Source organism: Streptomyces sp. NBC_01190 (genome assembly GCF_045039895.1).
GTDB lineage: Bacteria > Actinomycetota > Actinomycetes > Streptomycetales > Streptomycetaceae > Actinacidiphila.
This window is the reverse complement of sequence record NZ_CP108580.1, coordinates 6,403,015-6,460,685: the sequence shown is the minus strand read 5'-3', so window position 1 is coordinate 6,460,685 and position 57,671 is coordinate 6,403,015. Positions and strand designations below refer to the sequence as shown.

Here is a 57,671-nt window from a genome sequence, read left to right as displayed (position 1 = left end):
GCGGAGTTCCTCGGCGGTGGGCGCCTTGAAGGCACGGACCCGGACGCCGGCCGGGTTGAGGCCGGTGACCACGTGCTTGAGGGTGCCGCCCTTGCCCGAGGTGTCCATGCCCTGGAGGATCAGCAGCAGCCGGCGCCGGTCCCCGGCCACGCTCGACGCGAAGAGCCGCTCCTGGAGCTCGGCGAGCCGCGGCCGCATCCTCTCGATGTCGGCGAGCCCGTGTTTCTTGTCCTTCGGACCGCCCGGGGTGGCCGCCGGGTCGTACGCCATCAGGTCGACCGTGCCGCTGTGCGGCGGGATCCGCAGCAGGGAACGGAGACCCGCGCCTGAGCGGTCCGGTGCGCCGCCCTCGGCCGAGGACGACGTGTGCCCCTGCTTCGGTGTGCTCTTCGCCGCGTCCTTCGCCGCACCCTTCGACGGGTGCTTCGAGCCCTTCGAGTCCTTCGAGGTGCCCTTTGATGTCGATTTGGCCATGCCATTGATCGTGCGCCCGCCGAGGACGGCCCGCCACGCCACGGCTTCGGCGGGCCCCCGACCGGCGTAGCGCGCGCCCTCAGCCCCCGACGCTCAGCCGTTCGCCGTCCCGGGCCAGCGAGGTCAGCCGGGACACCGCCCTGAAGTACTTCTTGCGGTATCCGCCGGCCAGCATGTCCGCGCTGAAGAGCCGGTCGAAGGGTGTCCCGGAGGCCATCAGCGGCACCTCCCGGTCGTAGAGCCGGTCGGCGAGCACCACCAGGCGCAGCGCGGTGGCCTGGTCGGTGATCTGCTCGACGCCCCGCAGGAACACCGCCCCGATCCCGTCGCACAGCGCCCCGTAGCGGCTGGGATGGACGGTGGCCAGGTGCCCGGTCAGCGCCCCGAAGTCGTCGAGCGCCGCGCGGGGCGTACGGTGCGCCGCCGCGGTCACCTGCTCGTCGGTGTACGGCTCGGGAGCCTCCGGCAGACCCCGGTGCCGGTAGTCCTCGCCGTCGATCCGCAGCGAGGTGAACCGGGCCGACAGACCCTGGATCTCCCGCATGAAGTCGGCGGCGGCGAACCGGCCCTCGCCGAGCCGGCCCGGCAGCGTGTTGGAGGTCGCGGCCAGCTTCACCCCGGCGTCGGCGAGCCTGCCGAGCAGGGTGGAGACGAGCACCGTGTCACCCGGGTCGTCCAGCTCGAACTCGTCGATGCAGACCAGCCGGTGGCCCCGAAGCGCCGCCACAGCCTGCCGGAAACCCAGCGCGCCGACGAGGTTGGTCAGCTCCACGAAGGTGCCGAACGCCTTCCGCTCGGGCGGGGCGTCGGTGGCGTGCCACAGCGAGGCCAGCAGATGGGTCTTGCCGACCCCGTATCCACCGTCGAGGTACACCCCGCCGGGAGCGGGGGGCGCCGCCGGCTCCCGGCGGAACCACTTCTTGCGGCCCCCGGCCCGTTCCGCCCCGAGCGCCGCGGCGAACTCGGTCAGCCGCTTCACCGCCGCGGTCTGGCTCGGCTGTCCCGGGTCCGGCACGTACGTGTCGAAACGGACGGAGTCGAAGCGCGGCGGCGGGACCATGTCCGCGACCAGGCGCGACACCTCCACCTCCGGCCGACGTTCGCTGAGCGCTACGGGCCCGGTCGTCATCGAGCTCCCCTCGGACATCACGCTGGTGGGCACGGTTGCCCAGCTTAATGGGCCGCCCGTTACGGGCGAGGCCGTGCGAGACTCTCGCCATGCAGCGGCTCTTCCCCCGCCAGGAGTCCGACCCGACGGACGAGCGAGCCCTGGACACCGTGCTCGGCCTCGCCGACGCCTACGCCTATCCCGCCGACCGGTCGCCCGGCACGCCCTATCTGCGGGCCAACATGGTCGGCTCCCTGGACGGCGCGGCGCGGGCCGACGGCAAGTCCGCCCCGCTCTCCTCCCCGGCGGACATGCGGATCTTCGGCACGCTGCGGGCTCTGTGCGACCTGGTCCTGGTGGGCGCCGAGACCGTACGCCAGGAGGTCTACCGGCCGGCCAAGGCCCGGGAGGCCTTCGCCGCCCGCCGCGCCGCGCTCGGCCAGAGCCCGGCGCCCGCGATCGGGGTGATCTCCCGCCGGCTGGATCTGGACTTCGGCGCGCCGCTCTTCACCGCGCCCCTGGTCCCGACGCTGGTGCTGACCGGGGCCGGCGCCCCGGACAGCGCGCTGGCCGAGGCCCGCGCGGCCGGCGCCCGGGTGGTGATCGCCGGCGAGGGCGACTGCGTCGACCCGGCCCTGGTGGTCCGCGCGGTCGGCGACCTCGGCTACACCCGGCTCCTGCACGAGGGCGGTCCGAGGATCCTCGCCCAGTTCGCGGCGGCGGACCTGCTGGACGAGGTGTGCCTGACCGTCTCCCCGATCCTGGCCGGCGGGGACGCGCCCCGGATCATCAACGGCCGGCGGGTGCTGCCCCCGGCCCGCTTCCGGCCGCTGTCGATCCTGGAGGAGGACGGCTTCCTCTTCACCCGCTACGTGCGGTCTTGACCACAAAGGGCGGATAAAGCGGAATCCTCCGTTCCGCATACCTCGCGCGTACCCCCGCACATACCCTCGCACCGCGACACGGGTCGCCGTGCCGGGTGAAGATCGGGGCAGGATGGAGGTGAGGCGATCCGGTGGCCGAATGCGGCCGGTCCTCCCGGGCAAGCCGGTGAGACAGCCCGCGCGGGAGCCCCCGGAGAGCCTCGACAGCGCGACATGAGAGCGGCGCAGGAGCGATGTGGGAGTTGATGTGGGAGTTGATGTGGGAACGGATGCAGGAGCGGACACCGGAACCGATGGGGGGATCGACATGGGGACAGGTGGGGGGATTGACGGGGTGGCTGACGTGGGAGCGACGAGAGGGAAGGACCCGTCCGTGTTCACGACGTTCACGACCGTGCTGATGATCGAGAAGCCGCTCGCCGCCGCCGATGTGGAGATGCTCACCACCCTCCACGGCGACGAGCCGGTCTCCTTCTTCGTCCTCATGCAGCCCCGCGGCGACCAGGACCGCCTGCTGCGGGCCGTGGACGACGTGGCGCTCGGCCATCTCGACGAGGCGGCCCGGGAGAACGTGGTCCCGCACGGCCCGGACGCCGTCCCGCCGGCCGAGAAGGCGCTCGCCTATTCGATCGAGGTGCTGCGGCAGGCCGGCGCCGAGGCGGACGGCAAGGTGGTGGAGACCCATCCCCTGGACGCGCTCCGCGCGGTGGTGGAGGAGCGCGCCGCGGACGAGGTGATCGTGCTGACCGCACCGCACTTCGTGGAGGAGTTCTTCCACCGCGACTGGACCTCCCGGGCCCGGCACAAGGTCGGCGTCCCGGTGCTGAAGCTCTTCGCCGAGCAGGAGTGACCGGCACCCGCCCCGGGGCTCCCGGGCCCCGGTGACGGCGGGCGGGCGCGGCAGCCGGCACCGGGGCCGGCAACGCGTCCGCGCGGTTGTCCACAACGCTGTCCGCGGGCGGCGGTCGCGGGATGCAAGAATCGGGCCTGCCAGTCGGTTCCGGGCAGCCGGTCCGGCCGGCCCGGGCACGTCCGGCCCGGTCGCGAGCCGGTCGAGCCAGTTCACGCACCCCCAGCCAGTCCAGTCAGTACGGCAGTAGAACACCCCGGGAGACCCGCGCATGAGTCCGTCCGTTCCCCCCGCCCTGGAGCGACCGCACTTCATCGGCATCGGCGGCGCCGGAATGTCGGGCGTCGCGAAGCTCCTCGCCCAGCGCGGGGCGCGGGTGGCCGGCAGCGACACCAAGGAGTCGGAGACGGTCGAGGCGCTGCGGGCGCTGGGTGTCACCGTGCACATCGGCCACGACGCGGCGAACCTCGCCCCGGACGCCACCGCCGTGGTGGTCTCCAGCGCCATCCGGGCGGAGAACCTGGAGTTGGCCGCGGCCGGGGAGCGCGGTGTCCCGGTGGTGCACCGCAGCGAGGCACTGGCCGCCCTGATGGAGAGCGGCCGGCCGATCGCGGTGGCCGGTACGCACGGCAAGACCACCACCACCTCGATGCTGGCCGTCGCGCTCACCGCCCTCGGTCTGGAGCCGTCGTATGTGATCGGCGGCGACCTGGACGTGCCGGGCTCCAGCGCCCGGCACGGCGACGGCGAGATCTTCGTCGCCGAGGCCGACGAGAGCGACCGCAGCTTCCACGCCTACGCGCCCGAGGTCGCGGTGATCCTCAATGTGGAGCTGGACCACCACGCCAATTACGCGTCCCTGGAGGAGATCTACGAGTCCTTCGAGACGTTCGCCCGCGGTGTCCGGCCGGGCGGCACCCTGGTGATCTCCGCCGATCAGCACGGCGCGGTCGAGCTGACGTCACGGCTGCGCGGCCGGAGCTCGCTGAAGATCGTCACCGTGGGCGAGTCCGAGGACGCCGATCTGCGGATCACCCGGATCAGCCCGCGCGGGCTGACCAGCGAGGTCACCGTGGTGCTCGACGGCCGGATGATGACCTTCACCGTCTCGGTGCCCGGCCGGCACTACGCCCACAACGCGGTGGCCGCGCTCGCCGCCGGTATCGCCGTCGGCGCCCCGGCCCGCAATCTCGCGTCGGCCCTCGCCCAGTACACCGGGGTCAGGCGGCGCCTGCAGTTCAAGGGCGAGGCGGCCGGGGTCCAGGTGATCGACTCCTACGCCCACCACCCGACGGAGATGGCCGCCGATCTGGAGGCGATCCGCGGCGCGGTCGCCGGCACCCCCCGGCCCGACGGCGGCGGGGACCCGCGGGTCCTGGTGGTCTTCCAGCCGCACCTGTTCAGCCGGACCCGGGAGCTGGGCGCGGAGATGGGCGCGGCGCTGGCGGCGGCCGACGCGTCGGTGGTGCTGGACATCTATCCCGCCCGTGAGGACCCCATTCCCGGGGTGACCAGCGAGATCATCATCGAGGCGGCCCGGGCGGCGGGGGCCGACGTGGCGGCCGGGCACCAGCGGGCGGCGATTCCCGATGTGGTGGCAGGAATGGCGAAGGCGGGTGATCTCGTTCTAACGATGGGTGCGGGCGACGTGACCGATCTGGGGCCGCTGATTCTCGCCCGGCTCGAGAGCTGAGAGGACGTCCATGTCGTATGAAGTGAAGAAGACCGACGAGCAGTGGCGTGCGGAGCTGTCCCCGCAGGAGTACGCGGTCCTGCGCGAGGCCGGCACCGAGCGTCCCTTCGTCGGTGAGTACACCGACACCAAGACGGAAGGCGTGTACTCCTGTCGCGCCTGCGGGGCGGAGCTCTTCCGCTCCGACACCAAGTTCGAGTCCCACTGCGGCTGGCCGTCCTTCTACGACCCGGCCGACTCCGACGCCGTGGAGCTGATCGAGGACCGTACCCTGGGCATGACGAGGGTGGAGGTGCGCTGCGCCAACTGCGGCTCGCACCTCGGCCACGTCTTCGAGGGCGAGGGCTACCCCACGCCGACCGACCAGCGCTACTGCATCAACTCGATCTCGCTGCGGCTCAACCCCGCCGCGTAAGTCCGTCCGCCGGGCGGCCGCGACCCTCACCGGTCGCGGCCGCCCGGCGGCGTTCTCCGCGGCTGGGCGCGGGCCGGGCGGACCGGACCCCGCGCCGCCGGACGGGCCGCACCCCGATGGCAGACTTGGCCTGTGAACAGCTCTTCTGCCGACGCCCCGGAATCCGGCCCCTTCGAGCATGAGGCGATCGACCGGGACGCCGCCCCGCAGTACGTCCTGCCCCTGGTGGTCCGGATGGAGCGGGACGCGCCGCCGTCCCGTACCGACGCGCTGGAGACCGCGGCCAGGGCCGTACTGACCCTGCTCAGCGACGAGCGGGCGACCGCCGAGGACGGCGAGTGGACCGCGCTCGTGCGGGACTGGCAGGACGCGCGGATCAGGAAGGTGGTCCGCCGGGCCAGGGGCGCCGAGTGGCGCCGGGCCGAGGCGCTGCCGGGCATCACGGTGACCGGGACCACCGCGGAGGTCCGGGTCTTCCCGCCGGTGCCGCTGGACGGCTGGCCCAAGGATCTGGCCAGGCTCCAGGTGGGCGGCACCGAGCTGGACGACCCCGAGGCACCGGCGCCGGCCGATCCGCGGTGGCCGGTGCTCTGGATGAGCCCCGAGGTCGCCATGTCGGCCGGCAAGGCGATGGCGCAGGCCGGGCACGGCGCCCAGCTCGCCTGGTGGGAGCTGAGCGACGACGAGCGGGACTCCTGGCGCAAGGCGGGCTTCCCGCTGGCCGTCCGCACCCCCGCGGCCGCCGCGTGGCCCCGGCTGGTCGCCGCCGGCCTGCCGGTGGTCCGCGACGCGGGCTTCACCGAGATCGCGCCCGGTTCCTGCACCGTCGTCGCCGACCATCCGGCGCTGCGCGGCTGAGGCGGCGGGCGAAGGGCCCGGGTGGACCAGAGGGGCCGGGCAAGGCCGGGTAGTCCGGGTAGGGCCCGCGCGGGGCCGGGACGGCAGCGCTCAGGCGAGGCCGGTGACGAGTTCGCCCACCGAGCGGCGGCGGCCGGTGTAGAAGGGCACCTCTTCGCGCACGTGCAGCCGCGCCTCGGACGCCCGCAGGTGCCGCATGAGGTCCACGATCCGGTACAGCTCGTCCGCCTCGAATGCGAGGATCCACTCGTAGTCGCCCAGCGAGAAGGAGGCGACCGTGTTGGCCCGCACGTCGGGGTAGCCGCGGGCCATCTTGCCGTGGTCGGCGAGCATCCGGCGGCGGTCCTCGTCGGGCAGCAGATACCAGTCGTAGGAGCGTACGAAGGGGTAGACGCTGACCCAGGCCCGCGCGGTCTCGTCGGCGAGGAACGCCGGGACGTGCGACTTGTTGAACTCCGCCGGGCGGTGCAGCGCCATGTTGGACCACACCGGGTCCAGGGCGCGGCCGAGCCGGGTGCGGCGGAAGAGGTTGTACGCCTCCTGGAGCGCGTCGGCGGTCTCGGCGTGCCACCAGATCATCAGATCGGCGTCCGCGCGGAGCCCGGAGACGTCGTAGGTGCCCCGGACGGTGACGTCCTTCCTGGCGAGCTGCGCGAAGAGCTCCTCCACCTCGTCGGCGTACCCCGTGCGGTCCTCCGGCAGCACGTCCCGCAGCCGGAACACCGACCAGAGCGTGTAGCGGATGACGTCGTTGAGGTCCTTGGCCTTCTTGCCGGCGTTGGGCGCTTTGCCGTGGTCGGCGGCTTCGGATCCCGCGGCGGCGGGATCGGGGGCGGGGGCGGGGTTCGCGTCGGTCATGCCGCTATTCTCCCGCCTGTTCCCGCCCGCCCGGCACCAGGGTCGCCAGGACGGCGGCGGCCGCCCGCCGCCCGCCGCCGACGCAGGCGGCCACGCCCACCCCGTCGTAGAGCGCGCCGCACAGCGCGAGTCCTGGCAGCTTGCCGACCTGTTCCCGGATCCGCGCCACCCGGTCCAGGTGCCCCACGGTGTACTGCGGCAGCCCGCCGTCCCAGCGGGTGACCCGGGCGGCGACCGGGGCGGCCCGCAGGCCCACCGCCTCGCCGAGATCCTCCCGGGAGAGCCGTACGAGGTCGGTGTCGTCCCAGGCGAGGTCGGCGTCGCTGCCGTGGCGGCCGATCGAGGTACGCAGCACGAAGGTGTCACCGCCGGCCGCCGCGAGCCACCCCCACTTGTGGCTGGAGAAGGTGGACGCCTTGATGGTGCGGCCGTCGACCGGAGGCACCAGGAAGCCGCTGCTGACCGGGAGTTGCAGCAGGTCGCGGCGGCGGAAGGCCATGGTGACCAGGGCCATCCCGGCGTACTCCACGCCGCTCAGCTCGGCCGCGGCGGCCGGCGACTCGGCGGCGAGCAGCCGGGCGGCGGCGGGCGCGGGGGCGGCGAGCACCACCGCGTCGGCCTCGACGACCCGGTCGGCCAGGCCGACCCGCCAGCCACGCGGTCCGGTGCGGTGCAGTTCGCGCACCTCGGCACCGGTCTCGATGGTGACGCCCGCGGCCCGGCACGCCTCGGCGACGGCGATCGGCAGCCGGCCGACACCGCCCCGGATGCCGTTGAAGACCGGGCCGGTGCCACCGCGCTCGGCGGCCTTGCGCTGGAGGGTGCGGGCCGCCTCGATGAGCGAGCGGCCGTCGCGGACCGCCGGGTAGAGCTGCGGGACGGCGGCGCGCAGCGAGATCTCGTAGGCGTTGCCCGCGTAGACACCGCCGAGCAGCGGCTCCACCAGCCGGTCCACCACCTCGCGGCCGAGCCGGGCGGCGACGAAGGCACCGACGGCCACATCGCCGCCGACCGGGGTGCGGGGCAGCACATGGTCCAGCGGGATGCGGGCCAGGCCCGCGGCCGACAGCACACCGGAGGCGGCGAGCGGGCCGAGGTCGCCCGGTACGCCCATCACGTGGCCCTTGGGCATCGGGCGCAGCCGGCCGCGGGTCCACAGCGTGGCGCCGAGGGCGGCGGGCGGCTCGAGTTCGTCGGCCAGGCCCACCTCGCGGGCCAGCGCGATCGCTTCCGGGCGGCGGGCGAGCAGCGACTCGGCCCCGAGGTCGACCGGTACGCCGGCGATCTCGTCCGCCCAGAGCTTGCCGCCGAGCCGCCGCGACGCCTCGTACAGCGTCACCCGGGCTCCGCCGCGCGCCAGGTCGTACGCGGCGGCGAGGCCGGCGATACCACCGCCGATGACCACCACATGGCCGCTGATGGGACCGCTCGCCGGGACCGTCGCGCTGTGCGTCTGGCTCATGTCCTCCACTGTCGCAGACTCCGGATCGAGTTCCGAACGTGACCCCATCGGGACCCCGGCGCGGAAACCGCCGTCGACGGGCGTACGTCCAACCGGCGACACCGGTACAACAACCGCGATCCTGGGGGGATTTGATGGCTGTGATCCCAACGTTCCCAACGTTCCCAACGTTCCCGTGGTTCCCGACGTCCTCGGCGCCGTCCGCGCCGGACACGTCACCCGCGCCGTCCGCGCCGAACGCCGCACCCGCCGCACCCGCCGCGGGACGGGTTCCCATACCGGGCAGCCGGCCCGGCCGGCCGGTCCCGGCCGGAACGGCGGTGCGCCGCCGCGGGCACCGAAGGCCGCTCGTGGTGTTCGCCGCTTTGCTGGCCGCCGCGCTGACCGTCGCCGGCTGCGGCTCCTCCGGCGGCGGCGACTCCGCCGACTCCGCCGCCAAGGGTGACCGGGCACCTGCCCTGAGCGGCCCGGCGGCGGGCGGGCAGAACGCCGCGCCCGATGGCAAGGGGGCGGGAAGCGCGTCGGGCGGCGCCGCGGCCGACGCCGGGGGCGGGACGCCCGGTTCGAAGACGCCGACAGCGCCGTCCGCATCGACATCCCCTTCGTATCTCGTCCGGACCGCCGAGCTGACCGTCTCCACCCCGCATGTCGAGCGGCAGCTCGACACCGCCCGCGGCTACGCCGTGCGGGCCGGCGGTTACGCCGGTGACGAGGACACCACCGTCGACGGGGCGGGCCACGCCGAATCCAGCGTCCAGCTCCGGGTGCCGGCCACCGCGTACGACCAGGTGCTCACCGAGCTGGCCGGCCTCGGGAAGCTGCTGAACCGCTCCGCGAACGTCGAGGACGTGACAGGGCAGGTGGTGGACGTCGCCAGCCGGATCAAGTCCCAGCAGGCCAGCGTGGCCAGGGTGCGCGCGCTGATGGACCGGGCGGACCGGCTCAGCGACGTGGTGACGCTGGAGAGCGAGCTGAGCACCCGCGAGTCGGCGCTGGAGGCGCTGGAGGCCCAGCAGGCGTCGCTCACGTCCCGCACCGACCTGGCCACGATCACCCTGCGGCTGACCGAGCCGCCGGTGCGACCGGCGCCGCCGAAGCCCGCCGCACACGACGGTTTCTGGACCTCGGTGGGCCATGCGCTGGGCGACGGCTGGCACGCGTTCTACGTGACCGTGCGGCTGCTGCTGATCGTGCTCTCGGTGGTGCTGCCGTTCGCCGCTGTGGCACTGCTCGGCTGGTTCGGCTACCGGCTGGCGCGGCGGGCGCTCTGGACACCGGCCCGCGGCGGCGGCCACCTCTCGCTGCGGGCACCGGACGGCCGGCCGAGGCCCGCCGCACGGTCCGGCCGCACCCCCGGCGAGTCCCCCGCCTCCCCGGACACCCCGGACTCCCCCGGCTCCCCCGTTGACGGCCCGCGGCAGCCCTCGCGGGCCGGGGCGGCGGAACCCGTCGGCGAGGCGGGAGAGCGCGGGCAGGGCGCCGAGCGGCCCGGCGGACCGCTCGGGCGGGACGCCGGACAGGAGTCGCGGGACGACCGCTGAGCCCCGCCGGGCTCAGCGCTCGGTCGAGCGGTGCACGAAGTCGACGAGCCGGGTGAGCGCGTCGGGATCGGTGCTGGGCAGCACACCGTGGCCCAGGTTGAAGATATGGCCGCCACCGGCGGCGGTCACGGTCGCGGCGGCGTCCAGCACCTCCCGCGCCTTCTCCTCGACGGCCGCCGTCGGGGCGAAGAGCACCGCCGGGTCGAGGTTGCCCTGCAATGCCTTGCCGGGGCCGACCCGGCGGGCCGCCTCGTCGAGCGGCACCCGCCAGTCGACGCCGACCACGTCGGCGCCCGCCTCGCCCATCAGGCCGAGCAGTTCGCCGGTGCCCACACCGAAGTGGATCCGCGGCACCCCGTAACCGGCCACCGCGTCGAAGACGCGCACCGACGAGGGCATGACGTAGCGCCGGTAGTCGGCGGGGGCGAGCGCGCCGACCCAGGAGTCGAAGAGCTGGACGGCGCTCGCGCCCGCCTCGATCTGCACCTTCAGGAAGGCGGCGGTGATGTCGGCGAGCCGGTCGAGCAGGTCGCGCCACAGCTCGGGCTCGCCGTACATCAGGGCCTTGGTGCGTTCGTGGTTGCGCGAGGGGCCGCCCTCGACCAGGTAGCTGGCCAGGGTGAAGGGGGCGCCGGCGAAGCCGATCAGCGGGGTGGCGCCCAGCTCCGCGGTGAGCATGCCGATGGCCTCGGTGACGTAGGAGACGTCGCCGGGCTCCAAGTCGCGCAGCCGGGCCAGGTCCGCTCGGCCGCGGATGGGCTCGGCGACGACCGGGCCGACCCCGGGCTTGATCTCCAGGTCGAGGCCGATCGCCTTGAGCGGCACCACGATGTCGCTGTAGTAGACGGCCGCGTCCACCGCGTGGCGGCGCACGGGCTGGAGGGTGATCTCGGTGACCAGCTCGGGCCGCGTGCACGACTCAAGCATCGGGATGCCCTCGCGGAGCTTCAGATACTCGGGCAGCGAACGCCCGGCCTGGCGCATGAACCACACCGGGGTGTGCGGTACCGGCTCGCGCCTGCACGCGCGGATGAACGGGGAAGCAGCGGTCTGCTGGGGCGCACTCACGCCTTGAATCTTCGCACGCGCCCTTACCCGTCGGTCCCGGGCGGGTGTTGCTGCGCGCGCTGGGGCCAGTTGCGTCCTAGTCTTCCGGGCATGGCAGCGGTTCACGGGCACTTGGGCGACGAAGCCCCCTTCCCTTTCCGGCACGCGGTGGAGAGTCTGCGCGCCGCGCGGGTACGGCCCGAGGTCCGGATCGAGGACGCCGCGGCGCCTCGCCGGCTCGCCGCGTACGCGTTCGCGCTGGAGGCCACGGTGCTCGCCGATGGCGAGGAGCTGGCCGACGGGCGGCTGGTGCTGCTGCACGAGCCGGCCGGGCATGACTCCTGGCAGGGCGAGTTCCGGCTGGTCACGCTGGTGCGGGCGGAGCTGGAGCCGGAGATGGCGGCGGATCCGCTGCTGCCCGAGGTGAGCTGGTCCTGGCTGACCGGCGCGCTGGGATCCCGCGGCGCCGCCTATCTGGAGCCGAGCGGCACGGTCTCGCGCGCGTCCTCGCACTACTTCGGCGGGATCTCGGACCGGCCGGACGACACCCGGATCGAGATCCGCGCCTCGTGGACGCCGCGGGAGCGGCCGGACGTCGCGGGCGGCACGGGCGGCGTGAGTGGTGCGGGCGGCGCGGGCCATGGCTTCGCGGCGCACCTCGTGGCCTGGTGCGACCTGCTGTGCGCGTGCGCCGGGCTGCCGCCGTCCGAGAGCCCGGAACCGCCGGTGCTCGGCGCGGCCGGAGTGCTGCCGCTGCCGAAGCGGCGCGGCTGAGCCCGGGCGGTTTCCGCGCCCCGTGCGGAAGCCGGGGCGCGCGACGTGCCAGAGGGGCGCGCCGCGGCCGCGCCGCGCTGGGCACACCCGTGCGCTGACAGTCCGTCCGTTCGAGCGGACGACCGATTTGCCGGAATTGATACTCAACAAATCGTGATCTTTCCCTAAAGCCCGGAGCAATTGTTGCCGAAGGAGACTGTGACCGTTTCAGTCCCCTTTGCCACAGGAGGCCCGGTGTCCGTTCTTCTCGAGCAGCCCACGAGCCTGGTCGCCTACCGCCCCAGCAAGCCGACGGCCATGGTCGTCGTGGCCGATCCCCGCGTCCGCTCCACTGTCACCCGACACCTGTGGGCGCTCGGGGTCCGTGACGTGATCGAGGCCTCGTCCATCGCCGAGGCCCGGCCCCGGGTCGGTAATCCCCGCGACATCTGCGTCGCCGACGTCCATCTGCCCGACGGCTCCGGCCTGACGCTGCTGGCCGAGACCCGCGCCGCGGGCTGGCCCAACGGCCTCGCGCTCTCGGCCGCCGACGACATCGGCGCGGTGCGCAACGCACTCGCCGGCGGCGTCAAGGGTTACGTGGTGACCGGCACCCGCAACAGCCCAGGTTCACTGGCCGGCCGCCCCGGCCTCGCCCCCTTGGGCGCGACCGCGGCCCGGATGCAGCGCCGCCCGCCGGGTGCGCCCGGACACCCGGGCGGCTATCGCGAGCTGTCCGGCCGTGAGGTCGAGGTGCTGCGGCTGGTCGCGGAAGGCCAGTCCAACAAGGCGATCGGCGTGTCCATGGGCTTGTCCGCCCTGACCGTCAAGAGCCACCTCGCCCGGATCGCCCGCAAGCTGGGCACCGGCGACCGCGCGGGAATGGTGGCGGTGGCCCTGCGTACCGGCATCATCCACTGAGGCCGCCACGGCCGCCGGGACCGCGCCGGGCGCGCGAGCCCCGCGCCCACCGGCCGCCCCCCAGGTTCCGTCTCATACGCGGCACCGGATCCCCTCCGTCGTGTTCCGCCGTGCCCCGTCCTTGTTCCCCCCATCACCGGACCCGTCGCTACTTCCCCCTCCCCACCGGACCCGTTGCCCCGGGTCCGCGAAGCGCCCGCCCGCGGCAGCACCCGCCGGCGGGCGCTTCGCGTGAGCGTGGGCCGTCGCTTCTACGCGGTGTCGCGGCGTAAAAGCACCCCGCAAGCGCTACCCGGCTACCCTTGACAGGTGACCGACGCCAGAGAGACCGCAACCCAGACCACCGCGGCGCCGGTCCCGCTGCTGGACCCGCGCGAGGGAATCCCGCCGGTGACCGCCAGCCCGGAGGCTCTCGAAAGCGTTGTCGCGGCCTTCGCCGCGGGCTCCGGTCCGGTCGCCGTCGATGCCGAGCGCGCCTCCGGCTACCGCTACGGGCAGCGGGCCTATCTGGTCCAGCTGCGCCGCGCCGGAGCAGGGACCGCGCTGATCGACCCCGTGGGATGCCCCGACCTGTCCGCGCTCGGCGCGGCGCTACGGGACACCGAGTGGGTACTGCACGCCGCCACCCAGGACCTGCCGTGCCTCGATGAGCTCGGCATGCGTCCCACCGTGCTCTTCGACACCGAACTGGCGGGCCGGCTGGCCGGTTTCGCCCGGGTCGGCCTCGGCGCCATGGTGGAGAACGTGCTCGGCTTCGCGCTGGAGAAGGGTCACTCGGCGGTGGACTGGTCCACCCGCCCGCTGCCCGATCCCTGGCTGCGGTACGCGGCGCTCGACGTGGAGCTGCTGGTCGACCTGCGGGACGCGCTGGAGGAGGAGCTGCGGGCGCAGGGGAAGCTGGAGTGGGCGCTGGAGGAGTTCGCCGCCATCGCCGCGGCCCCGGCGCCGGCGCCCCGGGTGGACCCCTGGCGCCGCACCTCCGGGATGCACAAGGTACGGCGCCGGCGGCAGATCGGGGTGGTGCGCGAGCTGTGGCTGGCCCGGGACCGCACCGCCCGGGAGCGGGACGTCTCGCCCGGCCGGGTGCTGACCGACGCGGCGATCGTCACCGCGGCACTGGAGAACCCGCCCAATGTGCACGCGCTGGCCGCGCTGCCCGGCTTCGGTCACCGGATGGGCCGCCGCCAGCTCGACCAGTGGCAGGCGGCGATCGACCGGGCCCGGGCGCTGCCCGAGCGGGAGCTGCCGCAGCCGGCCGCCTCGTACACCGGCCCCCCGCCGCCGCGGGCCTGGGCGGACAAGGACCCGGCCGCCGCGGCCCGGCTGTCGGCGGCCCGCGCCGCCGTGTCGGCGCTGGCCGAGGAGCTCAACCTCCCCCAGGAGAACCTGATCTCGCCGGACACCGTCCGCCGCGTCTGCTGGGCGCCGCCCACCGACCTCTCCGCCGAGACCATCGCCTCCACCCTCACCGCGCTCGGTGCCCGCTCCTGGCAGACGGCCCTGATCACGCCGCTGCTTCCGGCGGCCCTCACCGCCCAGCCGGCCGCCGCCGACCCGGGATGATCCCCGGGCGGCGCTTGAGGATGTGAGCTGTACCGCTTCCCCGAGGTGGGCTGTGCACCGGGGTTACTGCTGAGTAGCATGGCGTCGGAAGCACGTTCACTCCTCGGGAGGGCGGCCCCGCGCGCAGGTCGTGCCCGGTTCTCCCCCCTCGGGTTCCCCCGGGTTCCGCCCGTGAGCGAGCCGACCGGAGGCGAGCGAACACAAAAAAGAGGGAGCAACATCGTGCCCCGTACCGCGAGGAACGTCGTCTTCGTCGACGGCGTCCGCACTCCGTTCGGCAAAGCGGGCCCGAAGGGCATCTACCACGAGACCCGCGCCGACGACCTGGTGGTCAAGTGCATCCGGGAGCTGCTGCGCCGTCATCCGGGGCTGGACCCGGCCCGTGTCGACGAGGTCGCGATCGCGGCCACCACGCAGATCGGCGACCAGGGGCTCACCCTGGGCCGTACCGCGGCGATCCTCGCCGGGCTGCCGACCACGGTGCCCGGCTTCTCCATCGACCGGATGTGCGCCGGCGCGATGACCGCGGTCACCACCACGGCCGGCGGCATCGCCTTCGGCGCGTACGACGTGGTGGTGGCGGGCGGCGTCGAGCACATGGGCCGGCACCCGATGGGCGAGGGGGTCGACCCCAACCCGCGGTTCGTCTCGGAGAAGCTGGTGGACGAGTCCGCGATGTTCATGGGCATGACGGCGGAGAACCTGCACGACCGCTTTCCGGGGCTCACCAAGGAGCGGGCCGACGAGTTCGCCGTGCGCAGCCAGGAGAAGGCCGCCAAGGCGTACGCCAACGACCGGATCCAGCCGGATCTGGTGCCGATCGCGGTGCGCAGGACCGGCGACGGGGCGGGCGAGACCGGCTGGGGCCTGGCCACCGCGGACGAGCCGATGCGCCCGGGCACCACGCTGGCGCAGCTCGCGGAGCTGAAGACGCCGTTCCGGCCGCACGGCCGGGTCACCGCGGGCAACGCGGCCGGCCTCAACGACGGCGCCACCGCCGCGCTGCTGGCCGCCGAGGACGTCGCCGAGGAGCTGGGCCTGCCGGTCCGGATGCGCCTGGTGTCCTATGCCTTCGCCGGCGTCGAGCCGGAGGTGATGGGCATCGGCCCGATCCCGGCCACCGAGAAGGCCCTCGCCAAGGCGGGCCTCGGCATCGACGACATCGGCCTGTTCGAGATCAACGAGGCCTTCGCCGTCCAGGTGCTGTCGCTGCTCGACCACTACGGCATCGCCGACGACGACCCGCGGGTCAACCAGTACGGCGGCGCCATCGCCTTCGGCCACCCGCTGGCCTCCTCCGGGGTGCGGCTGATGACGCAGCTCGCCCGGCAGTTCGAGGAGCAGCCGCAGGTGCGGTACGGCATCACCACCATGTGCGTCGGCTTCGGCATGGGCGGCACCGTCGTCTGGGAGAACCCGCACTGGAGCGAACCGACCACCGAGCACACCGACGGGAGCGGCAAGTGAGCGCCACCACCGACCTGCTGAAGGGCGCCGCCGAACTGTTTCCCGGCGAGGTCGTCACCAGCGCGCACGTACGCCACCTCGACCTGCCCGGGGCCGGCCGCTTCGCCCTGATCACCCTGGACAACGGCTTCGACCACACCAAGCCGACCACCATCGGCCCCCGCTCGCTGGCCCATCTCGACGCCGCCATCGACCAGGTGGAGCGGGAGGCGGCCGAGGGCGCCATCGTCGGCGTCGGCATCACCGGCAAGCCGTTCATCTTCGCGGTCGGCGCCGACCTCAAGGGCATCGAGCTGCTCAAGGATCACCAGGACGCCTACGCCATCGGCAAGAGCGGCCACGACGTGTTCAAGCGGCTGCGGTCGCTCGCCGTGCCGACCTTCGCCTACTACAACGGCGCCGCCATGGGCGGCGGCGTCGAGATCGGCCTGCACTGCGCCTACCGCACCGTTTCCGCCTCGGTGCCCGCCTTCTCGCTGCCCGAGGTCTTCCTCGGCCTGGTGCCCGGCTGGGGCGGCTGCACCCTGCTGCCGCACCTGATCGGCGCCGACCGCGCGGTCACCGTCATCATCGAGAACTCGCTCAACCAGAACCGCCAGCTCAAGGGCGCCCAGGTCCGTGAACTCGGCATCGCCGACGCGCTGTTCGAGGCGGCGGACTTCCTGGAGCAGTCGCTGGCCTGGACCGCTGAGGTGCTCAAGGGCGAGATCGAGGTGGTACGCCCCCAGGTGGACCGCGGCGACGCCTGGGACCAGGCGGTCGCGCGCGGCCGCTTCATCGCCGACGGCAAGGTGCACGGCGCGGCCCCGGCCGCCTACCGCGCGCTGGAGATCATCGCGGCGGCGAAGACCGCCGATCCGACCGGCGCCGCGGACCTCGACGCCCTCTTCGAGCAGGAGAACGCCGCGCTCGCCGACCTCGTCATGGGCGGTGAACTGCGCAGCGGTGTCTACGCCTTCAACCTGGTGCAGAAGCGCGGCAAGCGGCCTGCCGGGGCGCCGGACAGGTCGCTGGCCCGCCCGGTCACCAAGGTGGGCGTGGTCGGCGCCGGGCTGATGGCCTCGCAGCTCGCGCTGCTCTTCGCCCGCCGGCTCGAAGTACCGGTCGTGCTCACCGACATCGACCAGGAGCGGATCGACAGGGGCGTGGGCTGGGTCCACGGTGAGGTCGACAAGCTGCTCGCCAAGGGCCGGGTCGGCCAGGACCAGGCCAACCGGCTCAAGGGCCTGGTCACCGGCCATCTGGACAAGGCCGCCGCGTTCGGTGACGCGGACTTCGTGATCGAGGCCGTCTTCGAGGAACTGGGCGTCAAGCAGCAGGTCTTCGCCGAACTCGAGGCGGTGGTGCGGCCGGACGCGATCCTGGCCACCAACACCTCCTCGCTGTCGGTCTCCGAGATGGCCGTGAAGCTGGAGCATCCGGAACGGGTCGTCGGCTTTCACTTCTTCAACCCGGTCGCGGTGCTGCCGCTGCTGGAGATCGTCCGCGGCGAGGCCACCGACGACGCGTCGCTCGCCACCGCCTTCGGGGTCGCCAAGAAGCTGAAGAAGACCGCGGTGCTGGTGAAGGACGCGCCGGCGTTCGTCGTCAACCGGGTGCTGACCCGCTTCATGGGCGAGATCCAGAACGTCATCGACGAGGGCACGCCGGTCGCGGTCGCCGAGAAGGCGGTCGAGCCGCTGGGGCTGCCGATGTCCCCGCTGGTGCTGCTCGAACTGGTCGGGCCGGCCATCGGGCTGCATGTCTCGGAGACCCTGCACGGTGCCTTCCCCGATCGCTTCACCGTCTCGGCGAACCTGGCGGCGGTGGTCAAGGCGGGCAAGCGCGGCTTCTACGTCTACGACTCCGGCACGCCCGAACTCGACCCGGAGGTGGCCGCGCTCCTCCAGCAGGGGGACGCGGTGCTCACCGAGGAGCAGGTACGGGCCCGGGTGCTCGACGCGGTGGCGCAGGAGATCGGCCTGATGCTGGACGAGGGCGTCGTCGCCGAGGCGCAGGACATCGACCTGTGTCTGATCACCGGCGCGGGCTGGCCCTTCCACCTGGGCGGCATCACCCCCTACCTCGACCGCGAGGGTGTCTCCGAGCGGGTCAACGGCAAGCGGTTCCTCGCGCCGGGAGTGGCGAGCGTCCCGGTCTAGCGGGCCAGGGCTCGGTCCACGGGGCCACAGAGCGGCGCCGGAGAAAACAGCGCTCCCCATCGGGACGGGCCCGATGGGGAGCGCTGTCGCACCCGGCCGGAGCCCGGTGCCGTTCGGCGACGGGGTGCGTCAGCCCGACGTGGTGGCGCTGGGCGAGACGGGCGGCCCGCTCTGGATCGCGACCACGCGCTTGGCCTCCTTCAGCACCATGCTGTGCAGCTTGTCCGGGGTCAGCGTGCCGGGCACGTCCTTGACGGTCGTGTCGTTGATCTTCACCACCGGCACCTCGCCGAGGCCCGAGGCGGCGAACTCGGTCTGCGACTTCTTCGCCCAGCCCAGGTGGTCCCGCTGCTGGACGCAGGGCTCGAAGGTGGCCATCTTGATCTTGTGGGCCTTGAGCGCCAGCTTCTTCAGGAAGCTCTCCTGGGCCAGCTTGTCGGACGTGGGGTCCGGCTGGTTCTTGTAGACCTGGTCGACGAACTGCGAGAGGCGGCCCTGGTCCTGCGCGCACGCGGCCGCGTTGGCGGCCAGCAGCGAGCCCTCGCCGCCGTACTTCGCGTCGGAGGCGGTCACCAGGCGGTAGTGGAGCTGCACCTGACCGGTGGTCAGCAGCTGGTCCAGGGTGGGCTTGTACTCCTCCGCGAACGCCTTGGACGCCGGGCTGCGCAGGTCCTCGTAGATGGTCACGGTGACCGGGACCGACGGGTGCACCGGCAGGTCCAGCTTGGGCCCTGACGGGGTGGCGGTGGGGCTCGGCGAGGCCGCGTCGCTCGGCCCGGTGGGCACGCTGGCCGGACCGACCGCGTTGGACGGGGCACTGATCTTGTCGTCCTTGCCGGCGCGTACGTGCGCGCCGATCACCGCGGAGATGCCGAACACCACCGCCATGGCCACCACGGCGAACGCGTAGGGCCGCAGCCGCCTTATCCGGCTGCCGCGCTTCTTCTTGCCCGGGACCGCCGTACCGTCCCGCTTGTCGGGTCCCTTGGACTCCGTCATGACTACGCCACCTCGATCATCCCGCACTGCTCTCCGCGCATTTCTACCACCGGTCCCGCCCGTTCCACGAAGCGAGGCCCCGGTGGGGCCCTGCCCGGACCCCGGGCGGGGCCAGGCCAGGGCTCGGGCGGGGTCCGGACGGGGTCCGGTTCCGTCGCGGGCGGAGTCCCGGTTCAGTCGCGGGCGGAGTCCGCGGTGGTGCCGGTCCGGCCGCTCGCGCCGGAGACCGTGCCGTCACCGTGGACGTCGTCGACGAAGCGGCCGTCGATGGTGGCGATCAGGCCAGTGACCTGGCGGGCGATGTCCGGGGCGGTGAGCCCGATCTCGGCCATCACGTCCTTGCGGGAGCCGTGCCCGAGGAACTCCTGGGGGATACCGAAGTCGCGCAGCGGTACGTCCAGCTCGGCGTCGCGCAGCGCCTGCGCGACGGCCGCGCCGACCCCGCCGACCCGGCAGTTGTCCTCGACGGTGACCACCACCCGGTGCCGGGCGGCGAGCCCGGGCAGTTCGGGGTCGACGGGCTTGACCCAGCGCGGGTCGACCACGGTGCTGGTGATGCCCTGGGCGTCGAGCAGCGCGGCGATCTCCAGGCACATCGGGGCGAGCGCGCCGACCGAGACCAGCAGCACGTCGGCGCGTTCGCCGCCGGTGGCGGGGGCGCGCAGCACGTCCATGCCGCCGATCCGGCCGACGGCGGCGACGGCGGGCCCGACCGCGCCCTTGGAGTAGCGGACCACGGTGGGCGCGTCGTCGACCGCGACGGCCTCCCGGAGCTGGGCGCGCACCTGGTCGGCGTCGCGGGGCGCGGCGATCCGCAGCGACGGGACGACCTGGAGGATGGACATGTCCCACATGCCGTTGTGCGAGGCGCCGTCGCTGCCGGTGATCCCGGCCCGGTCCAGTACGAAGGTGACACCGCACTTGTGCAGCGCGACATCCATCAGGACCTGGTCGAAGGCGCGGTTGAGGAAGGTCGCGTAGACCGCGACCACCGGGTGCAGGCCGCCGGTGGCGAGTCCGGCGGCGGAGGTCGCGGCGTGCTGCTCGGCGATCCCCACGTCGTAGACCCGGTCGGGGAAGGCGGCGGCGAACTTGGTGAGGCCCACCGGGTGCAGCATGGCGGCGGTGATGGCCACGATGTCGGGGCGCTCCCGGCCGAGTTCGAGCATCTCGTCGCCGAAGACCGAGGTCCAGTCGGCGCCGCCGGCCGCGATGGGCAGCCCGGTGTCGGGGTGGATCGGGCCGATGCCGTGGAAGCGGTCGGTCTCGTCGCGCTCGGCGGGGCGGTAGCCGCGGCCCTTCTCGGTGATGCAGTGCACGATGACCGGGCCGCGGAACCGCTTGGCGCGTTGCAGGGCGGACTCCACCGCCTCGATGTCGTGGCCGTCGATCGGGCCGAGGTACTTCAGCCCCAGGTCCTCGAACATGCCCTGCGGGGTGATGAAGTCCTTCAGGCCCTTCTTGGCGCCGTGCAGCGTGTCGTAGAGCGGCCGGCCGATCAGCGGGGTCTTCTCCAGCAGCTCGCGGGTGCGGGCGAGGAACTGCTCGTACCCGTCGGTGGTGCGCAGGGTGGCCAGGTGGTTGGCCAGGCCGCCGATGGTCGGCGAGTAGGACCACTCGTTGTCGTTGACCACGATGACCAGCGGGCGGTCCTTGGCGGCGGCGATGTTGTTCAGCGCCTCCCAGGCCATCCCGCCGGTGAGCGCGCCGTCCCCGATGACCGCGGCCACGTGGTCATCGCGGCCGAGCAGCTCGTTGGCCTTGGCCAGGCCGTCGGCCCAGCCCAGCACGGTGGAGGCGTGGCTGTTCTCGATCACGTCGTGCTCGGACTCGGCGCGCGAGGGGTAGCCGGACAGGCCGCCCTTGCTCTTGAGCCGGGTGAAGTCCTGGCGGCCGGTCAGCAGCTTGTGGACATAGGCCTGGTGCCCGGTGTCGAAGAGGATGCGGTCCTTCGGGGAGTGGAACACGCGGTGCAGCGCGATGGTCAGTTCGACCACACCGAGGTTGGGGCCGAGGTGACCGCCGGTCTTGGACACCGCGTCGACGAGGAAGGCCCGGATCTCGCCGGCCAGTTCCACGAGCTCGGGCTGGCCGAGTTGGTCGAGGTCGCGGGGTCCGTTGATACGGGTCAGCACTGCCACCCGTTCCTCCTTGGTCGCTCTGCCGGTACCTCGGGCCGGTCCGGCCTTCGGATGAGTCTAATCTTCCGGTTACCGGCCCGTCGGCCGACCCGTGCGATGTATCTCACCAGAGGTCGGGGCCCGGCTCCGCAGGCGCGCCCAGCGGGGGCGTACGCACGAGACCGCCGGGCGGTCCTGGAGGTCCAGGTCCGCCCGGCGGTCCGGGTGGTTCCCGCGAGGGCGCGGTGCGGGCGCCCGGCGCGGTGACCGGTTGGTGCGGGTGTGCGGGGTGTTACGCCCGGCCGGAGGACTTCTGGGTCCGGCGCGACACCGAGTCGATGACCACCGCGGCCAGCAGCACCGCACCGGTGATCATGTACTGGATCGACTGGTTCATGTTGAGCAGGTCGAGGCCGGTCTGGATGGACTGGATGACCAGCATGCCCAGCAGCGCCGACCAGACGTTGCCGCGACCGCCGAAGAGGCTGGTGCCACCGATGACGGCGGCGGCGATGGCGAGCATCAGCAGGTTGCCGCTACCGGCCTGGAGCGTCGCGGTGTAGGTCTGCCCGGCCAGGAAGAGACCGCCGACGGCCGCGAAGCCGCCGGAGATGGCGAAGACCGCGATCCGGACCATGTCCACGTTGATACCGGCACGGCGGGACGCCTCGACGCTGCCGCCGAGGGCGAAGATCTTGCGGCCGAAGGTGGTGCGGCGCAGGACGAAGTCGCAGATGATCAGCGCGACCAGGAAGATCACCAGCGCGTTCGGCACGCCTGAGGACTTGTTGAGCACGAAGGCCACGACATAGGCCACGACCGCCAGGGCGACGGTGCGCAGCAGGACCTCGCTGGTCGGCCGGTAGGGGACGCCGGCCTTGCGGCGGCGGGCCTGGTCGTAGAGCCCGCCGAGCAGCATCGCGGCGACCCCGGCGGTGGCCAGGATGTACGCGCCGGCGATGGACTGGTCCAGGAAGTACGAGCGCTGTCCGAGGATGTGCAGCGGGCCCTTGTCGGCGAGGCTCAGCGAACCGGTGTCGCCCAGCACCCACAGCATGAGGCCGTTCCAGCCGAGGAAGCCGGCCAGGGTGACGACGAAGGCGGGGACGCCGATCTTGGCGAAGAAGAAGCCGTGGATCGCGCCGATCCCGACGCCTATCAGCACGGTGAGCAGCAGCGCCAGCCACACGTTCATACCGTGGGTGGTGGCGAAGACCGCGAAGAGCGCGGACGACAGACCACTGACCGAGGCGACGGACAGGTCGATCTCACCGAGCAGCAGGACGAACACCAGGCCGATGGCGAGCATGCCGGTGCCGGACAGGAAGTAGCTGATGTTGACCATGTTGGTCGAACTCAGGAACAGGCTGTCCTTGCTCTGGAAGATCGCCCAGATGATGATCAGGGCGACGACCACCGGAAGGGAGCCCAGCTCACCGCCCTTGAGGCGGCGCCTGAACTCGGTGATATAGCCCTTGAAGCCCTGCTCGCGGACGAGCAGGCGGGGGTCGATGGCCTCCACCGCGGGCGGCGGTACCTCGTCGGGGCGCTTCGAGGTGTCCAGGGTGCTGTTGTCGCTGCTCACTTGGTCGCCTCCGCGTTGCGCGCCTGACGACGGGTCACGGCGTTGTCCGTGGCACCGGTGATCGCGGCGATGATCTCTTCGTTGCTGGTGGTCTTCACCGGGAAGGAGCCGTTGTTCTTGCCCAGCCGCAGCACGTGGACGGTGTCGGCGACCGCCGTGACGTCCGCCATGTTGTGGCTGATCAGAATGACGCCGAGCCCGCGCTCGCGCAGCCGCTCCACCAGGTCGAGGACCTGGGCGGTCTGCTCGACGCCGAGGGCGGCGGTGGGCTCGTCGAGGATGACGACCTTGGGCTCGCCGATGAGCGCGCGGGCGATGGCGACGACCTGGCGCTGACCACCGGAGAGGCTGGCGATGGGGATCCGCACGCTGGGGATCCGGATCGACAGCGTCTGGAGCAGTTCGCGGGCGCGCTGTTCCATCGTGACCTCGTCGAGGCTGCCGAAGCGCAGCAGTTCCCGGCCGAGGTAGAGATTGCCGACCACGTCCAGGTTGTCGCAGAGCGCGAGGTCCTGGTAGACGGTGGCGATACCGAGCTGCTGGGCGTCCTGCGGCCGGTTGACACTGACCGGGCTGCCCTCCCACTCGATGACGCCCTCGTCAATGGGGTGAACGCCGGCGATCGTCTTGACCAGCGTGGACTTGCCGGCGCCGTTGTCGCCGACCAGGGCGACCACTTGGCCGGATTGGACCTCCAAGTCGACATCGGTGAGGGCCTGAACCGCACCGAATCGCTTGGAGACTCCGCGCAACGCCAGCACGGGCGTAGCGGACACGTGAACCATCTCCTTCGCCGCCTGACCGGCGGGGATGCCGCGCCTGGATCAGCCGCGGAGGAAGTGCACTAGGCACGGGACTACAGATGAAACGATAAGGGTCCCGAAGCTGTTTCCGTCCGGCACCCCGCCTCGGCAGCGGGGTGGTTGGTTGAGGCGGGGCACCGGACGGGCTTTCGGGAGGGTACGGCCTGACGTTAGTTGATGCCGGCCGCGGCGCAGGCCTTGGCGAACTCACCGGTGCACAGGTCGGCCTTGGTGAAGAGGCCGTCCTTGATCACGGTGGAGGCGATGTTGGCCTTGGTCACCGAGGTGGCGCCGATCAGCAGCGCGGGAACCGTCTGGCCGGAGGCGCTGGTCGCCGTGGTGGTGGCGACGGACTTGATGTCCTTGCCCTGGAGCAGGTCGACCGCGATCTCGGCGGTGGCGTCGGCCTCAGGCTTGTACGCCTTGTAGATCGTGCTGGTCTGGGTGCCGACGAGGATCCGCTGGAGACCCGCGAGCTCGGCGTCCTGACCGGTCAGCGGCACGTTGATACCGGCGCCCTTGAGGGCGGTCGCGATACCACCGGCCATGCCGTCGTTCGCCGAGTAGACGCCCTTGATGTTCTTGGCGCCGAGCTGGGTGATGGCGGCCGTCACCTTCTGGTTGGCGACGGTGTCCTTCCACAGACCGCTCTGCTCGTAGGCGATGTCGACCTTGCCGTCGAGGATCTTGTGGGCGCCGGCCTTGAACATGGCGGCGTTCGGGTCGGCCGGGTCGCCGTCGATCATGACGATCTTCGAGGACGGGGTGGCCGCGGGGCCCATGGCGTCGAGCAGGGCCTGGCCCTGGAGCTCGCCGACCTTCTCGTTGTCATAGGAGACGTAGGCGGAGATGGGGCCCTCGGCGAGACGGTCGTAGGCGACGACCTTGATACCGGCGTCGACCGCGGACTGCACGGAGGTCTTGATGGCCGCCGAGTCCTGCGGGTCGACGATGAGGACCTTGACACCCTTGGTGATCATGGTCTGGACCTGCTGCGCCTGCTTCTGCGGGTCGGCGGCGGCGTTGTCGTACGCCACCGTGCAGTCGGCACAGAGTTCCTTGATCTTGGCCTCGATCAGCGGCTTGTCGAACTTCTCGTACCGCGTGGTCGCGTTCTCCGGGAGCAGCAGACCAATGGACTTGTTGCCGCCGCCGCTGCTGGCGCTGCCGCTGTCGTCCTTCTTGTCGCCAGCCTTGCCGCACGCGGCCATGGTGATCGCGATCGAAACGGCTATCGTCCCGACGGCGACGCGACGCGTCATTGCGTTCATGTGAGGTTGCCTCCCTGACAGGGCCGCAACACCGCGGCCGAGGTGCTCGTGAGTCAACTCCGGCTGACACCGTGTCGTCAAGAAGTAAACACTTAACGAGATGGCAACGGCGCGTTTCGTTAGCAGTGTGAACGCTCCGTTATGCGGAGAAGGCGGGCTCATCAACCGTGGCGTTGCCATCCAAAAGGGTCGAATCACCCATTTCACTCAACACCAGGGCGAGCGCTCCCAAAACCTCCGCGCGAGCGCCCAGCGCGCCGGGCACCACGGACAGCCGTTGGGCGGCGCTGGGGATCGCGTAGCGCGAGACCGACTCCCGGATCGGGCCGAGCACCAGCTCCCCCGCTTCGGCCAGATCGCCGCCGAGCACGATCCTGCTGGGGTTCAAGAGATTGCAGAGACTGGCGACCCCCATCCCGATGTGCCGGCCCACGTCCCCGATCACCCGGCGGCAGCCCGGGTCGCCCTCCCGGGCGAGCTGCACCATCTTCGGAATGGTCAGACCGGTGCCGTGGCTTCCCCTGAGCAGTTCGAGCACGTAGCGCGCCGCGGTGAAGGTCTCCAGGCAGCCGCGGTTCCCGCAGCGGCAGACCGGGCCGGACTCGTCGAGCGTTATGTGGCCTATCTCACCCGCTGTCCCGCCGGGACCGCGGTAGATCCGGCCGTCGATCACCAGGCCGGCGCCGACCCCGCTGGCCACCTTGATGTAGGCGAGGTCCTTCACCCCGCGACCGCCGCCCCAGACCAGTTCGCCGAGCGCGCCGAGGTTGGCGTCGTTGTCCACCTGGACCGGGACGCCGAGCCGATCCGTCAACTCCTGACGGGGGTTGATACCGCTCCAGCCGGGCAGTATGGCCGTCGAGCCGAGCGTGCCGGACTCCATGTCGATCGGGCCCGGCACCCCGAGGCCGACGCCGAGCACCTTGTCCGGGCTGATGCCGGTCGACTCCACCAGCCGGGCGACGAGTTGCTCGGCCCGGTCGAAACCCTGCGACGCGGAGGCGTCCACATCGATCGGCTCGGACTGCTCGGCCAGCACCTGGTGGGCGAGGTTGCCCACCGCGACCCGCAGGTGCGAGTGGCCGAAATCGACGCCCACCACGATTCCGGCGTCGCCGGACAGCGCCACGCTGCGCGCCCGCCGACCTCCCGAGGAGGTCGGCGTGACCTGCACCGTTCCGTTGTCCCGCAGTTCGCGGACGATGTTGGACACCGTCGCCGCCGACAGGCCCGTGCTCCTGGCGATCTCGGCCTGGGTCAGTGAACCGGCGAGCCGTACGGCACGCACGACGCGTTCCAGGTTGGCCCGGTGCAGCGACGACTGCGATCCCGGAGTCTCCACGACATCCACTCCTGCCCGGCAGTCGGAGCGGCTCCGGCTGCCCGCAACGGACGGCACCACACCGGCATCACACCAGCGAGACTCCGTCGTCTACAACATGTGAACTCTAAGTTGAGTGTTTGGGGTGATGTCCCGTCAAGGGGGAGAGCCACACCGTTACGCGAAACGGCTCCCAACGCCGAACGGCGGCTCCGCGCGTGCGCGGAGCCGCTGGGAACGGCATGCGGGGTGCTGCTCGCGCAGCTCAGCGGCTACTTCAGGGTGCCCGCCGTGAGGCCGGCCTGGACCTGCTTCTGGAAGGACAGGTAGACCACGAGCACCGGGAGCATGGCGATCACCATGCCGGCGAACAGCGCCGGGTAGTCGCCGGAGTAACCCTGCTGGAGCGCCAGGTTCACCAGGCCCTGGGCCAGCATCGAGTGGTCCTTGTCGGTGCTGGTCTGCTGCTGCATGAGGGTGACCGGCAGGATGTACTGGTTCCACTGGCCGAGCACGTTGAAGATGCCCACGCTCAGCAGGCCCGGCTTGGCCATCGGCACCATGACCTGGAAGAACGTCCTGGTGTGCGAGGCGCCGTCCAGCACCGCGGCCTCGTGCACGGCGGTCGGCAGCGTCTTGAAGAAGGAGTGCATGAAGAAGGTGGTGAACGGCAGCGAGTAGGCGACGTAGACCAGGATCAGGCCCTGGTACGTATTGAGCAGGCCGAGGTTCTTGACCATGAAGAACAGCGGCACCAGCGCCAGGAAGTACGGGAACATCGCGCCGCCGACGAACAGGAAGTAGAAGAACCTGTTGCCGGGGAACTCGTAGCGGGCCAGTACGTAGGCGACCATCGAGCCGAGGAGCATGGTCAGCGGCACCGAGAAGACCATCACGATGACGGTGTTCAAGAAGAAGTCGCCGATGCCCTTGTCCCAGGCCCGGCCGAAGGCGCCGAAGCTCCAGTGCGCGGGCCAGGACCAGGCGCTGCCGCCGATCTCCGCGTTGTTCTTGAACGAGGAGAGGATGATCCACGCCAGCGGGAAGACGATCATCACGGCCCAGACGATCAGGAAGCCGTGCGAGAAGACGTTCAGTACCCGGCCGCCGTTGCCGTCGTCCCGCTTGTCGCCGACCTCGGGCTTCGGCCTGCGGAGATCGGTCGCCGCGGATCCCTGGTCCAGCGTGCCGGCCTGCGGCTGCGCGATGGGTGAGGTCATGGTGCTTCCCCGCTCAGAACTCGATGCGGTCACGGCGGGAGACCCGGAGCGTGACGGCGGATACGATCAAGGTCACCAGCATGATGATCACTCCCTGTGCGCAGGCGTAGCCGCTCTTGCCGAAGTAGAGGAAGTTGCGCATCAGGTAGGTCGCCATGACCTCGCTGTGGTGGTCGGGCCCGCCGCCGTAGCCGGCTCCCGGGGTCAGACCGGAGACCAGGGCGAAGAAGTCCATGGCGAAGATCGAGATGTAGACCCAGGAGGTCTGCACGCTGTCCCACAGCAGCGGAAGCGTCACCTTGAAGAAGGTCTGCGCCCGGCCCGCGCCGTCGAGCAGCGCCGCCTCGTAGATGTCCTTCGGGATGGACTGCATCGCGGCCGAGAAGAGCACCAGGTAGAAGCCGACGCCGGCCCACACCTGGATGGCCAGCAGACACCACAGCACCAGGCTGGGGTCGTTCAGCCACTCGATCGGGTTGCTCGCGTCCTCCAGGTGCAGCTTGACCAGGATGCCGTTGAGCAGACCGGCCGAGTCGCTGCGGTACACCGCGCCGAAGAGCACGATGAGGATCGCGACCGACAGCACCTGCGGGAAGAAGTAGACGACCTTGTAGAAACCGGCCCCGCGCACCCCCTGCACACCGCCGGCGGTCTCGCGGCCGCCCACGTTCACCATGAAGGCGAAGAAGAGGGACAGCAGGATGGTGATGATCGGCAGGAAGATCAGGAGCAGGATGTTGTGCCACAGCGCAGTCCTGAACACGCTGTCGTGGAAGAGGGCGGTGTAGTTGTCCAGGCCGACGAACTTGAAGGTCTGCGACTCACCCTTCCAGTCGGTCAGCGAGTAGCCGAACGTCTGAAGGTACGGCCAGATCACGAAAGTGACGTACAGGACAAGTGGGACGATGAGAAAACCCACGATGAAGGGGTATTTGCGATGCTGCATGGATCCTGCTCCCGATGGAGGGGACTGTGGCGCTACGGAGGCCGGGTGGTGACCCGGCCTCCGTAGCGCGTACGACGCCGGAAGGTCAGCCCTTCTTGGCCGCCTGAGCGGCCTTCTTGGCCTTGGCGACCCACTGCTCCGGGGTCAGGCGCTTGGCCATCAGCTCCGCGCTCAGGTTCTGCAGCGCGGTGTCGAACACGCTGTTGGTGTTCGGGTAGTTGTAGTTGAAGGTGTTGCTGCCCGCCGCGGTCAGCGCGGTCACGGTGGACGCGGTACCCGGGCGGAGCTGCACGTCGGAGCCGACGCCGTCCTTGAGGACGGTCAGCGAGTTGGCCGCGGCGGCGAACTTGCCGGAGCCCTCCTTCGTCAGCATCATGCGCAGGAACTCCAGGCCGCCGGCCTGGTTCTTGGCCTTGGCCGGGACGATGAACGGCTCACCGGCGCCGGCCCGGATGGCCTCGAAGGGCAGCTTGTCGCCGTCCAGCGAGGGCATCGGCATGAACTTCATGTCGAAGTCGGCCGGGGTGGCCTTCATCTGCTCGTTCTCCAGCCAGGACCCGCACGGGATGAAGGCGGCCCTGTACTGGTTCCAGGCGGTCTGCGACTCGATGTGGGTCAGACCGTTGGTGCCGGGGAGCAGGTAGTTCTTGGTGACGATCTCGTAGACGGCCGAGATGCCCTTGAGGACGGCCGGGTCGTCCCACGCGGTGTCGTCGAAGGCGTCGATCCGCTTCTGGAGGTCCAGACCGCCGTTCTTGGCGATCAGGTCCATGATGGCGACGTTGATGTAGTACGGGTACTTGCCCTGGTGGGCGAAGGGCGCGATGCCGGCCTTCTTGATCTCCCCGGAGAGCGAGAGGAAGTCGGCCCAGGTCTTGGGCTCCGTCCAGCCCTTCTCCTTGAAGAGCTTGCCGGAGTACCACAGACCCCACACCGTGTAGATGTAGCTCAGCGAGTACATCTTGCCGTCGAGCGTGCCGGTCTCCACGGTGCCGGGCTGCAGCACGTCGCGGATCTTCTTCGTCGGGTCGTCGATGTACGGCGCGTCGAGAAGCTGGGTGAGGTCGGTGAGCTGACCGCTCTTCTCCAGGACGTCCAGCTTGATCTGCTTGGCGCCCGAGTCGTCGATGACGTCCGGCGGGGTGCCGCCGTTGAAGCGGGGCTGGAGCTTGCCGGCGATGTCCTGCGTGGGCAGCACGCTGGTCTTGGCACCCATGTGCTTGGACTCGTAGAGCTTGCCCAGCGCGGTGGCGTAGTCGTGGCCGTAACCACCGTCGAAGATGACGATGTCCAGCGGATCGGCGTCCTTGACGCCGAACGGGTTCTTCGGGTCGGCGGTGGCGCCGGGCTTGGTGGTCGCGGGGGTGCTCGACGAGTCGTCACCGCCACTGGACGCGCACGCGCTCAGCAGGCCGGCCGTCGGGACAGCGACCAGGCCGAGCGCCGCGGAACGCTTGACCAGATCCCGACGGTTCATTTCGGATCCCATGCTCAAGTCCTCGCCTTCTACAGGACTCATGCGGTGCAGCGGAATCCGCTAACGACCGCGAACAGATGAAGCGTGAGTGATGCCGTGCATCCATCGGGGTGGGGTACGTCACCGTATCGCCGGGCTGCCGCGCCCGGGTTCCCCCCGCCCCGCCCCGCTGCGAGGCGGGTTCCTTGGACGCGACAGGTATAGTCCACTTCTCTCCGACGGTGCAAGATCCATTGCCGGTTTGGACGTCAAGCTTTCCCGAGTTGAGACCTGTCCGAAACGTGGGATGACTCGTCGTCCGATGATCGGCGCGATCCTGTATTCAATTGTCAACACGTCCTTCCGCGGGATGCGTTCAAGTCTTGAAGGGCGAAATGGGGTCCACGTGTCGGGCGCTGCCCGGACATATGCGGACGGGCCGCGACCCTGGCTGCCAGGGTCGCGGCCCGCCGTTGGGACCGGATGCTACGGGGTCGTTACTTGCGGATCAACGACCGGAGCACGTACTGCATGATGCCGCCGTTGCGGTAATAGTCCGCCTCGCCGGGGGTGTCGATCCGCACCACGGCGTCGAACTCGATGGTGTTCTCGGCGCCGGTGCCGGTCTGGGCGCTGACCTTCACCGTGCCCGGGGTGCGGCCCTCGTTGAGCTCGGTGACGCCGGTGATGGTGAAGACCTCCTCACCGGTGAGTCCCAGGGTGGCCGCTGAGACGCCCTCGGGGAACTGGAGCGGCAGCACGCCCATACCGATCAGGTTGGAACGGTGGATGCGCTCGTAGGACTCCGCGATGACCGCCTTGACGCCGAGCAGCGCGGTGCCCTTGGCGGCCCAGTCGCGCGAGGAGCCGGAGCCGTACTCCTTGCCGGCCAGTACGACCAGCGGGACACCCTGCTCGATGTAGTGGCGCGAGGCGTCGTAGATGAACGCCACCGGGGCCGCGCCGGCGGTGTCGGACTGGGTGAAGTCGCGGGTGAAGCCGCCCTCGGTGCCCGGCGCGATCTGGTTGCGCAGCCGGATGTTGGCGAAGGTGCCGCGGATCATGACCTCGTGGTTGCCGCGGCGCGAGCCGTAGCTGTTGAAGTCGCGGCGCTCCACGCCGTGCTCGGTGAGGTACTTGCCCGCCGGTGTGTCGGCCTTGATGGCGCCGGCCGGCGAGATGTGGTCGGTGGTGACCGAGTCGCCGAGCTTGGCGAGCACCCGGGCGCCGGTGATGTCGTTGACCGGCTCGGGGTCGGGGCTCATGCCCTCGAAGTACGGGGGCTTGCGGACGTAGGTGGACTCCGGGTCCCACTCGAAGGTGTCGCCGGTCGGGATCGACAGCGCCTGCCACTGGGCATCGCCGGCGAACACGTCCTGGTAGGAGTCGCGGAACATCTCCTGGCCGATGGCGGACGCCACCACGTCGTTGACCTCGGCCTCGGTCGGCCAGATGTCGGCGAGGCGGACCGGCTTGCCCTCGGTGTCGGTGCCGAGCACGTCCCGGGTGATGTCCACCTTCATCGAGCCGGCGATGGCGTACGCGACGACCAGCGGCGGGGAGGCCAGGTAGTTCATCTTGACGTCGGGGTTGATCCGGCCCTCGAAGTTGCGGTTGCCGGAGAGCACCGCGGCCACGGCGAGGTCGGCCTCGTTGACCGCCTTGGAGACCTCCTCGGGCAGCGGGCCCGAGTTGCCGATGCAGGTGGTGCAGCCGTAACCGACCAGGTTGAAGCCCAGCTTGTCCAGGTAGGGCGTCAGACCGGCCTTGTCGAAGTAGTCGGTGACGACCTTGGAGCCCGGGGCCAGGGTGGTCTTCACCCACGGCTTGCGGGTCAGGCCCTTCTCGACCGCCTTCTTCGCCACCAGCGCGGCGGCGACCATGACGTAGGGGTTCGAGGTGTTGGTGCAGGAGGTGATCGCGGCGACGGTGACGGCGCCGTGGTCGATCTCGTAGGTGTCGCCCTCCGGGGTGAGCACCCGGGTCGGCTTGGTCGGCACGCCGTTGTGGGCGGCCGGCGAGTCGGAGGCCGGGAAGGACTCCTTGCCGGGCTCCTCGTCGTCGGTCACGTAGTTGCGCACGTCGGTGGCGAACTGCCGGGCGGCGTCGGCCAGCACGATCCGGTCCTGCGGGCGCTTGGGGCCGGCGATGGACGGCACGACCGTGGAGAGGTCGAGCTCCAGCTTCTCGGAGTAGTCCGGCTCGGCGGCCGGGTCCAGCCACAGCCCCTGCTCCTTGGCGTACGCCTCGACCAGCGCGACCTGCTGCTCGGTGCGGCCGGTCAGCGTGAGGTAGCTGATCGTCTCGGCGTCGATCGGGAAGACGGCCGCGGTGGAGCCGAACTCCGGCGACATGTTGCCGATGGTGGCGCGGTTGGCGAGCGAGGTGGCGCCGACGCCCTCGCCGTAGAACTCCACGAACTTGCCGACCACGCCGTGCTTGCGCAGCATCTCGGTGATGGTCAGCACCAGGTCGGTGGCGGTGGTGCCGGCCGGCAGTTCGCCGGTGAGCTTGAAGCCGACGACCCGCGGGATCAGCATCGACACCGGCTGGCCGAGCATCGCGGCCTCGGCCTCGATGCCGCCGACGCCCCAGCCGAGCACACCGAGGCCGTTGACCATGGTGGTGTGGGAGTCGGTGCCGACCAGGGTGTCCGGGTAGGCCTGGCCGCCGCGGACCATGACCGTACGGGCCAGGTGCTCGATGTTCACCTGGTGCACGATGCCGGTGCCGGGCGGGACCACCTTGAACTCGTCGAAGGCGGTCTGGCCCCAGCGCAGGAACTGGTAGCGCTCCTTGTTGCGGCCGTACTCCAGCTCCACGTTCTGCGCGAAGGAGTCCGGGGTGCCGAACCGGTCGGCGATCACCGAGTGGTCGATGACCAGCTCGGCGGGGGCCAGCGGGTTGATCCGGGCGGCGTCGCCGCCCAGTTCCTTGACCGCCTCGCGCATGGTGGCCAGGTCCACCACGCAGGGCACGCCGGTGAAGTCCTGCATGATCACCCGGGCCGGCGTGAACTGGATCTCCTGGCTCGGCTGGGCCTGCGCGTCCCAGTTCCCGATCGCCCGGATGTGGTCGGCGGTGATGTTGGCACCGTCCTCGGTGCGCAGCAGGTTCTCCAGCAGCACCTTGAGGCTGTAGGGCAACCGGGCGGAGCCGTCCACCTTGTCCAGCCGGAAGATCTCATACGATTCGTCGCCCACCTGCAAAGTGCTGCGGGCGTCGAAGCTGTTCGCCGACACGACAGTCTCCTTCATGCATGTTTTTCGCGCGTACCACCGCTTCGCTGCCGACTGACGGTACGCCTCAGCAGATATCTCGATGTCGAGATAACTCTAGTACACCACCCCGTCGGGGTCAGCCCTGGCCCGGCGTAGGCTCCCGGTGTGGCGTCTTCCCCGGCGGGAAGGTGCGATGTGCGGGCCGCGAGCGCAAGGTGGGGATGGGCCGGGGATGGGCCGAGGATGGATATAGCACCGGGTTCCCGAGTTGCCACATCTCATATAAGAGATAACCTCGACCGTATGACCGACGATTACCTGGTACGCATCGGCAGGCTCATCCGGGACGCACGACAGCATCGTGGCTGGACACAGGCGCAACTGGCGGAGGCTCTCGGCACCTCCCAGAGCGCGGTCAACCGCATCGAGCGTGGCAATCAGAACATCAGCCTTGAGATGATCGCCCGGATCGGCGAGGCACTCGACAGCGAGATCGTCTCCCTCGGGTACGCGGGACCGATGCATCTGCGGGTCGTCGGCGGCCGCCGGCTGTCGGGCGCCATAGACGTCAAGACGAGCAAGAACGCCTGCGTGGCGCTGCTCTGCGCCACCCTGCTGAACGCCGGCCGCACCACGCTGCGCCGGGTGGCCAGGATCGAGGAGGTCTACCGGATCCTCGAAGTGCTGGGCAGCATCGGGGTGCGCACCCGGTGGATCAACGACGGCAACGACCTGGAGATCGTGCCGCCGGCCGAGCTGAACCTCGCCGCGATGGACACCGACGCGGCCCGCCGCACCCGCAGTGTGATCATGTTCCTCGGGCCGCTGCTGCACCGTGCCGACCTCTTCCGCATCCCGTACGCCGGCGGCTGCGACCTCGGCACCCGCACCGTCCAGCCGCACATGAACGCGCTGCGCCACTTCGGCCTCGACATCACCGCGACCGACGGCTTCTACCACGCGGTGGTCGACCGCGAGGTCACCCCGCACCGGGCGATCGTGCTGACCGAGCGCGGCGACACCGTGACCGAGAACGCGCTGCTGGCCGCCGCCCGCTACGAGGGCGCCACCGTCATCCGCAACGCCAGCTCCAACTACATGGTCCAGGACCTCTGCTTCTTCCTGGAGGAACTGGGCGTCAAGGTCGAGGGCGTCGGCACCACGACGCTCACCGTGCACGGGGTCGCGGCCATCGACCGCGATGTGGACTACGCGCCCTCCGAGGACCCGGTCGAGGCGATGAGCCTGCTGGCCGCGGCCGTGGTCACCGAGTCGGAGCTGACGATCCGCCGGGTACCGATCGAGTTCATGGAGATCGAGCTCGCGGTGCTGGAGGAGATGGGGCTCGACCATGAGCTGACCCCCGAGTACCGGGCGGACAACGGCCGTACCCGGCTGGTGGACCTCACGGTGCGCCCGTCCAAGCTGCGCTCCCCCATCGACAAGATCCACCCGATGCCGTTCCCCGGCCTCAACATCGACAATGTGCCGTTCTTCGCGGCCATCGCGGCCACCGCGCAGGGCTCCACGCTGATCCACGACTGGGTCTACGACAACCGGGCGATCTACCTCACCGAACTCACCCGGCTCGGCGCCCAGGTCAAACTGCTCGACCCGCACCGGGTGCTGGTCGAGGGCCCGACCCGCTGGCGCGCCGCCGAGATGATGTGCCCGCCCGCGCTGCGTCCGGCGGTCGTCGTCCTGCTCGCCATGATGGCGGCGGAGGGCACCTCGGTGCTGCGCAACGTCTATGTGATCAACCGGGGTTACGAGGACCTGGCGGAGCGGCTGAACACGATCGGCGCGCAGATCGAGATCTTCCGCGACATCTAGGACACCCGCTTTCCGGCCGGCGTCCCCGGGTCAGCCGAGCGTCGCCACCAGCACCGCCTTGATGGTGTGCATCCGGTTCTCCGCCTGGTCGAAGACGACCGAGCGGTCGGACTCGAAGACCTCGTCGGAGACCTCGAGGAACTCCAGGCCGTAGAGCGCCTGGATCTCCCGGCCGATGATGGTGCCGAGGTCGTGGAAGGCCGGCAGGCAGTGCAGGAAGGTGGAGCCCGGATTGCCGGTGGCGCACATCACCTCGGTGGTGACGGCGTACGGCTTGAGCAGCGCGATCCGCTCGGCCCAGACCTCCTTGGGCTCGCCCATCGACACCCAGACGTCGGTGTGCACGTGGTCGGCGCCGCGCACCGCTTCCGTGACGTCCTCGGTGAGGGTGATCCGGGCGCCGGTGGCCGCGGCCAGCCGGCGCGCCTCGGCGATCACCTGCTCGTTCGGCCACAGGCCGGGCGGCGCGGCGATCCGCACGTCCATGCCGAGCAGCGCGCCGGTGACGAGCAGCGAGTTGCCCATGTTGGAGCGGGCGTCGCCGAGGTAGGCGTAGGAGATCTCGTCGAGCGGCTTGGGGTTGTGCTCGGTCATGGTGAGCACGTCGGCGAGCATCTGGGTGGGGTGCCACTCGTCGGTGAGCCCGTTCCAGACCGGCACCCCGGCGTGGGCGGCCAGTTCCTCGACGACCGCCTGGCCATGGCCGCGGTACTCGATGCCGTCGAACATCCGGCCGAGCACCCGGGCGGTGTCCTTGACCGACTCCTTGTGCCCGATCTGCGAGCCGGACGGGTCGAGATAGGTGGTGGCAGCGCCCTGGTCGGCGGCGGCGACCTCGAAGGCGGCGCGGGTACGGGTGGAGGTCTTCTCGAAGACCAGCGCGATGTTCCTGCCGAGCAGCCGCCGCTGCTCACGGCCCGCCTTCTTGGCGGCCTTCAGCTCCGCGGCCAGCGCCACGAGGTGGCGGAACTCCTCGGGGGTGAAGTCCAGTTCCTTGAGGAAGTGCCGGCCTTTGAGGTCGACGGCCATGCGGAGACTCCTCGCTCGGGGATGCCGGTTCAACGGCCTGACTGCGGTGAAATCCTATACGACGTTAGGCATTTTTATACAGCCGTCAGGTGGCCTCCCGCTCGATCGGACAGGTCATACAGCGCGGTCCGCCCCGGCCCCGGCCCAGTTCGCTGCCCGGGATCTCGATCACCTCGATCCCGCGCTTGCGCAGAAAGGTGTTGGTGGTGGCGTTCCGCTCGTAGGCGACCACCACCCCGGGCTCCACGGCGAGGACGTTGCAGCCGTCGTCCCACTGCTCACGCTCGGCGGCGTGCACATCCTGGGTGGCGGTGAGCACGGTGACCGAGTCCAGTCCGAGGGCCGCCGCGATCGCCCGGTGCATGTGCTCCGGCGGATGGTCGGTGACCTTCAACTCGCCCTCCTCCGAACCGGGTTCGATGGTGTAGGAGGGCAGCATGCCGAGCCCGGCGTACTTGGTGAAGGTGTCGCCGTCGACCATCGTCAGCACCGTGTCGAGATGCATGAAGGCCCGCCGCTTCGGCATGTCGAGGGCCACGATGACCCGCGCCGAGCCGGCCGCGAACAGGCCCCGGGCCAGCATCTCCACCGCCTGCGGGGTGGTCCGCTCACTCATCCCGATCAGTACCGCGCCCCTGCCGATGACCAGGACGTCGCCGCCCTCGATGGTCGAGGGGTAATCCGCCTGGCCCGCGGACCAGACATGGAAGACCTCGGCGGTGAAGAGCGGATGGTGCCGGTAGATCGCCTCGAAGTGCACGGTCTCCCGCTGCCTGGCCGGCCAGCGCATCGCGTTGATGCTCACCCCGTCGTAGACCCAGGCCGAGGTGTCGCGGGTGAACAGGTGGTTCGGCAGCGGATTGAGCAGGAAGTCGTCCAGCTCCATGGCGTGGAAGAGGACCGAGACGGGTTCGGCGAAGCCGCTCAGGTACTCCCGCTTGGTCATCCCGCCGATCAGCGCCTCGGTCAGCTCCGCGGTGCCCAACCGCTCGAAGGAGGCCCGCAGATGGCCGGTGGCCAGCGGGCCGTACTCCTTCTCGTCGAACACCCGGTCGAGCACCAGCCGCTTGGCCGCGGTCAGCTCCATCGTCTCGCGCAGCAGATCGCCGAAGAGGTGCACCCGCACCCCGCGGTCGCGCAGCACATCGGCGAAACCGTCGTGCTCGGCGCGGGCGCGGCGGACCCACAGGAGATCGTCGAAGAGCAGCTCCTCCATGTTGCTGGGGGTGAGTCGCTTCAGTTCGAGATCCGGGCGGTGCAGGATGACGCTGCGCAGCCGCCCGGTCTCGGAGTCCACGTGGAATCCCATGGAAGAAGACCTTCCCACGCCGGGGGCCGCCCGACACGCTCAGGCGGCCCCCTCCTCCGCCGGGTCCGCTCCCCGGCCCCGGCGACGCTCCGGAGATCCGGCCGAAAGATCCCCTTAGAGGCGGGGGTCCACCGGTTCGGACTCCAGGGCCAGTACCGCGAAGACCGCCTCATGGACGCGCCAGAGCGGTTCGCCGGTGGCGAGCCGGTCCAGCGCCTCGATGCCGAGCGCGTACTCCCGCAGGGCGAGCGAGCGCTTGTGGCCGAGGGCCCGGTGGCGCAGCCGGGTGAGGTGCTCGGGGCGGGTGTACTCCGGACCGTAGATGATCCGCAGATACTCCCGGCCGCGGCACTTCACACCGGGCTGCACCAGCCGGCCGGCCTCGGTCCGCACCAGCGCGGCCAGCGGCTTGACGACCATGCCCTCGCCGCCCGCCTCGGTCAGCTCCAGCCACCAGCGCACCCCCTCGGCAACCGACGCCTCGTCCCCGGTGTCCACCACGAGCCGCCGGGTCGGGTGCAGCAGGCCGCCGCTGTCGGCCGCGACGAGCCGGTCGATCAGCGCGAGCTGCCGGTCGTGCGGAAGAGCGGCGAGGCTGCGGTCCTGGACGGCGAGGAGCTGGAACGGCGCGAGACGCACCCCCGCCAGCCCGTCGGTGGTCCAGCAGTACCGCCGGTACGCCTCGGTGAACGCCCGCGCGTCGCCGGCCCGTTCCCGCTGCCGGGCCAGCGTGCCGGAGACGTCGGCGCCCCGGGCGGCGGCGGCCTCAAGCGCGGCCAGCACGGGCGGGAAGGCCGCACCGGCGGCGGCGCCCACCGCCGCGTACTGCTTGCGCAGCAGCCCCGACGCCTTCAGGGACCAGGGCATCAGCTCCGCGTCGAGCAGCAGCCAGTCGGTGGCCAGCTCCGCCCAGAGACCGGCCGCCGAGGCGGCGTCCCGCAACCGGGCCAGCACCTGTTCCGTGACGGCCGGGTCGTCGAAGAACGGCCGCCCGGTACGGGTGTGCAGCGTGCCGGTGACCCCCTCGACACCGAACCGCGCGCGGGCGGCGGCCTCGTCACGGCAGACCAGGGCCACCGCGCGCGAGCCCATGTGCTTCTCCTCGCACACGACCTCGCGTACGCCGTCCTCGCGGAAGGCGCCGAACGCCTCCTCGGGGTGTTCCAGGTAGCCGTCCCGCGTGGAGGTGGCGCACGGCGCCATGGTCGGCGGCAGGTAGCCGAGCAGCCGCGGGTCGACGGCGAAGCGGCTCATCACCTCGAGCGCCGCCGCGGCGTTCTCCTCGCGCACCGCGAGCCGGCCCATCGAGCGGGTCTCCACCGTCCGTCGTCCCGCCACGTCCCCGAGGTCCAGCGGACGGCCGTCCTGGCCGCCGGGCGCCTCGGTGACCAGCGGCTTGGCCGGCTCGTACCAGACCCGCTCGGCGGGTACGTCGACGAGCTCGCGCTCCGGCCAGCGCAGCGCGGTCATCCGGCCGCCGAAGACGGCGCCGGTGTCCAGACAGATCGTGTTGTTGATCCACGAGGTGGTCGGCACCGGGGTGTGGCCGTAGACCACGGCGGCGCGCCCCCGGTAGTCCTCGGCCCACGGGTAGCGGACCGGCAGGCCGAACTCGTCGGTCTCACCGGTGGTGTCGCCGTAGAGGGCGTGCGAGCGGACCCGGCCGGAGGTACGGCCGTGGTACTTCTCGGGCAGCCCGGCGTGGCAGACCACCAGCCGGCCGCCGTCGAGCACGTAGTGGCTGACCAGTCCTTCGACGAAGCGCCCCACCCGGGCCCGGAACTCCGGGTCGCGCTCGTCCTCCGCCGCCAGTTGCTCGATGGTCTCGGCGAGGCCGTGGGTGTGCTGGACGGACCGGCCCTTGAGGTAGCGGCCGAGCTTGTTCTCGTGGTTGCCCGGTACGCACAGCGCGGCGCCGGCCTCGACCATGCCCATCACCCGGCGCAGCACACCGGGGCTGTCCGGGCCGCGGTCGACCAGGTCGCCGACGAACACCGCGGTGCGGCCGGCCGGGTGGACGCCGTCCTGGTAACCGAGCTTGGCGAGCAGCGTCTCCAGCTCGGAGCGGCAGCCGTGGACGTCGCCGATGATGTCGAACGGGCCGGTGAGGTGGGTCAGGTCGTTGAAGCGGCGCTCGGTGACGACCTCGGCGGCCTCGATCTCCGCCACGCCCCGCAGGACGTGCACCTTACGGAAGCCCTCGCGCTCCAGGCCCTTGAGCGAGCGGCGCAACTCGCGCTGGTGGCGCTGGATGACATGGCGGGGCAGCGCGGCCCGGTCCGGGCGGGCGGCGTTGCGGGCGGCGCACACCTGCTCGGGGACGTCGAGCACGATGGCGATCGGCAGCACGTCGTGCTGCCGGGCCAGGGCGATGAGCTGCTTGCGGCTCTCGGACTGCACGCTGGTGGCGTCCACGACGGTCCGGCGTCCGGCGGCGAGGCGCTTGCCCGCGATGTAGTGCAGGACGTCGAAGGCGTCGGCGGTGGCGCTCTGGTCGTTCTCGTCGTCGCTGACCAGGCCGCGGCAGAAGTCGGAGGAGATCACCTCGGTGGGCTTGAAGTGGCGGGCGGCGAAGGTGGACTTGCCGGAGCCGGTGGCGCCGATCAGCACGACGAGGGAGAGGTCGGTGACGGCGAGGGTGCGGAGTGCGGCGTCGTCCGGGGCCGTGCCCCGGCCGGCGCGGCGGCGGCTGTCGCCGCGCTCGATCCGGCCGGTGCGCTCGGTGGCGCCCGTGGTCTCGGTGGGACCGGTACCCGCGCCGGCCTTGCCGGGCTCAGTGGACTCAGCCGGGTCGGTGCGGCGGGTGTGCTCGGTGTGCTCGCTCATGCGGCTGCCTCCTCCTTCGGGTTCTTCGCCGTGTTCTCGGTGCTGTCCGTGTTCGGGTCCGCGCTGGTGCCGCTGACGGTCTTCCGGGCCGTCGGGCGGCCGTCGTGGGCCGGCGCGGGCAGCGTGAAGACGGCCAACTGGGTGGGCGGGCCCACTTCGGGGTCGACCGGGCCGACCGGGAGGTGCACCACCTGGTAGCCGTGCCGGCCGGCCACCGCGGCGGCCCACTCGGTGAACTCGGCCCTGCTCCACTCGAAACGGTGGTCGGCGTGCCGGACGTGCCCGGCCGGCAGCGACTCCCAGCGCACGTTGTACTCGGCGTTCGGCGTGGTCACCAGCACCGTGCGCGGGCGGGCGGCGCCGAACACCGCGTATTCGAGCGCGGGCAGCCGCGGCAGGTCCAGATGCTCGATCACCTCGCTGAGCACGGCCGCGTCATAACCCTTCAGCCGGGCGTCGGTGTAGGCGAGCGAGCCCTGGACGAGCGTGACCCGGCCGGCCTGCCGCTCGCCCATCCGGTCGAGCCGCAGCCGGCGGGCCGCGATGTCCAGCGCCCGGACCGACACGTCCATACCCACGATCTCGGTGAACCTCGGCTCCTTGAGCAGCGCCGCCACCAATTGGCCCTGCCCGCACCCCAGGTCGAGCACCCGCGCGGCGCCGGCCGACCGCAGCTCGGCGAGGATGGCCTCGCGCCGCTGTACGGCCAGCGGGGTCGGCCGCTCCTCCGCAGCCTCCTCCGGCGTCTCGGCCGCGACCGCGTTGTCGATCTCCTCGACCTCGACGTCGTCGGCGTCGGCGAGCCGGGCCAGTTCGAGGCGCTCCATCGCCTCCCTGGTCAGCGCCCAGCGGCGGGCCAGATAGCGGCTGGTGATCAGCTTGTGCTCCGGGTGGCCGGCCAGCCAGCCCTCCCCGTACCGAAGCAGCTTGTCCACCTCGTCGGCCGACACCCAGTAGTGCTTGGCGTCGTCCAGCACCGGCAGCAGCACGTACAGGTGCCGCAGCGCCTCGGAGAGCCGCAGCTCTCCCTGGAGCACCAGCGATACGTAGCGCGACGCGCCCCACTCCGGAAAGCTCTCGTCGAGCGCGACGGGTTCCGCCGCCACCTGCCAGCCCAGCGGTTCGAAGAGCGCGCTCACCAACGCGGCGCCGCCGCGGGCGGGCAGCGCGGGCACCTCGATCCGCAGCGGCAGCGGGTTCGCCGCCCGCTCGGGGTGGCTGCGGCACTCGCCGCGCATCGCACTGGCGAACACCGTCCGCAGCGCGACGGCCAGCAGCGACGACGCGGCGTACGGCCGGTCGTTCACATACGCCGCCAGCGCCGCGTCGGGCGCGCCGCCCCGGCCCTTCCCCTGTCCCCGACCGCGCCGCACCAGCGCGGGCGGATCGACCTCCAACAGCAGCGCGGCGGTGGTCCGCTCGGCGGACGACTCGGGGTAGAAGACATGGGCGTCGCCGTAGGAGGTCGAGAAGGCCTGGGCCCTGTCCGGGTGCTTGTGCAGCAGAAAGCCGAGGTCCGTGGCCGGACCGGCGCCGTTCGCGGTGGTCGATATCGTCAGGAACACCCGGCCGAGTATCCACGCCCCGCCTCCCCCACCGACACCGGGTTTTCCACCCCACCGGCCCGTCCCCCGACCCCGAACCGCAAAGTCCGCACAGGGCTGAGGATTTGATGACCCCAGGGGCCCAGCCCCGGCCGCCTGGCGCCCCAGCCACGGGAGTTGGGGCCGCCCAAGGCAGCGGGTGCGGCCACCACCCAAGAAACGCAACCAGCGAAAAACCTGAACCGAGAAGCACCACCGCCGACCACCTACCACCCCGGGCCCGGAGGGTGGGGCCGCCCAAGGCACCGCGCGGCAGCGGGTGCGCGCCACCCGGGAAGTGCCGCAGGCGAAGGGCCGGGGCCGTGGGGGCGGGCGGCGGTGAGGGGGAAATGGTGGGCATGAGGGTGTGATGCCCGGGCAGGCGGCATCATGTCCCCCACGGGAGTGCCTGTAGGGCTCGCGGGAGGGGCACCCGGCGCGGACCGCTGGGAAGCGCCCGGCCCGTCACGCCCCCGACGGCCGGGCGCCCGGCGTTTCCGGTGGCCTTATCCGCGCAGCGCCGCCGCGATCCCGGCGATTCCGGTGGGGCCCACCCGGCAGCAGCCTCCGATCAGCGGGGCGCCCGCGTCCCGCCACCGCAGGGCCCTCGCCGGGTCGAACGCCGAACTCCCCGCCCAACCGCGCCCCCCGGCGTCCCACCGCTCGCCGCTGTTGGGGTAGACCACCACCGGTTTGCCGGTGGTCGCGGCGGCGACCTCCACCGCGTGGTCGGCGTCCTCGGGGGCGCAGCAGTTGACCCCGACCGCGATCACCTGGTCCCGGCCCGCCCCGAGCGCGAAGGCGTCCCGCAGCGACTGGCCGGCCCGGGTACGGCCCCCGGCCACCGTGTAGGAGAGCCACACCGGCACCCCGGTCCCCTCGGCCGCGCCCAGCATCGCCTCGGCCTCGTCGGTGTCCGGCACGGTCTCCAACGCGAGCACGTCAGGACCGGCGGCGGCCAGCGCCTCGATCCGGGGACGGTGGAACTCCGTCAACTCCCGCACCGACTTCCCGTACCGCCCCCGGTACTCGCTCCCGTCGGCGAGCATCGCACCATAAGGCCCCACCGAAGCGGCCACCCGCACCTCCGGCCGGCCGGCCGCCGCCCGCCGGGCCAACTCCACGCTGCGCCCCAGCAGCTCCGACGCCTCCGCCCGGCCCACCCCGCGCCGGGCGAAGCCCTCGTACGTCGCCTGGTAACTGGCGGTGATGAGCACCCGTGCCCCCGCCCGCAGATACGCGGCGTGGGCGGCCTCGATCTGCTCCGGGGCGTCGAGCAGCAACCGGGCCGACCACAGCGCGTCGGACAGGTCGCACCCCTGGGCGGCGAGCTGGTTGGACAGCCCGCCGTCCAGCACCAGCGTCCCGCCGGCGCCGAGCACCCCCGCGCGGGCGGGGGTTCCGGCGGGCCCGCCGAGCGGTGGCCCGGCGGACGAGCCGGGCGGCGGCCCGGCGGACGGCGGCGGCACAGGTGGACTCATCGGGAACTCATCGCACCTGCGGCAGCACCTGCGAGGAGATCAGCTCCAGGTGGTCCAGATCCTTCGGGTCCATGATCTGGAGGTAGAAGCGCGTGGCGCCCTGCTCCGCGTACCGCCCGATCTTGTCCACCACCTCGGCGGGCGAACCGGCCAGCCCGTTGGCCTTCAGCTCCGGCACCTCCCGGCCGATCGCCGCCGCCCGGCGGGCCACCTCCGCGTCGTCCCCGCCGACCACCGCGATCAGGGCGTTGGAGTACACCAACTCGTCCACGTCCCGGCCGGCCGCCCGCATCGCCTCCCGTACCCGGCCGAACTGCTTGCCGGTGTCCTCCACCGACGAGAAGGGCACATTGAACTCGTCGGCGTACCGGGCGGTCAGCTCCGGCGTGCGCTTGGCACCCATCCCGCCGATCAGTACCGGCACCTTCTCCTGGGCGGGCTTCGGCAGCGCCGGGGAGTCCTTGAGCTGGTAGAACTTCCCGTCGTAGTCGAAGGTCTTCCCCACCGGCGTCCCCCACAGCCCGGTGACGATCGCGAGCTGCTCCTCCAGCCGGTCGAACTTCTCCTTGGGGAAGGGGATGCCGTAAGCGGTGTGCTCCGCCTCGAACCACCCCGCGCCGAGGCCCAGCTCCACCCGGCCGCCGGACATCTGGTCGACCTGCGCCACCTGGATCGCCAGCACGCCGGGCAGCCGGAAGGTCGCCGCCGTCATCAAGGTGCCCAGCTTGATCCGGCTCGTCTCCCGGGCGAGACCGGCCAGGGTGACCCACGCGTCCGTGGGCCCGGGCAGTCCGTCGCCGTCCCCCATCACCAGATAGTGGTCGGAGCGGAAGAAGGCGTCGAAGCCGAGGTCCTCGGTCGCCTTGGCGACGGCCAGTAGGGTGTCGTAGCTCGCCCCTTGCTGGGGCTCGGTGAAGATTCGCAAGTCCATTCCTCCATCCTGCCCGACGCCCGGGTGTCCGTGGTCAGTCGCCTCCCCTGCCCGACGCCCGGGTGTCCGTGGTCAGTCACCTCCCCTGCCCGACGCCCGGGTGTCCGTGGTCAGTCACCTCCCCTGCCCGCCAGCTCCCTGATCCGGTCCTTGGCCTCGTCCACCGCGTCCAATGCCTCGATGCACTGCGAGTAGGCCGCCTCGTCCTCCGCCGCGCAGGTGATCGCCACCAGGGAGAGTCCGATCTCGCCGAGCAGAGTGCGCAGGGCCCGCAACGTGCCGGCCGCGTCCCTGACCCCGGTCAGCCGCACCGCCCTGGGCGGCCCGGTGCCCACCGCCGTCACCACCGGCACCGGCCCGGCGCGCGCCACCGGCCGCTCACGATCGTCGCCCAGCAGCCGCCCCACCGCCTCGGTCAGCTCATACGCCTGCCACGCCTCTGCGATGACCCGCTCGGGCTGCGGATCGCCGCGCATCGCGCGCTCCGCCTCCGCCACCAGTCGTGCCGCATCCATCGTCCGTCCCCTTCCACCCGCTCGACCGGCCCACTCACGCCGCCTGATGTAACTCAGCGTGACAGAGCGGACGGGCACAATGGAGTCGATCAGAAGATCTGTGGACAACCGCCGCATTGTGGATAACCCGGTCACCCGAACGGGAGCGCGCCCGCCCAACGCACCGGACGACGGCTCGGCTGCTCGACTAATCCGCTGGTCGGCTGCTCGGCTACTCGATCTCCGGCCCGCGCGACCGCTCGGGCCGGGGAAACCGCAGCTCATTGCGGTCGATCTTCGCGTCGAGCGCGGTCAGCGGGTCCACGCCGACCGCCGCGCAGAACTGGAGCAGGTAGGCCAGCACATCGGCCACCTCGTCCCGCACCCGGTGCGCGCTGTCCGGGTCGTCCATCACGGCCGCCGCCTGCTCGGGCGTCAACCACTGGAAGATCTCCAGCAGTTCGGACGCCTCGACACTCAGCGCCACGGCGAGGTTCTTCGGGGTGTGGAAGGGCTCCCAGTCACGGGCGGCCGCGAATTCGACGAGGCGGCGCTGCAACGCGGCCAAGTCCGGATCGTGTTGTCGGGTCACCCGGACTGGTCTACCTCATCTCCCCGCTCGCCCTCCCGCTCGGCCTCCCGGCCGCCATCGGAATCCTCCGGCGACTCCCCCACCGCGAAATCCGGCTCCACCGCACCGCCCGCCCCCTCGCGCTCGCCCTCCGAGCCCGCCCCAGGGGCCACGACTAGCCCGTCCCCATGGTCCTTGGCGCGGGCCGCCGCCCGGCTCTGGCCCGGAATGGCGCCCGGCACCAGGCCCGGTCCCGCCGCCCCACCCTCGGCCGCACCGATGCCGTCGCCCGCCCCGGAACCGGCTCCGGCACCTCCACCGGCACCTCCACCGGCACCCGCACCCGCACCCGCACCCGCACCCGCACCCGCACCCGCACCCAGCCTCATCACCGACACCCCGCCCACCCCCTCAAGACACGCCGCGTCCTGCACCGTCCCGAGCAGCCGGATGTGCCCGCGTGCCGCCGCCACCCCGGCCAGCCGGAGCAGTTCACGGGCCTGCCGCCGGTCGAGGCCGAGATCGAGACCGTCGGCGAGCACCGTCAGCACCTGACCGGCGGGCAGCAGTTCCGTACTGGTGTCGACGTCCAGCACGCCGGGCCCGGTGAGCAGGACCAGCGCAAGCGCCAGGAACCGCAGTTCGCCGTCGCCCAGGCGGTCGATGGGCACCACGCCGAGCGGTCCGCGGTCGACCGCGGCGATGGTTCCCTCGGCCGTCGGACCGCGGCTGTCGCCGGCGAGCCGGGCGGCCACCGTGGTGAGGCCCTCGACGGGCGGGCTGCACACCGAGCGCACCGCGTTGACCAGGGCCGCGTGCCGGGTGACGCACTCGCCCTCGGTCCTGGCCAGCACCGCCGAGAGGTTGTCGCACCCGGTGCGCAGCCGGCCGTCGCCGAGCGCCACCGGACCGCGCATCAACTCGGGCCGCGGCGCGACGGGGAACACTCCGCGCAACGCGACCACGACCTGCTCCGCCGCGGCGAGCACCAGCCGCTGCCCCTCCGTACGGCCGGCCACCCGCAGCGGCAGCATCGCGGTGGCCAGCCGGTCGTCGGGCAGCGGGGCGCGGGTCACGGCGACCACCCCCGCCGTGTGCCAGGCGGCCTGGACGGTCGGCCGGGAGGGGTCGCGCAGCGCCGTGGTGAGCAGGGTCTCGCCGGCGCCGGTCAGCCGTTCGCCGACGATCCGCAGGCTCGGCTCGGCCTGCACCGCGATGTCCAGCCGCACCGGGCCGACCGGACCGGTGACGGTGCAGCCGATCCGGAAGCCGCGCCGGCCCTGCGCGTCCGGCTGGGCCCCCTGCGGCACGCAGGCCGCCGCGCCGCCGCGCACCGCGGACTCGAACACCTCGTGCAGGCCGGCGCCGCAGGCTAGCCTGCCGAGCGCGGACAGCCCTTCGAGCACGCTGGATTTGCCCGTCCCGCTGCCGCCGGTGAGCAGGGTGAGCGGACCGAACCCGAAGGTCGCCCCCCGGTGCGATTTGAAGGCCGACAGCCGGAGTTCGGTGACGACGGGACGGTGCTGCTTGGCGCTCATGGCCGCGAAAATAGCCAGGTCCCGAGGTGCCGAACCGTTCAAGCGGGCTGATCGTCCTTCGAACGAGGGACATTCGGCATGATCCGCGTCAACTCAGGAAAGAGTAGGTGCCACGGATTGAGCGGACCGGACGGGTTACGGGCGGACCGGGCGGGTTACGGTCCCCGCGGATCGCCGGCGGATAGCCTGCCGGGGGTGACGCCTTCCACCAGAACCCCGGCCACATCCCCCGCCGAATCCCCCGACGTATCCCCCACCACATCCCCCTCCACGAGCTCCACCACCGCCTACATCGCCCTGCTGCGCGGCATCAACGTAGGCGGCCGGAACAAGGTCCCGATGCCGGTACTCCGCGACCTCATCGCCGGTCTCGGCGGCTCCCGGGTCCGCACCCATCTCCAGAGCGGAAACGCCGTCTTCACCCACGCACTGCGCGACCCGCTGCGGCTGGCCGCCGACCTGGAGCAGGCCCTGAGCGCCGAACTGGGCCTGACCGTCCCGGTGCTGGTCCGGGCGAGGGAGGATCTGCGGCGGGTGGTGGCGGGCAACCCCTTCACCATGGACGCGATCGACGGCTCGCGCTTCATGGTGGTCTTCCTGTCGGGACCGGTCCCGCTCGACCGGCTCGCCGCGATCGATCCGGCGGCGTACGCGCCGGACGAGTTCCGCGCCGGGGACACCGAGATCTACGCCCACTTCCCCGACGGCTTCCACAACTCCAAGCTGGCCCCGCTCTTCACCGACCGGCGGCTCGGCCTCATCGCCACCGCCCGCAACTGGAACACCGTCACCAAGCTGCTCGCGCTCGGCGAGGAGACCGCGGGCTGACCGCCCGCCCCGGCGGCCGGATTCCCTCTGGCGCGGCCCCGGCCCGCTCCTTACGCTGAGCACATACGCGCAGGCCACTTCGCGGATTCGGCTGCGCGCGATCCCGCCGGCGGCTTAGGGTGGCACGGCCACGACCGGTGGGATCGCAAGAGCAGCGGTGCTGCGAGGGGGAGTCGATCGGTGGGAGCCGGGCAGCGTTCCTTACGGCATGGATGGCGCAGAAGCAGCTTCTGCGGCAACGAACTCGAGTGCGTGGAGGTGTCCGTCAAGGACTCCCAGGTGCTCGCGCGTGACTCGAAGGATCCGCACGGTGCTGTGCTGGTCTTTCCGGCCGCGACCTGGAAAGACTTCCTTCAGGCGCTCGGCGCCGGAAGGCTGGACGGTTCGTGAGGCCACGTGCCGAGGCAGAGAGCTGGGGCCCTATGCACCTGACGACGGTGAGAACCGGGCTGAGGCCGCGAAGCGGTCGGGTACGGCCCGCATCACGGTGGCGAACGGCCCTGTGGTGCGCGGCCGTCGGTACGGTGGCGACGGTGCTCGCCGCCCTGACCTCCCACCTCGTCGGGGACGTCGCGCTCAAGCGGACGGTGTGGGCGGCGATGCTGGCGCTGGTCGCGGTGGGTGAGGGCGTCCGGCGGGCCGCGGCCGAGACGTTCACTCGGCGTCCGCGTGCGGGCGGGCGTCGCCCGCCGACCGGCCGTCCGGTGGATCCTCGGCGGTGACCGCCGGGAGACGGGACCGGAAGTACCGTCCGGCCACCCGCTTCGCCAGGTAGGCGAGCGGCCCGGTCACCGCGCCGCCCGCGCCCAGGATCCAGGCGCCGGAGAGGTGGAAGTGCAGTCCTCGTGTCGCGTGGGTGGTGTGCACGCACAGCAGGGCGGCGATCAGCAGACCGCCCAGGGTCACCGCCCGCAGGATGAAGTTGACCGTGTTCGCGCGCGCCGTCAGGCGTTCCTGCTCCGCCCGGCGCTCGGCGGCCAGCAGGCTGCGCTCGTCCCTGCCCCGCTCCATCCGCTGATGCCTCTCGAAGCGGGCCGCATCGGATATCGCCCGGAATTCGAGCGCCAGCCCCGACGCGGGATCGGACTCGGGCTCCGCCGGCTCATCGGCCCGCGCGCCCTCGACCCGCGCCACGCCGCCTCCGGCCACGTCACCCCACGCCACACCGCCGCGCGCCACGTCACCCCGCGCCACGCCGCCACGCGCCACGCCGCCACGCGCCGCCTCGCCCCGAACCGCCTCGGCCCGCGCCCCGTCGGCCCCGCCGCTCCGCGCACCACGCCGCGCCGCCCGGGAGTCGAGCCAGTCTCGCAACCGCTGGTTGTGCACTAACGATCCTCTCCGCAGGTGCCGGCGCGGGCTTCGCCGCTGAACCCCTGTCAGCGGCCTCTGATGCCACTCTCGATGGCCGAGATCAGCTCGATGGCCTTCGCTCCGGTCAGCGCCCTCGCACTGATCTCGGCGAAGCAGCGCTGGTAGGACTCCAGCAGTTTGAGGTCGTGCCGCGAGGTGAGGATGCCGGCGGTGGTCTCCACCCAGAGCAGGTCGCCGTCGCCGGGCAGCCCGAGCAGGACGAAGTTGCCGCCGGTGCTGTAGTGGGCGCCGGCCGACAGCGGCAGCACGCTGATGGCGACCCGGGGGTGCCGGCTCAGCTCCACGATGCTCCGCAGCTGATCCGCCATCACCTCGGGACCGCCGACCCACCGCCGCAGTGACGCCTCGTCCAGGACCACCGACACCTCGGGGCCGTGCTCCGGGTCGAAGAGCCGCCGCTGGCGCGCCGCCCGCAGCGCCGCCAGCCGCACCACCCGGTCGGCGGGAACATCGCGCGGGGCCAGCAGCGCGCGGGCGTAGGCCTCGGTCTGCAACTGCCCGGGGATCACGATGGGGTGGTAGAGGGAGATGGTGTCGGCCGCGGTCTCCCAGCCCAGATACTGGCTGAACTGGGTGGAGAGCACGTCGTAGTAGTCGGTCCACCAGTTGACGCCCCGGCTGCCGCGGGCCGCCTCCTCCAGTTCCGCCCGCGCGTCGGGCGCCTCGATGCCGTAGAGCTGGATCATGGCCCGCAGGTCCGTCACCGACACGCTGACGAGCCCGTTCTCGATCCGGATCACCTTGGAGAGCGACCAGACGAGGCTCTCCGCCGCCTCGCGCTGTGTCAGGTCGGCGCTCTTGCGCGCCGCGCGCAGCGCCCGGCCCAGTTTGTTGCGGTTGACACTCGGATCGAGGGTGCGCGTCGTCATGGCTCTCCTTCGGGTGGGGCCGGCGGTCGGCGGGGCGTGCGCCCGGCGCGGGTTCGGCGAGCGGTGGTCGGCCGCCCGTATTTCGGCAACTACCCGAAGCGACACATGTCATGTTCCGCTGCCGACCGATTCATTACGGGCGCTCCGCGACGATTCCGGCACCCTGCCGCGGCGGCGAACCGGCAGCCGGGGCCGGGATGTGCGTGGGAATCGCCGTGACAGGGCACACTGGGGATGCGGTCGCCGGTCGCGAGAGCCGAGACAGTCGGGATGGTCGAGGTTCTCGGGACAGTCCGAACCGTCCCGGCAGTCGGGAAACGGCCGAGGCGCCGCGCCACACTCACTTCACCTACGGGGGAAACACATGACCGATGGCCTGTTCTCGGATCCGGTGCACGTCGAACCGGTGCGTGCGCCCGGGGAGCGCCCCACCATGGACCCGTTCCTCGCGCCGCCCGCCGACGCCGAGCCGGACGGCCGCCCGGCGCACCCGGCCGCCACCGTTCCGCCGCGCCACTGAGGGGCCTGCCCCGGCGGCCACGGGTCAGCGCCCGGCGTCAGCGCCCGATGTCCTCGAACCACAGCTCGGGCCGGGCGTCGATGAACTCCCGCATGAGCGCGACGCACGCCGGGTCGTCGAGGAGCGTCACCCGGACGCCGTGCTCGGCGAGCCAGTCGTGCCCGCCGTGGAAGGTGCGCGCCTCGCCGATCACCACATGCCCGATGCCGAACTGCCGGACCAGCCCCGAGCAGTACCAGCAGGGCGAGAGCGTCGTCACCATCGTCGTCCGCCGGTAGCCGCGCAGCCGGCCCGCGGCGCGGAACGCCGACGTCTCACCGTGCGCCGACGGGTCGCCGTCCTGCACCCGCCGGTTGCGTCCCCGGCCGAGCAGCTCACCCTCGGGCCCGAAGAGCGCGGCGCCGATCGGGATCCCGCCCTCGGCCGCGCCGGCCCGGGCCTCGTCAAGCGCCACCGCGAGCATGACGGCCGGATCCGTGGTCGCCGCTTCAGTCATGCCACCACTGTCGGGACGCGGCGCCACCGCCGCAAGAGGGCGCTCCGGGGGGCCGCCGGCCACGCGGCCGACGGCCCCCGCCCCTGTCCTCTCCCTTCCTCCCGCTGCCTTCCCACCGGCCTCCCACTGCCCTCACACCGCCGCCGACGTGCGGGAAGGGCCCCGCGGCGGGATGTCGGGGCTGTCGTAGTGTGGTCGGTATGACCTTTTACGAAGAGGCCCGTGAGGCCTTCCGCAGTGGCGACACGAACGCGGTGGAACGCCTGGCGGAGCGGGAGCTGGAGCGGGCCCGTACGGCCGGGGACCTCCCCGGGGAGGTGGAGGCGCTCGGCATGCTGGCGCGCGTCGCCATTCGCCGGGACGACATCCCCGAGGCGCGGCGGCTGGCGAAGGAGGCGCTGGAGACCGCGCGCCGCACCGGCGACCGTCGCACCGAACGGACACCGGCCCACATCCTGGCGGGCAGCGCGCGCATGGCCGGCGACCTCGACGCGGCGCGCACCCTCTATGGCGAGAGCATCGACCTCAACGAGTCGCTCGGCGAGTCCCGCATGGTGGCCCAGGAGCAGCACAACCTCGGGTACATCGAACTGCACACCGGCCATGAGGACCGGGCCAGGGAGCTGTTCGCCAGCTCCCTGGGGCAGGTGCTGGCCGAGGGATACGACGAGATGCTGCCGTACGCCTCCCTGGCCGCCGCGGTCATAGCGGCCACCGACGGCCGCGCCGCCCGGGCGACGCACATCCTCGCCGCGGTCGAGAGCGAACTGCGCTCACGCGGGCACATCCTGGACCCGGATGACGCGCAGGAGCAGCAGGCGCTCCGCGACCGCCTGATCGGCGAACTCGGCCAGGCCTCCTTCGACGCCGAGTACCGGATCGGCGCCGACGTCGGTTTGCGTGAGGCTGTCGCCGCTTGACCCCCGGCGGGGTGATTGGACCTGATTGAACCTGATCGTGGCCGCCGTACGTGTTGTCGGTTGTCGGTGAACGACGACGTGGACCCGCCCCTCCCGGCTGTCCCCGGCACGACCAAGTGAAGGTGCGCGATCGATGAACGCGGTCATACCGGCCGACCTGGCCGAGCGGTCTGAGGCGGAGGCGCTGTTCGCGCTCGAAGGGGCGCCGGAGCACGTACGGGCCGAACTCGGCATGGCGGCCCGCCGCCTCGGGGGCGGGGTCGTCCTGTCCATGCGCGACGACCCGACGGAGTTCTGGAGCAAGGCCCTCGGATTCGGCTTCGACGAGCCCGTCACCCTCGATCTGATCGAGGAGGTCTGCGCCTTCTACCGCGAGCAGGGCACGCCGATGGCGGTGCTCCAGCTCGCACCGTCCGTACTCCCCCGGGACTGGGCGGCGATCTGCGCGAAGACGGGCCTTGAGGCCAGGCCGTCCTGGGTGAAGCTGGTGTGCTCGGCGGATGACGCCGTCGCCCGCGCCGACGCGGCCGGCCGGCCGGCGGACGGGCTCCGCGTCGGGCCGGTCGCCGCTGAGGACGCCGATGCCTGGGCCGGAGCGATGCTGAGGGCCTTCGGGATGCCCGAGGACGGCGCCCTGGCCGGCATGGTGAGCGCCGTCGTCGGGGCGCCGGACTTCCGGCCCTTCGCCGCGTGGGACGGCGCCGAACTGGTCAGCACGGCCGTCCTGCACCTGTACGGCGGCGCGGGTCAGTTCCAGGCCGGGGCCACGCTGCCGCACGCCCGCGGCCGCGGCGGCCAGTCCGCGCTGCTGGCCGCGCGGGCGCGGGCGGCCCAGGCGGCGGGCTGCCGCTGGCTGGTCGCGGAGACGGGCGCGGAAGGTCCGGGCGAGCACAACGCCTCGCTCCACAACATGCTGCGGGCGGGCTTCGAGGTCGCGTACGAGCGGCAGAACTGGGTGTGGCGGGCCGAGCGGGAGTGATCCGGGCGGGTCGGCGATCGGACGGGCCGACCCGGGGGGCCGAGCCGGGCCGGGCCGACGGTGATCAGGCTCCGTAGAGGGCGGCCACATTGGCGCGCGGCGCGGGTCGGGTGGTCCCCGCGCGGCCCTCGGCGAACCCGCGCAGCACGTTCTCCGTGGTGCGGGTGACGAACGCCCGGGTCCTGGCGTCCATGCCGTGGTCGCGCCCGTCCTCCCCGGTGGCGGCCATCAGCCCCTCCACCCAGCGCATCGTCCCGGTCGCGAAGACGCCGGCGCCGCCAGGCACCGTGTAGTAGGCCGAGTCGGAGTACGTCTGCCGGCCCTGGCAGGACACCGGCGAGTGGGCCAGGATCTCCAGCGCGCCGGGGTGCGGGAAGTCGGGGTTGACCCGGTCGTACTCCACGCCGACGAGATGGGCGAAGGAGTCGCCCCTGGCCGCCCCCGTGCCGGCGAAGACCCAGTGGTCCGGGCTCTCCACCACGTAGGGGGCGTCGACCGGGTAGCCGTCGTACATGACGCCGGTCAGCGAGGATTCCGGGTCGGCGCCCGGCCGGTCGCGGAAGTCGGTGGTGGCCATCGTGGGGTGCGCCACCAGATACGGGTCGACCCTGAAATCGGTCTTGTAGCAGGCCACCACGCGGGCCGCACCCCGTGGCCCCGCCTCCAGCCGGACCCGCCGGAAGCAGGTGTTGGCCCCGAGGAAGACCAGGTTGGTGCCGGCGTCGCGGGCCGCGCCGACGTGCCGGCGCTGCTCGGGGGTCCAGTACTCGTCGTGGCCGAGCGCCACCGCGGTGGTGGCCCCGCGCAGCACGGACGGTGACCGGTGGACGTCCACCCCGGTGGTGTAGGCGAGTGGGATCCCCAGCTTCTCGGCGAGCACCACGGCGGCACGTTCGTAGACCATGAACTTCTCGGCGCCGTTCCCGTCGTAGGGCCGGTCGAAGGAGACCACGAGCGAGCGGTTGGCGTAGGAGGTGTCCCGGCCGCGGTAGAGGCTGTAGCCGCCCCAGGTGTTGTACGCCTGCCAGGTCGCCGGGGCGTGCATGATCAGCGTCTTGCCGGCGGCCGTGGCCGAGCGGACGACGAGCGGCACATAGCGCTGGTGGCCGCCTTCCGCGTCCAGGCGCAGCAGGTAGGCGCCGGCCGGCCAGCCGCCGGTACGGACCGTCAGGCTCCGCTTCCAGCCCGCCCGTACGGTCCGGGTGGCCACCAGGAGTTCGCTGCGGTCGTGCAGCGCGCCGCGCACCCGGCGCGAGGCCCAGATCAGCCGCGCCTGCGCGCCGCCGTACCAGCCGACCCGGAAGGCGGCGACCCGGAAGCCGGGCGCGGTGGTGGAGACATGCAGCCCGAAGGACTCGCCGGGCAGCACGCTCACCTTGTCGGTGTAGCCCTGGATCGCCGCGGCGGGACTCGCCGTCCTGATCCGCCAGTCGGCGCCGATCAGCCCCTGCGGGCCGACGGTGGGCAGCGCCCCCGCCGTGGTGTTGACGCGGCTCGCGGTGCGGCTCGGCGCCGTGTCGCAGCCGGTCACCGCCGCGACGGCGGCGCCCGCGGCGCCGGCCGCCGCCACACCGAGAAACGTCCGGCGGTCCGCCCGGGGCGGCGTGCCGTCCCGCTCGTCGTCGCTCATCCCATCGACCCTGCCACGGAAGCCGGCCGCTCGCCGCTCGGTGGGCGGCGGGCGAGGGGCGGCGGGCGGCGCAGGGAGCGGATCGCGACGGTCGCGGCCAGCGCGAGGAAGGCGAGACCGGTCAGCGGATAGGCGGCGGACACGAGCAACTGGGCAGCGTTCTCGTGGAGTTCGAGCCGGCCGGGGCCGTGCGGCAGGGCCCACATCGGGAACGAGCTGAACGCCAGCGCCGCGGCGGCCGCCGCCCCCGCCCACCGCGGGTCGCCCCGGCGGCCGGCCTCGGAGGCGAGCAGGACCAGCATCGGCACGTCCCACACCCAGTGGTGCGTCCAGGACACCGGGCTGATCAGCAGCGCGGTGACGCCGCAGGCCACCGCGGCCCAGGCGGTCGAGTACGGCAGCCGGTCGCCGGCGAAGAGCGCGGCCAGCGCGATCGCGAGGCCCGCGACGCCGACGGCGAGCGCGAGGCAGAGCCAGGCCGCCCCCGGCTCGCCGGAGTGCTCCCCGCGGGCCAGCACCCCGCGCAGGGACTGGTTGGCGACGTTCTCGGCGAAGCCCGGCCGGTCGGCGGCGAAGGCCACCCCGGTCCAGTAGTCGAGCGAGTCCCGCGGCAGAACCAGCGCCGGGACCGCGACCGTCGCCGCGAAGGTGCCGGCCGCGACGCGGGCCGTACGGAGATACGGCTGGCCGCGCCCCCGGGCGGCCACGGCGGCTGCGGCGAGCAGGACGACGAACAACGCGGGGGTCAGCTTGATCCCGGCGGCGAGTCCGATGCCGACGCCTGCCGAGCGCCGCCCGGGCCGGCGGGTGAGGTCCCACAGCACCAGAACGGTCAGCAGCAGATTGACCTGCGCGTGGCGCAGCGTCGACCACACCGGTTCGGTCCACACCACGAGCGCCGCCACCACCAGCACGGTCGCCGCACGCGGGCGCCGTCCGGCCAGCCGCAGCGACAGCGCCGCGAGCGGCACGGTGAGCAGCAGGTTCGCCGGGATCGCGGCGGCGCGGACGGTGCCCGCCCCCAGCCAGGTCAGCGGTACGAAGAGCAGCCCCGCGAAGGGCGGATACGTCATCGGCAGCCGGTCCGGCGTCGCCCGCATCGCATAGAGGTCCCCGCCGCGGCGGACCGTCCACCCCGCCGCTCGGTAGACCGTCACATCGACGAGGGTCACATGGGTGGCTCGCTGGATCGCCCACACCCCGGTGAACGACACCGCGCAGAGCACGGCGGCCCAGACCGGACGCAGCCGATCGCCCATGCGTACGACCCCTCGCGGACATGGGCGTCGCGCCCGTCTCTTCCGGGACCGACGCGATGGGATCGGCCCCGGCCCACGGAAGATATCCGCCCTGCCGGACGGCCGGATCGGACACACGCGTGACGGTCGCCCGGACGAGTGGCGCACCGGTCGAGTAGCGCGCCCGTCGCGTGGCGCACCGGACGCGTGGCGCACCGGACGCCGCGCCGTGTTGCCGAGCCGAATGACGTACGTGCCCGACGCCGGATCAGTGGGCGGGGCCCACATACGATTCGGCGAACGCCGTGGCATAGCTCGGGTGAGACCGCAGCCGGTCAAGACGGGCGGATTGGAGACTGCTCATAAAGGAGTGATCACCGGCCTCGGGGGCCGGGGTGTGCAGAAGCTGGAGAAGCCAGTGGGAGAATTCCTGGCACTGCCAGGTGTCCGCGATGCGAAGAGCCGAGTAGGAGCGTATCCGCCGCTCATCCCCGGCGAAATACGCCAGCAGGGAGGACGCGAGTTCCACCGCGTCGGCGATGGCGAGATTCATTCCTTTTCCACCGGCCGGCGTGATGATGTGGGCCGCGTCACCGACCAGGAAGAGGTTGCCGAAATCCATCCGGCTCGACATGTAGCTGCGCATATCCAGAACGGACCGCTGGGTGATCTCTCCCGTGTTCAGCTTCCAGTCCGGCGCCGAGAGCCGACGGTCCAGAGCCGACCAGATCCGGTCATCGCTCCATTGTTCCGCCGCGTCGCCCAACGGGCACTGGAGATAATATCTGCTGATGGTGGGGGTGCGGAGCATGTGCCCGGCGTATCCCTCGTTGTGCAGCGCGTAGACGATCTCGTGCGTGGAGGGCGGGGCGTCCGCCAGGACCGCGAGCCAGGCGGAGTCGTGCTGTTTGACGACGGGGCGCAGCCGTTTCTCCGGAACGGCCCGGCGGGATATGCCGTGGAATCCGTCGCAGCCGGCGATCACATCGCATTCGATGTCGATACGCTCCCCGCTCGCCGCGGATTCGACGGTTATTTTACCGCCCGCCGGTAAGTCCGCGACGCCCAGCGAGACCGCCGGGTGGGAGAAGTGGAGGATGCCGCCGGCCGCTTCACGAGCGGCGATGAGGTCGGCGACGAGCCGTTGCTGGGGGTAGACCAGATGCTGACGGCCGTCGGTGAGCATGCCGTACGGGAGGGAGAACCGCTCGCCGTCCCTGCGGAACTCGCAACTGCGGTGCGGCACACCGTGGGCCAGCAGGCCGTCGGCCAAGCCGTAGCGGTCGAGGGCGGCGACGGTCCGCGGTTCGACCAGGCCGGCGCGGGCCCGATTCTCGACGTGGGAGCGGGACCGCTTCTCCACGACGACGCAGTCGATCCCCTCCGCCGAGAGAATGTTGGCCAGGGTTAAGCCGGCCGGTCCGGCTCCGATTATTCCTACCTGCGTACGGATGGACATGGGAAACCTCGCGTCAGTACGGGAAGCGTGGATACGTGTGCCGGCGTTGTCCCTGGCACCCTGAGCGGATGTGGTCACCGGGCCGCCCGAGCCCGGTCCTCCGTCCGCACCGGCGCGTACACGGGGTTGAACCTCTCCGCGATGTACATGACCGGCCGGCCGTTCTCCATCATCGTATACGTTTTGCGGGCGCAGATATGTCCTGACCCGGATTCGCCCTGCCACCGGTCAAGACCCACCGATATCAATCGGCGCGATTGGCTCATGCCCAGCCGGACCATTCCTCGCCCGAGCGGGGCCTGACGGTCATCCATCAGTCCACCGAGGGCGGTACCCCCGATGGGGGCCAGCACGAGGTTGTCGGATACCAGATCGCCGCGCCGGGTGCGCAACTGCGAACTCCGGGCCAGCAGGACCGATCCCTCCGAGAGGCCGGGAAACACGGCTGTCTCCGCCGGGAAATCCAGCGCTAATCTTTGCTCCTGGCTGGACACTCGGATGAACAATTCCTCGCCGACCAGTGCTTCAAGCAGAGTTGTGGTGGAACCGTCCGAAGTGAGCAGCATGCGCGTTTCGGGCGGTAAGTAATCCCATGAAATGAAATCCATGGCTCGTCACCTATCCAGTCAGCGTTTGACATTCCCCCTACCGATAGACGGAGCGAAGGCAGTCAGCCGTTCAGCCCGGGCTGGAAGAATCCATGTGACGTGCGTCACCATCCATCGATGGACACGACCACGGGCGCCGCGGTGGACAGCGGCCATTTCGTCCATTGCACAGGAGTAC

Annotated in this window: 47 protein-coding genes and 1 pseudogene (1 of these 48 running past the window's edge); 17 read left to right on the top strand and 31 right to left on the bottom strand. The window is 71.7% G+C overall.

Features of this window, described 5'->3' with window-relative positions:
• Together OG519_RS27130 and zapE are read right to left on the bottom strand one after the other, a co-directional pair.
• Positions 1-474, bottom strand: partial view of a PPK2 family polyphosphate kinase gene (locus tag OG519_RS27130; protein ID WP_405589072.1) — the 5' portion only. The gene continues 519 nt to the left of window position 1, outside the view; the window shows 474 of its 993 coding nt (coding positions 1-474); its start codon is at positions 472-474; its stop codon lies beyond the left edge, outside the window.
• Between the two features lie 79 nt (positions 475-553).
• Positions 554-1,621 (bottom strand): cell division protein ZapE, encoded by a 1,068-nt coding sequence (gene zapE, locus OG519_RS27125; protein ID WP_405593039.1) that lies wholly within the window; start codon positions 1,619-1,621, stop codon positions 554-556.
• Positions 1,622-1,692: 71 nt separating this feature from the next.
• Between zapE and OG519_RS27120 the strand changes: the two genes are divergently transcribed.
• The 5 genes from OG519_RS27120 to OG519_RS27100 all read left to right on the top strand — a co-directional run bounded on the left by OG519_RS27120 (position 1,693) and on the right by OG519_RS27100 (position 6,282).
• Positions 1,693-2,466 (top strand): pyrimidine reductase family protein, encoded by a 774-nt coding sequence (locus OG519_RS27120; protein WP_405589069.1) that lies wholly within the window; start codon positions 1,693-1,695, stop codon positions 2,464-2,466.
• Between the two features lie 400 nt (positions 2,467-2,866).
• Entirely contained in the window at positions 2,867-3,316 is a 450-nt protein-coding gene (locus OG519_RS27115) for an indole-3-glycerol phosphate synthase (protein ID WP_405593037.1), read from the top strand.
• Positions 3,317-3,587: 271 nt separating this feature from the next.
• Complete coding sequence (gene murC, locus OG519_RS27110; protein WP_405589067.1) at positions 3,588-5,009, top strand: UDP-N-acetylmuramate--L-alanine ligase; 1,422 nt, start codon at positions 3,588-3,590, stop codon at positions 5,007-5,009.
• A 10-nt stretch (positions 5,010-5,019) separates the two neighbouring features.
• Positions 5,020-5,424, top strand: a complete 405-nt coding sequence (gene msrB / locus OG519_RS27105; protein ID WP_405589064.1) for a peptide-methionine (R)-S-oxide reductase MsrB — start codon at positions 5,020-5,022, stop codon at positions 5,422-5,424.
• A gap of 132 nt (positions 5,425-5,556) precedes the next feature.
• Positions 5,557-6,282, top strand: coding sequence for a peptidyl-tRNA hydrolase (locus tag OG519_RS27100; RefSeq protein ID WP_405589061.1), 726 nt, complete (start codon positions 5,557-5,559; stop codon positions 6,280-6,282).
• A 90-nt stretch (positions 6,283-6,372) separates the two neighbouring features.
• Here the strand turns inward: OG519_RS27100 and hemQ are convergent, their stop codons facing one another.
• Positions 6,373-7,140: a hydrogen peroxide-dependent heme synthase gene (hemQ, locus tag OG519_RS27095; RefSeq protein WP_405589058.1), complete on the bottom strand. Its 768-nt coding sequence runs from the start codon at positions 7,138-7,140 to the stop codon at positions 6,373-6,375.
• A gap of 4 nt (positions 7,141-7,144) precedes the next feature.
• Positions 7,145-8,602: a protoporphyrinogen oxidase gene (gene hemG / locus OG519_RS27090; RefSeq protein WP_405589055.1), complete on the bottom strand. Its 1,458-nt coding sequence runs from the start codon at positions 8,600-8,602 to the stop codon at positions 7,145-7,147.
• 353 nt (positions 8,603-8,955) lie between these two features.
• On the opposite strand from hemG, the gene OG519_RS27085 reads away from it, so the two are divergent.
• Positions 8,956-10,143 (top strand): DUF4349 domain-containing protein, encoded by a 1,188-nt coding sequence (locus OG519_RS27085; RefSeq protein WP_405589052.1) that lies wholly within the window; start codon positions 8,956-8,958, stop codon positions 10,141-10,143.
• 12 nt (positions 10,144-10,155) lie between these two features.
• Here OG519_RS27085 and hemE read toward each other — a convergent pair whose 3' ends face one another.
• Entirely contained in the window at positions 10,156-11,220 is a 1,065-nt protein-coding gene (hemE, locus tag OG519_RS27080) for a uroporphyrinogen decarboxylase (protein ID WP_405593035.1), read from the bottom strand.
• Between the two features lie 81 nt (positions 11,221-11,301).
• Here hemE and OG519_RS27075 point away from each other — a divergent pair, with 81 nt between their 5' ends.
• The 5 genes from OG519_RS27075 to OG519_RS27055 all read left to right on the top strand — a co-directional run bounded on the left by OG519_RS27075 (position 11,302) and on the right by OG519_RS27055 (position 18,035).
• Entirely contained in the window at positions 11,302-11,964 is a 663-nt protein-coding gene (locus tag OG519_RS27075) for a DUF3000 domain-containing protein (protein ID WP_405589050.1), read from the top strand.
• Between the two features lie 234 nt (positions 11,965-12,198).
• Positions 12,199-12,864: a response regulator transcription factor gene (locus tag OG519_RS27070; RefSeq protein WP_093738920.1), complete on the top strand. Its 666-nt coding sequence runs from the start codon at positions 12,199-12,201 to the stop codon at positions 12,862-12,864.
• Positions 12,865-13,173: 309 nt separating this feature from the next.
• Entirely contained in the window at positions 13,174-14,427 is a 1,254-nt protein-coding gene (locus OG519_RS27065) for an HRDC domain-containing protein (protein WP_405589047.1), read from the top strand.
• Positions 14,428-14,649: 222 nt separating this feature from the next.
• Positions 14,650-15,894: a thiolase family protein gene (locus OG519_RS27060; protein ID WP_405589044.1), complete on the top strand. Its 1,245-nt coding sequence runs from the start codon at positions 14,650-14,652 to the stop codon at positions 15,892-15,894.
• Positions 15,891-18,035 carry a 3-hydroxyacyl-CoA dehydrogenase NAD-binding domain-containing protein gene (locus OG519_RS27055; RefSeq protein WP_405589041.1) on the top strand — a complete coding sequence of 715 codons (2,145 nt, stop codon included), beginning with the start codon at positions 15,891-15,893 and terminating at the stop codon, positions 18,033-18,035. Before OG519_RS27060 ends, OG519_RS27055 begins: the two co-directional genes overlap by 4 nt.
• A gap of 129 nt (positions 18,036-18,164) precedes the next feature.
• On the opposite strand, the gene OG519_RS27050 is transcribed toward OG519_RS27055, so the two are convergent.
• The 10 genes from OG519_RS27050 to acnA form a co-directional block, all read right to left on the bottom strand.
• Positions 18,165-19,034, bottom strand: a complete 870-nt coding sequence (locus OG519_RS27050; protein WP_405589038.1) for a DsbA family protein — start codon at positions 19,032-19,034, stop codon at positions 18,165-18,167.
• Positions 19,035-19,207: 173 nt separating this feature from the next.
• On the bottom strand, positions 19,208-21,175 hold the full coding sequence (dxs, locus tag OG519_RS27045) for a 1-deoxy-D-xylulose-5-phosphate synthase (RefSeq protein WP_405589036.1): 1,968 nt from the start codon (positions 21,173-21,175) through the stop codon (positions 19,208-19,210).
• Between the two features lie 271 nt (positions 21,176-21,446).
• Positions 21,447-22,718 (bottom strand): sugar ABC transporter permease, encoded by a 1,272-nt coding sequence (locus tag OG519_RS27040; protein ID WP_405593033.1) that lies wholly within the window; start codon positions 22,716-22,718, stop codon positions 21,447-21,449.
• A 17-nt stretch (positions 22,719-22,735) separates the two neighbouring features.
• Positions 22,736-23,524, bottom strand: a complete 789-nt coding sequence (locus OG519_RS27035) for an ATP-binding cassette domain-containing protein (RefSeq protein WP_405589033.1) — start codon at positions 23,522-23,524, stop codon at positions 22,736-22,738.
• 188 nt (positions 23,525-23,712) lie between these two features.
• A complete protein-coding gene (locus OG519_RS27030; RefSeq protein ID WP_405589030.1) occupies positions 23,713-24,813 on the bottom strand; it encodes a sugar ABC transporter substrate-binding protein in 1,101 nt (366 codons plus the stop codon).
• Positions 24,814-24,952: 139 nt separating this feature from the next.
• Complete coding sequence (locus OG519_RS27025; RefSeq protein ID WP_405589027.1) at positions 24,953-26,155, bottom strand: ROK family protein; 1,203 nt, start codon at positions 26,153-26,155, stop codon at positions 24,953-24,955.
• A gap of 251 nt (positions 26,156-26,406) precedes the next feature.
• Positions 26,407-27,354: a carbohydrate ABC transporter permease gene (locus OG519_RS27020; RefSeq protein ID WP_405589024.1), complete on the bottom strand. Its 948-nt coding sequence runs from the start codon at positions 27,352-27,354 to the stop codon at positions 26,407-26,409.
• Between the two features lie 13 nt (positions 27,355-27,367).
• Positions 27,368-28,300 (bottom strand): carbohydrate ABC transporter permease, encoded by a 933-nt coding sequence (locus OG519_RS27015; protein WP_405589022.1) that lies wholly within the window; start codon positions 28,298-28,300, stop codon positions 27,368-27,370.
• An 85-nt stretch (positions 28,301-28,385) separates the two neighbouring features.
• Positions 28,386-29,777, bottom strand: coding sequence for an N-acetylglucosamine/diacetylchitobiose ABC transporter substrate-binding protein (gene ngcE / locus OG519_RS27010; protein WP_405589020.1), 1,392 nt, complete (start codon positions 29,775-29,777; stop codon positions 28,386-28,388).
• Between the two features lie 476 nt (positions 29,778-30,253).
• The gene (acnA, locus tag OG519_RS27005; RefSeq protein WP_405589017.1) at positions 30,254-32,998 is read right to left on the bottom strand and encodes an aconitate hydratase AcnA; all 2,745 of its coding nucleotides are present in this window, start codon (positions 32,996-32,998) and stop codon (positions 30,254-30,256) included.
• Positions 32,999-33,280: 282 nt separating this feature from the next.
• Here acnA and OG519_RS27000 point away from each other — a divergent pair, with 282 nt between their 5' ends.
• The gene (locus OG519_RS27000; protein ID WP_405589014.1) at positions 33,281-34,810 is read left to right on the top strand and encodes a helix-turn-helix domain-containing protein; all 1,530 of its coding nucleotides are present in this window, start codon (positions 33,281-33,283) and stop codon (positions 34,808-34,810) included.
• A 30-nt stretch (positions 34,811-34,840) separates the two neighbouring features.
• Here the strand turns inward: OG519_RS27000 and argF are convergent, their stop codons facing one another.
• From argF to OG519_RS26955, 9 genes and pseudogenes are all read right to left on the bottom strand, one after another.
• Entirely contained in the window at positions 34,841-35,839 is a 999-nt protein-coding gene (argF, locus tag OG519_RS26995; protein ID WP_405589012.1) for an ornithine carbamoyltransferase, read from the bottom strand.
• Positions 35,840-35,924: 85 nt separating this feature from the next.
• Positions 35,925-37,148, bottom strand: a complete 1,224-nt coding sequence (locus OG519_RS26990) for an arginine deiminase (RefSeq protein ID WP_405589009.1) — start codon at positions 37,146-37,148, stop codon at positions 35,925-35,927.
• A 114-nt stretch (positions 37,149-37,262) separates the two neighbouring features.
• Entirely contained in the window at positions 37,263-39,974 is a 2,712-nt protein-coding gene (locus OG519_RS26985) for a polynucleotide kinase-phosphatase (RefSeq protein WP_405589006.1), read from the bottom strand.
• Complete coding sequence (locus OG519_RS26980) at positions 39,971-41,539, bottom strand: 3' terminal RNA ribose 2'-O-methyltransferase Hen1 (protein ID WP_405589003.1); 1,569 nt, start codon at positions 41,537-41,539, stop codon at positions 39,971-39,973. Before OG519_RS26980 ends, OG519_RS26985 begins: the two co-directional genes overlap by 4 nt.
• A 524-nt stretch (positions 41,540-42,063) precedes the next feature.
• On the bottom strand, positions 42,064-43,038 hold the full coding sequence (gene mmuM, locus OG519_RS26975; protein ID WP_405589000.1) for a homocysteine S-methyltransferase: 975 nt from the start codon (positions 43,036-43,038) through the stop codon (positions 42,064-42,066).
• Positions 43,039-43,045: 7 nt separating this feature from the next.
• On the bottom strand, positions 43,046-43,969 hold the full coding sequence (locus OG519_RS26970; RefSeq protein WP_405588997.1) for an LLM class F420-dependent oxidoreductase: 924 nt from the start codon (positions 43,967-43,969) through the stop codon (positions 43,046-43,048).
• Between the two features lie 110 nt (positions 43,970-44,079).
• Positions 44,080-44,484, bottom strand: a complete 405-nt coding sequence (locus OG519_RS26965; protein ID WP_405588994.1) for a DUF6099 family protein — start codon at positions 44,482-44,484, stop codon at positions 44,080-44,082.
• Between the two features lie 211 nt (positions 44,485-44,695).
• Complete coding sequence (locus tag OG519_RS26960; RefSeq protein ID WP_405588992.1) at positions 44,696-45,031, bottom strand: nucleotide pyrophosphohydrolase; 336 nt, start codon at positions 45,029-45,031, stop codon at positions 44,696-44,698.
• Between the two features lie 380 nt (positions 45,032-45,411).
• Positions 45,412-46,572, bottom strand: a pseudogene (locus tag OG519_RS26955) (AAA family ATPase); the annotation flags it as partial.
• Positions 46,573-46,767: 195 nt separating this feature from the next.
• Between OG519_RS26955 and OG519_RS26950 the strand changes: the two are divergent.
• Together OG519_RS26950 and OG519_RS26945 are read left to right on the top strand one after the other, a co-directional pair.
• Complete coding sequence (locus tag OG519_RS26950) at positions 46,768-47,400, top strand: DUF1697 domain-containing protein (RefSeq protein WP_405588989.1); 633 nt, start codon at positions 46,768-46,770, stop codon at positions 47,398-47,400.
• A 180-nt stretch (positions 47,401-47,580) separates the two neighbouring features.
• Positions 47,581-47,790, top strand: a complete 210-nt coding sequence (locus tag OG519_RS26945; RefSeq protein WP_405588986.1) for a DUF397 domain-containing protein — start codon at positions 47,581-47,583, stop codon at positions 47,788-47,790.
• Between the two features lie 264 nt (positions 47,791-48,054).
• On the opposite strand, the gene OG519_RS26940 is transcribed toward OG519_RS26945, so the two are convergent.
• Together OG519_RS26940 and OG519_RS26935 are read right to left on the bottom strand one after the other, a co-directional pair.
• Positions 48,055-48,534: a hypothetical protein gene (locus OG519_RS26940; protein ID WP_405588983.1), complete on the bottom strand. Its 480-nt coding sequence runs from the start codon at positions 48,532-48,534 to the stop codon at positions 48,055-48,057.
• A gap of 245 nt (positions 48,535-48,779) precedes the next feature.
• Complete coding sequence (locus OG519_RS26935) at positions 48,780-49,643, bottom strand: helix-turn-helix domain-containing protein (protein WP_405588980.1); 864 nt, start codon at positions 49,641-49,643, stop codon at positions 48,780-48,782.
• Positions 49,644-50,007: 364 nt separating this feature from the next.
• Here OG519_RS26935 and OG519_RS26930 point away from each other — a divergent pair, with 364 nt between their 5' ends.
• Entirely contained in the window at positions 50,008-50,163 is a 156-nt protein-coding gene (locus tag OG519_RS26930) for a hypothetical protein (protein ID WP_405588977.1), read from the top strand.
• 37 nt (positions 50,164-50,200) lie between these two features.
• Here the strand turns inward: OG519_RS26930 and OG519_RS26925 are convergent, their stop codons facing one another.
• The gene (locus OG519_RS26925) at positions 50,201-50,659 is read right to left on the bottom strand and encodes a nucleoside deaminase (RefSeq protein WP_405588974.1); all 459 of its coding nucleotides are present in this window, start codon (positions 50,657-50,659) and stop codon (positions 50,201-50,203) included.
• A gap of 200 nt (positions 50,660-50,859) precedes the next feature.
• Between OG519_RS26925 and OG519_RS26920 the strand changes: the two genes are divergently transcribed.
• A complete protein-coding gene (locus OG519_RS26920; protein WP_405588971.1) occupies positions 50,860-51,579 on the top strand; it encodes a tetratricopeptide repeat protein in 720 nt (239 codons plus the stop codon).
• Between the two features lie 133 nt (positions 51,580-51,712).
• A complete protein-coding gene (locus OG519_RS26915) occupies positions 51,713-52,558 on the top strand; it encodes a GNAT family N-acetyltransferase (RefSeq protein WP_405588968.1) in 846 nt (281 codons plus the stop codon).
• A gap of 64 nt (positions 52,559-52,622) precedes the next feature.
• Here the strand turns inward: OG519_RS26915 and OG519_RS26910 are convergent, their stop codons facing one another.
• The 4 genes from OG519_RS26910 to OG519_RS26895 form a co-directional block, all read right to left on the bottom strand.
• A complete protein-coding gene (locus OG519_RS26910) occupies positions 52,623-54,188 on the bottom strand; it encodes a N,N-dimethylformamidase beta subunit family domain-containing protein (RefSeq protein ID WP_405588965.1) in 1,566 nt (521 codons plus the stop codon).
• On the bottom strand, positions 54,185-55,447 hold the full coding sequence (locus OG519_RS26905) for a glycosyltransferase 87 family protein (RefSeq protein WP_405588963.1): 1,263 nt from the start codon (positions 55,445-55,447) through the stop codon (positions 54,185-54,187). The genes OG519_RS26910 and OG519_RS26905 overlap by 4 nt, the downstream gene beginning before the upstream one ends.
• 247 nt (positions 55,448-55,694) lie before the next feature.
• Positions 55,695-56,885: a 4-hydroxybenzoate 3-monooxygenase gene (locus OG519_RS26900; RefSeq protein ID WP_405588960.1), complete on the bottom strand. Its 1,191-nt coding sequence runs from the start codon at positions 56,883-56,885 to the stop codon at positions 55,695-55,697.
• A gap of 74 nt (positions 56,886-56,959) precedes the next feature.
• Entirely contained in the window at positions 56,960-57,493 is a 534-nt protein-coding gene (locus tag OG519_RS26895) for a hypothetical protein (RefSeq protein WP_405588957.1), read from the bottom strand.
• Positions 57,494-57,671: the final 178 nt, after the last annotated feature.

What these genes read in the sequence shown, in the direction of transcription:
- zapE (WP_405593039.1), bottom strand. Translation starts at nt 1,621, where the DNA reads ATGTCCGAGGGGAGCTCGATGACGACCGGGCCCGTAGCGCTCAGCGAA.
- OG519_RS27120 (WP_405589069.1), top strand. Translation starts at nt 1,693, where the DNA reads ATGCAGCGGCTCTTCCCCCGCCAGGAGTCCGACCCGACGGACGAGCGA.
- OG519_RS27115 (WP_405593037.1), top strand. Translation starts at nt 2,867, where the DNA reads ATGATCGAGAAGCCGCTCGCCGCCGCCGATGTGGAGATGCTCACCACC.
- murC (WP_405589067.1), top strand. Translation starts at nt 3,588, where the DNA reads ATGAGTCCGTCCGTTCCCCCCGCCCTGGAGCGACCGCACTTCATCGGC.
- msrB (WP_405589064.1), top strand. Translation starts at nt 5,020, where the DNA reads ATGTCGTATGAAGTGAAGAAGACCGACGAGCAGTGGCGTGCGGAGCTG.
- hemQ (WP_405589058.1), bottom strand. Translation starts at nt 7,140, where the DNA reads ATGACCGACGCGAACCCCGCCCCCGCCCCCGATCCCGCCGCCGCGGGA.
- hemG (WP_405589055.1), bottom strand. Translation starts at nt 8,602, where the DNA reads ATGAGCCAGACGCACAGCGCGACGGTCCCGGCGAGCGGTCCCATCAGC.
- OG519_RS27075 (WP_405589050.1), top strand. Translation starts at nt 11,302, where the DNA reads ATGGCAGCGGTTCACGGGCACTTGGGCGACGAAGCCCCCTTCCCTTTC.
- OG519_RS27050 (WP_405589038.1), bottom strand. Translation starts at nt 19,034, where the DNA reads ATGACGGAGTCCAAGGGACCCGACAAGCGGGACGGTACGGCGGTCCCG.
- OG519_RS27035 (WP_405589033.1), bottom strand. Translation starts at nt 23,524, where the DNA reads ATGGTTCACGTGTCCGCTACGCCCGTGCTGGCGTTGCGCGGAGTCTCC.
- OG519_RS27030 (WP_405589030.1), bottom strand. Translation starts at nt 24,813, where the DNA reads ATGAACGCAATGACGCGTCGCGTCGCCGTCGGGACGATAGCCGTTTCG.
- OG519_RS27020 (WP_405589024.1), bottom strand. Translation starts at nt 27,354, where the DNA reads ATGACCTCACCCATCGCGCAGCCGCAGGCCGGCACGCTGGACCAGGGA.
- OG519_RS27015 (WP_405589022.1), bottom strand. Translation starts at nt 28,300, where the DNA reads ATGCAGCATCGCAAATACCCCTTCATCGTGGGTTTTCTCATCGTCCCA.
- ngcE (WP_405589020.1), bottom strand. Translation starts at nt 29,777, where the DNA reads ATGAACCGTCGGGATCTGGTCAAGCGTTCCGCGGCGCTCGGCCTGGTC.
- OG519_RS27000 (WP_405589014.1), top strand. Translation starts at nt 33,281, where the DNA reads ATGACCGACGATTACCTGGTACGCATCGGCAGGCTCATCCGGGACGCA.
- argF (WP_405589012.1), bottom strand. Translation starts at nt 35,839, where the DNA reads ATGGCCGTCGACCTCAAAGGCCGGCACTTCCTCAAGGAACTGGACTTC.
- OG519_RS26990 (WP_405589009.1), bottom strand. Translation starts at nt 37,148, where the DNA reads ATGGGATTCCACGTGGACTCCGAGACCGGGCGGCTGCGCAGCGTCATC.
- OG519_RS26985 (WP_405589006.1), bottom strand. Translation starts at nt 39,974, where the DNA reads ATGAGCGAGCACACCGAGCACACCCGCCGCACCGACCCGGCTGAGTCC.
- mmuM (WP_405589000.1), bottom strand. Translation starts at nt 43,038, where the DNA reads ATGAGTCCACCTGTGCCGCCGCCGTCCGCCGGGCCGCCGCCCGGCTCG.
- OG519_RS26970 (WP_405588997.1), bottom strand. Translation starts at nt 43,969, where the DNA reads ATGGACTTGCGAATCTTCACCGAGCCCCAGCAAGGGGCGAGCTACGAC.
- OG519_RS26965 (WP_405588994.1), bottom strand. Translation starts at nt 44,484, where the DNA reads ATGGATGCGGCACGACTGGTGGCGGAGGCGGAGCGCGCGATGCGCGGC.
- OG519_RS26935 (WP_405588980.1), bottom strand. Translation starts at nt 49,643, where the DNA reads ATGACGACGCGCACCCTCGATCCGAGTGTCAACCGCAACAAACTGGGC.
- OG519_RS26930 (WP_405588977.1), top strand. Translation starts at nt 50,008, where the DNA reads ATGACCGATGGCCTGTTCTCGGATCCGGTGCACGTCGAACCGGTGCGT.
- OG519_RS26925 (WP_405588974.1), bottom strand. Translation starts at nt 50,659, where the DNA reads ATGACTGAAGCGGCGACCACGGATCCGGCCGTCATGCTCGCGGTGGCG.
- OG519_RS26920 (WP_405588971.1), top strand. Translation starts at nt 50,860, where the DNA reads ATGACCTTTTACGAAGAGGCCCGTGAGGCCTTCCGCAGTGGCGACACG.
- OG519_RS26915 (WP_405588968.1), top strand. Translation starts at nt 51,713, where the DNA reads ATGAACGCGGTCATACCGGCCGACCTGGCCGAGCGGTCTGAGGCGGAG.
- OG519_RS26910 (WP_405588965.1), bottom strand. Translation starts at nt 54,188, where the DNA reads ATGAGCGACGACGAGCGGGACGGCACGCCGCCCCGGGCGGACCGCCGG.
- OG519_RS26905 (WP_405588963.1), bottom strand. Translation starts at nt 55,447, where the DNA reads ATGGGCGATCGGCTGCGTCCGGTCTGGGCCGCCGTGCTCTGCGCGGTG.
- OG519_RS26900 (WP_405588960.1), bottom strand. Translation starts at nt 56,885, where the DNA reads ATGTCCATCCGTACGCAGGTAGGAATAATCGGAGCCGGACCGGCCGGC.
- OG519_RS26895 (WP_405588957.1), bottom strand. Translation starts at nt 57,493, where the DNA reads ATGGATTTCATTTCATGGGATTACTTACCGCCCGAAACGCGCATGCTG.